This window comes from Urechidicola vernalis, assembly GCF_031846385.1.
Classification (GTDB): Bacteria; Bacteroidota; Bacteroidia; order Flavobacteriales; family Flavobacteriaceae; genus Urechidicola; species Urechidicola vernalis.
Genome location: NZ_JAVRHV010000007.1, coordinates 115,343 through 171,551 on the forward strand (window position 1 = coordinate 115,343; position 56,209 = coordinate 171,551).

The 56,209-nt window shown below is 33.4% G+C and carries 56 protein-coding genes and 1 tRNA gene (1 of these 57 only partly in view); 20 read left to right on the plus strand and 37 right to left on the minus strand.

Annotated features, from left to right (window positions below; translation table 11 throughout):
• Positions 1-893 carry the 5' portion of an L-glutamate gamma-semialdehyde dehydrogenase gene (gene pruA, locus RM519_RS12495; protein ID WP_311594155.1) on the minus strand. The gene continues 733 nt to the left of window position 1, outside the view, so only the first 893 of its 1,626 coding nucleotides appear in the window; it begins with the start codon at positions 891-893; the stop codon falls past the left edge of the window.
• A 136-nt stretch (positions 894-1,029) separates the two neighbouring features.
• Here pruA and RM519_RS12500 point away from each other — a divergent pair, with 136 nt between their 5' ends.
• Positions 1,030-1,710: an NRDE family protein gene (locus tag RM519_RS12500; protein ID WP_311594156.1), complete on the plus strand. Its 681-nt coding sequence runs from the start codon at positions 1,030-1,032 to the stop codon at positions 1,708-1,710.
• Here the strand turns inward: RM519_RS12500 and RM519_RS12505 are convergent.
• The 8 genes from RM519_RS12505 to RM519_RS12540 all read right to left on the minus strand — a co-directional run bounded on the left by RM519_RS12505 (position 1,707) and on the right by RM519_RS12540 (position 10,112).
• Entirely contained in the window at positions 1,707-2,867 is a 1,161-nt protein-coding gene (locus tag RM519_RS12505) for a DUF3667 domain-containing protein (protein ID WP_311594157.1), read from the minus strand. The genes RM519_RS12500 and RM519_RS12505 overlap by 4 nt on opposite strands.
• Positions 2,868-2,923: 56 nt before the next feature.
• The gene (gene apaG / locus RM519_RS12510; protein ID WP_311594158.1) at positions 2,924-3,310 is read right to left on the minus strand and encodes a Co2+/Mg2+ efflux protein ApaG; all 387 of its coding nucleotides are present in this window, start codon (positions 3,308-3,310) and stop codon (positions 2,924-2,926) included.
• 54 nt (positions 3,311-3,364) lie between these two features.
• On the minus strand, positions 3,365-4,615 hold the full coding sequence (locus RM519_RS12515) for a type IX secretion system plug protein (RefSeq protein WP_311594159.1): 1,251 nt from the start codon (positions 4,613-4,615) through the stop codon (positions 3,365-3,367).
• A gap of 39 nt (positions 4,616-4,654) precedes the next feature.
• Complete coding sequence (locus tag RM519_RS12520) at positions 4,655-5,077, minus strand: GNAT family N-acetyltransferase (RefSeq protein ID WP_311594160.1); 423 nt, start codon at positions 5,075-5,077, stop codon at positions 4,655-4,657.
• Positions 5,078-5,106: 29 nt separating this feature from the next.
• A complete protein-coding gene (locus RM519_RS12525) occupies positions 5,107-5,610 on the minus strand; it encodes a hypothetical protein (RefSeq protein ID WP_311594161.1) in 504 nt (167 codons plus the stop codon).
• Between the two features lie 111 nt (positions 5,611-5,721).
• Complete coding sequence (locus RM519_RS12530) at positions 5,722-8,130, minus strand: ABC transporter permease (RefSeq protein ID WP_311594162.1); 2,409 nt, start codon at positions 8,128-8,130, stop codon at positions 5,722-5,724.
• Between the two features lie 15 nt (positions 8,131-8,145).
• On the minus strand, positions 8,146-8,841 hold the full coding sequence (locus RM519_RS12535; protein ID WP_311594163.1) for an ABC transporter ATP-binding protein: 696 nt from the start codon (positions 8,839-8,841) through the stop codon (positions 8,146-8,148).
• A gap of 11 nt (positions 8,842-8,852) precedes the next feature.
• The gene (locus RM519_RS12540) at positions 8,853-10,112 is read right to left on the minus strand and encodes an efflux RND transporter periplasmic adaptor subunit (RefSeq protein WP_311594164.1); all 1,260 of its coding nucleotides are present in this window, start codon (positions 10,110-10,112) and stop codon (positions 8,853-8,855) included.
• 279 nt (positions 10,113-10,391) lie between these two features.
• On the opposite strand from RM519_RS12540, the gene RM519_RS12545 reads away from it, so the two are divergent.
• Together RM519_RS12545 and RM519_RS12550 are read left to right on the plus strand one after the other, a co-directional pair.
• On the plus strand, positions 10,392-11,780 hold the full coding sequence (locus RM519_RS12545; RefSeq protein ID WP_311594165.1) for a sigma-54-dependent transcriptional regulator: 1,389 nt from the start codon (positions 10,392-10,394) through the stop codon (positions 11,778-11,780).
• Between the two features lie 2 nt (positions 11,781-11,782).
• Positions 11,783-13,135 (plus strand): sensor histidine kinase, encoded by a 1,353-nt coding sequence (locus tag RM519_RS12550; RefSeq protein ID WP_311594166.1) that lies wholly within the window; start codon positions 11,783-11,785, stop codon positions 13,133-13,135.
• On the opposite strand, the gene RM519_RS12555 is transcribed toward RM519_RS12550, so the two are convergent.
• The 8 genes from RM519_RS12555 to RM519_RS12590 form a co-directional block, all read right to left on the minus strand.
• Positions 13,132-13,518, minus strand: a complete 387-nt coding sequence (locus tag RM519_RS12555; protein ID WP_311594167.1) for a hypothetical protein — start codon at positions 13,516-13,518, stop codon at positions 13,132-13,134. The two genes, RM519_RS12550 and RM519_RS12555, sit on opposite strands and share 4 nt — an antisense overlap.
• Before the next feature lie 83 nt (positions 13,519-13,601).
• Positions 13,602-14,348: a DUF6090 family protein gene (locus tag RM519_RS12560; protein WP_311594168.1), complete on the minus strand. Its 747-nt coding sequence runs from the start codon at positions 14,346-14,348 to the stop codon at positions 13,602-13,604.
• Between the two features lie 112 nt (positions 14,349-14,460).
• Positions 14,461-16,197 (minus strand): serine hydrolase, encoded by a 1,737-nt coding sequence (locus RM519_RS12565; protein WP_311594169.1) that lies wholly within the window; start codon positions 16,195-16,197, stop codon positions 14,461-14,463.
• 153 nt (positions 16,198-16,350) lie between these two features.
• The gene (locus RM519_RS12570; protein ID WP_311594170.1) at positions 16,351-16,770 is read right to left on the minus strand and encodes an SRPBCC family protein; all 420 of its coding nucleotides are present in this window, start codon (positions 16,768-16,770) and stop codon (positions 16,351-16,353) included.
• A gap of 314 nt (positions 16,771-17,084) precedes the next feature.
• Positions 17,085-17,660 (minus strand): TetR/AcrR family transcriptional regulator, encoded by a 576-nt coding sequence (locus RM519_RS12575; protein ID WP_311594171.1) that lies wholly within the window; start codon positions 17,658-17,660, stop codon positions 17,085-17,087.
• On the minus strand, positions 17,644-18,228 hold the full coding sequence (locus RM519_RS12580) for a TetR/AcrR family transcriptional regulator (protein WP_311594172.1): 585 nt from the start codon (positions 18,226-18,228) through the stop codon (positions 17,644-17,646). Before RM519_RS12580 ends, RM519_RS12575 begins: the two co-directional genes overlap by 17 nt.
• Positions 18,229-18,361: 133 nt before the next feature.
• Positions 18,362-18,676 carry a YbjQ family protein gene (locus tag RM519_RS12585; RefSeq protein ID WP_311594173.1) on the minus strand — a complete coding sequence of 105 codons (315 nt, stop codon included), beginning with the start codon at positions 18,674-18,676 and terminating at the stop codon, positions 18,362-18,364.
• Between the two features lie 9 nt (positions 18,677-18,685).
• Positions 18,686-19,984 carry a dipeptidase gene (locus RM519_RS12590; RefSeq protein ID WP_311594174.1) on the minus strand — a complete coding sequence of 433 codons (1,299 nt, stop codon included), beginning with the start codon at positions 19,982-19,984 and terminating at the stop codon, positions 18,686-18,688.
• A 225-nt stretch (positions 19,985-20,209) separates the two neighbouring features.
• On the opposite strand from RM519_RS12590, the gene RM519_RS12595 reads away from it, so the two are divergent.
• The 6 genes from RM519_RS12595 to nqrF are packed head-to-tail and all read left to right on the plus strand — an operon-like array spanning position 20,210 to position 26,210.
• Positions 20,210-21,562, plus strand: a complete 1,353-nt coding sequence (locus tag RM519_RS12595; RefSeq protein ID WP_311594175.1) for a Na(+)-translocating NADH-quinone reductase subunit A — start codon at positions 20,210-20,212, stop codon at positions 21,560-21,562.
• Positions 21,562-22,788 (plus strand): NADH:ubiquinone reductase (Na(+)-transporting) subunit B, encoded by a 1,227-nt coding sequence (locus RM519_RS12600; protein WP_311594176.1) that lies wholly within the window; start codon positions 21,562-21,564, stop codon positions 22,786-22,788. The genes RM519_RS12595 and RM519_RS12600 overlap by 1 nt, the downstream gene beginning before the upstream one ends.
• 2 nt (positions 22,789-22,790) lie before the next feature.
• Positions 22,791-23,540: a Na(+)-translocating NADH-quinone reductase subunit C gene (locus RM519_RS12605; protein ID WP_311594177.1), complete on the plus strand. Its 750-nt coding sequence runs from the start codon at positions 22,791-22,793 to the stop codon at positions 23,538-23,540.
• 3 nt (positions 23,541-23,543) lie between these two features.
• Positions 23,544-24,185 (plus strand): NADH:ubiquinone reductase (Na(+)-transporting) subunit D, encoded by a 642-nt coding sequence (locus RM519_RS12610; protein WP_311594178.1) that lies wholly within the window; start codon positions 23,544-23,546, stop codon positions 24,183-24,185.
• A gap of 5 nt (positions 24,186-24,190) precedes the next feature.
• Positions 24,191-24,898 carry an NADH:ubiquinone reductase (Na(+)-transporting) subunit E gene (nqrE, locus tag RM519_RS12615; RefSeq protein WP_311594179.1) on the plus strand — a complete coding sequence of 236 codons (708 nt, stop codon included), beginning with the start codon at positions 24,191-24,193 and terminating at the stop codon, positions 24,896-24,898.
• A 4-nt stretch (positions 24,899-24,902) separates the two neighbouring features.
• The gene (gene nqrF, locus RM519_RS12620; RefSeq protein WP_311594180.1) at positions 24,903-26,210 is read left to right on the plus strand and encodes an NADH:ubiquinone reductase (Na(+)-transporting) subunit F; all 1,308 of its coding nucleotides are present in this window, start codon (positions 24,903-24,905) and stop codon (positions 26,208-26,210) included.
• 120 nt (positions 26,211-26,330) lie between these two features.
• Here the strand turns inward: nqrF and RM519_RS12625 are convergent, their stop codons facing one another.
• From RM519_RS12625 to RM519_RS12670, 10 genes are all read right to left on the minus strand, one after another.
• Positions 26,331-27,011: a DUF6090 family protein gene (locus tag RM519_RS12625; protein WP_311594181.1), complete on the minus strand. Its 681-nt coding sequence runs from the start codon at positions 27,009-27,011 to the stop codon at positions 26,331-26,333.
• Between the two features lie 70 nt (positions 27,012-27,081).
• Positions 27,082-27,843: a hypothetical protein gene (locus tag RM519_RS12630; protein WP_432280188.1), complete on the minus strand. Its 762-nt coding sequence runs from the start codon at positions 27,841-27,843 to the stop codon at positions 27,082-27,084.
• 1 nt (position 27,844) lies between these two features.
• On the minus strand, positions 27,845-28,591 hold the full coding sequence (locus tag RM519_RS12635; protein WP_311594183.1) for a hypothetical protein: 747 nt from the start codon (positions 28,589-28,591) through the stop codon (positions 27,845-27,847).
• Entirely contained in the window at positions 28,584-29,345 is a 762-nt protein-coding gene (locus RM519_RS12640) for a DUF6090 family protein (protein WP_311594184.1), read from the minus strand. Before RM519_RS12640 ends, RM519_RS12635 begins: the two co-directional genes overlap by 8 nt.
• A gap of 98 nt (positions 29,346-29,443) precedes the next feature.
• Positions 29,444-30,178, minus strand: coding sequence for a hypothetical protein (locus RM519_RS12645; protein ID WP_311594185.1), 735 nt, complete (start codon positions 30,176-30,178; stop codon positions 29,444-29,446).
• Between the two features lie 44 nt (positions 30,179-30,222).
• Positions 30,223-30,741 carry a DUF6090 family protein gene (locus RM519_RS12650; RefSeq protein ID WP_311594186.1) on the minus strand — a complete coding sequence of 173 codons (519 nt, stop codon included), beginning with the start codon at positions 30,739-30,741 and terminating at the stop codon, positions 30,223-30,225.
• Positions 30,742-30,744: 3 nt separating this feature from the next.
• Complete coding sequence (locus tag RM519_RS12655; protein WP_311594187.1) at positions 30,745-31,470, minus strand: DUF6090 family protein; 726 nt, start codon at positions 31,468-31,470, stop codon at positions 30,745-30,747.
• Between the two features lie 41 nt (positions 31,471-31,511).
• A complete protein-coding gene (locus RM519_RS12660) occupies positions 31,512-32,270 on the minus strand; it encodes a DUF6090 family protein (protein ID WP_311594188.1) in 759 nt (252 codons plus the stop codon).
• 13 nt (positions 32,271-32,283) lie between these two features.
• Positions 32,284-32,835 carry a RidA family protein gene (locus RM519_RS12665; RefSeq protein WP_311594189.1) on the minus strand — a complete coding sequence of 184 codons (552 nt, stop codon included), beginning with the start codon at positions 32,833-32,835 and terminating at the stop codon, positions 32,284-32,286.
• 53 nt (positions 32,836-32,888) lie between these two features.
• Positions 32,889-34,454, minus strand: a complete 1,566-nt coding sequence (locus RM519_RS12670) for a M28 family peptidase (RefSeq protein WP_311594190.1) — start codon at positions 34,452-34,454, stop codon at positions 32,889-32,891.
• Between the two features lie 211 nt (positions 34,455-34,665).
• Here RM519_RS12670 and RM519_RS12675 point away from each other — a divergent pair, with 211 nt between their 5' ends.
• Positions 34,666-34,923 (plus strand): DUF6868 family protein, encoded by a 258-nt coding sequence (locus tag RM519_RS12675; RefSeq protein WP_311594191.1) that lies wholly within the window; start codon positions 34,666-34,668, stop codon positions 34,921-34,923.
• A gap of 5 nt (positions 34,924-34,928) precedes the next feature.
• Here the strand turns inward: RM519_RS12675 and RM519_RS12680 are convergent, their stop codons facing one another.
• Together RM519_RS12680 and RM519_RS12685 are read right to left on the minus strand one after the other, a co-directional pair.
• A complete protein-coding gene (locus tag RM519_RS12680) occupies positions 34,929-35,420 on the minus strand; it encodes a methylated-DNA--[protein]-cysteine S-methyltransferase (protein ID WP_311594192.1) in 492 nt (163 codons plus the stop codon).
• A complete protein-coding gene (locus RM519_RS12685; protein ID WP_311594193.1) occupies positions 35,410-36,177 on the minus strand; it encodes a TatD family hydrolase in 768 nt (255 codons plus the stop codon). Before RM519_RS12685 ends, RM519_RS12680 begins: the two co-directional genes overlap by 11 nt.
• Before the next feature lie 34 nt (positions 36,178-36,211).
• Here RM519_RS12685 and RM519_RS12690 point away from each other — a divergent pair, with 34 nt between their 5' ends.
• The 4 genes from RM519_RS12690 (at position 36,212) to RM519_RS12705 (ending at position 39,182) form a co-directional block, all read left to right on the plus strand.
• A complete protein-coding gene (locus RM519_RS12690; protein ID WP_311594194.1) occupies positions 36,212-36,667 on the plus strand; it encodes a retropepsin-like aspartic protease in 456 nt (151 codons plus the stop codon).
• A gap of 125 nt (positions 36,668-36,792) precedes the next feature.
• The gene (locus RM519_RS12695) at positions 36,793-37,359 is read left to right on the plus strand and encodes an RNA polymerase sigma factor (protein ID WP_311594195.1); all 567 of its coding nucleotides are present in this window, start codon (positions 36,793-36,795) and stop codon (positions 37,357-37,359) included.
• Entirely contained in the window at positions 37,340-38,098 is a 759-nt protein-coding gene (locus RM519_RS12700) for a hypothetical protein (protein ID WP_311594196.1), read from the plus strand. The genes RM519_RS12695 and RM519_RS12700 overlap by 20 nt, the downstream gene beginning before the upstream one ends.
• A gap of 19 nt (positions 38,099-38,117) precedes the next feature.
• On the plus strand, positions 38,118-39,182 hold the full coding sequence (locus RM519_RS12705; protein WP_311594197.1) for a coiled-coil domain-containing protein: 1,065 nt from the start codon (positions 38,118-38,120) through the stop codon (positions 39,180-39,182).
• A gap of 184 nt (positions 39,183-39,366) precedes the next feature.
• Here the strand turns inward: RM519_RS12705 and der are convergent, their stop codons facing one another.
• Positions 39,367-40,671, minus strand: coding sequence for a ribosome biogenesis GTPase Der (der, locus tag RM519_RS12710; RefSeq protein WP_311594198.1), 1,305 nt, complete (start codon positions 40,669-40,671; stop codon positions 39,367-39,369).
• A gap of 80 nt (positions 40,672-40,751) precedes the next feature.
• Here der and RM519_RS12715 point away from each other — a divergent pair, with 80 nt between their 5' ends.
• From RM519_RS12715 to RM519_RS12725, 3 genes are all read left to right on the plus strand, one after another.
• Complete coding sequence (locus RM519_RS12715) at positions 40,752-41,486, plus strand: SIMPL domain-containing protein (protein WP_311594199.1); 735 nt, start codon at positions 40,752-40,754, stop codon at positions 41,484-41,486.
• Complete coding sequence (locus RM519_RS12720; protein WP_311594200.1) at positions 41,487-41,990, plus strand: 6TM ABC transporter family protein; 504 nt, start codon at positions 41,487-41,489, stop codon at positions 41,988-41,990.
• 61 nt (positions 41,991-42,051) lie between these two features.
• Complete coding sequence (locus tag RM519_RS12725; protein ID WP_311594201.1) at positions 42,052-44,421, plus strand: TonB-dependent receptor domain-containing protein; 2,370 nt, start codon at positions 42,052-42,054, stop codon at positions 44,419-44,421.
• A gap of 3 nt (positions 44,422-44,424) precedes the next feature.
• Here the strand turns inward: RM519_RS12725 and era are convergent, their stop codons facing one another.
• Positions 44,425-45,309, minus strand: coding sequence for a GTPase Era (gene era, locus RM519_RS12730; RefSeq protein WP_311594202.1), 885 nt, complete (start codon positions 45,307-45,309; stop codon positions 44,425-44,427).
• Between the two features lie 85 nt (positions 45,310-45,394).
• Between era and RM519_RS12735 the strand changes: the two genes are divergently transcribed.
• The 3 genes from RM519_RS12735 to RM519_RS12745 all read left to right on the plus strand — a co-directional run bounded on the left by RM519_RS12735 (position 45,395) and on the right by RM519_RS12745 (position 47,557).
• Positions 45,395-45,467: transfer RNA gene (locus tag RM519_RS12735), tRNA-Met, on the plus strand.
• Positions 45,468-45,523: 56 nt separating this feature from the next.
• Positions 45,524-46,831, plus strand: coding sequence for a tyrosine-type recombinase/integrase (locus RM519_RS12740; protein WP_311594203.1), 1,308 nt, complete (start codon positions 45,524-45,526; stop codon positions 46,829-46,831).
• A gap of 45 nt (positions 46,832-46,876) precedes the next feature.
• Complete coding sequence (locus RM519_RS12745) at positions 46,877-47,557, plus strand: hypothetical protein (RefSeq protein ID WP_311594204.1); 681 nt, start codon at positions 46,877-46,879, stop codon at positions 47,555-47,557.
• 475 nt (positions 47,558-48,032) lie between these two features.
• Here the strand turns inward: RM519_RS12745 and RM519_RS12750 are convergent, their stop codons facing one another.
• The 6 genes from RM519_RS12750 to RM519_RS12775 form a co-directional block, all read right to left on the minus strand.
• Positions 48,033-48,788: a DUF6090 family protein gene (locus RM519_RS12750; RefSeq protein ID WP_311594205.1), complete on the minus strand. Its 756-nt coding sequence runs from the start codon at positions 48,786-48,788 to the stop codon at positions 48,033-48,035.
• 88 nt (positions 48,789-48,876) lie between these two features.
• The gene (locus RM519_RS12755; RefSeq protein WP_311594206.1) at positions 48,877-50,829 is read right to left on the minus strand and encodes an adenylate/guanylate cyclase domain-containing protein; all 1,953 of its coding nucleotides are present in this window, start codon (positions 50,827-50,829) and stop codon (positions 48,877-48,879) included.
• A gap of 204 nt (positions 50,830-51,033) precedes the next feature.
• Positions 51,034-51,891: an alpha/beta hydrolase gene (locus RM519_RS12760; protein WP_311594207.1), complete on the minus strand. Its 858-nt coding sequence runs from the start codon at positions 51,889-51,891 to the stop codon at positions 51,034-51,036.
• On the minus strand, positions 51,885-52,076 hold the full coding sequence (locus tag RM519_RS12765; RefSeq protein ID WP_311594208.1) for a hypothetical protein: 192 nt from the start codon (positions 52,074-52,076) through the stop codon (positions 51,885-51,887). The genes RM519_RS12760 and RM519_RS12765 overlap by 7 nt, the downstream gene beginning before the upstream one ends.
• Positions 52,077-52,516: 440 nt before the next feature.
• Complete coding sequence (locus RM519_RS12770) at positions 52,517-55,297, minus strand: alpha/beta hydrolase family protein (protein ID WP_311594209.1); 2,781 nt, start codon at positions 55,295-55,297, stop codon at positions 52,517-52,519.
• A gap of 157 nt (positions 55,298-55,454) precedes the next feature.
• Positions 55,455-56,168, minus strand: a complete 714-nt coding sequence (locus RM519_RS12775; RefSeq protein WP_311594210.1) for a hypothetical protein — start codon at positions 56,166-56,168, stop codon at positions 55,455-55,457.
• Positions 56,169-56,209: the final 41 nt, after the last annotated feature.

A 56,209-nucleotide genomic window follows, 5' to 3' on the forward strand; every position in this document is an offset into this window, starting at 1 on the left:
TCTTTCCCTCCAGTTTCTCCAACAATTCTTGGATATGATCTGTACATGTTAATGTTATTTCCAATTTGCGCCCATAAATGTTTAAAGATGTGCGTTGAACCTGTAAAGTGCAATCCTGCAAAATCTTTATGATTTAAAACAACATCACTAATCATTGCTGGATCTCCGTAAACAACATTTACAACACCATCAGGTAAACCTGCTTCTTTAAATAGCTCTACAATTACCTGAGCAGAATATACTTGGCTATCAGAAGGTTTCCAAACACATACATTACCTAACATTGCAGGAGCAGCAAATAAGTTTGCAGCAATTGCAGTAAAGTTAAACGGTGTAACAGCGTAGATAAATCCTTCTAGTGGGCGGTATTCCATTCTGTTCCAGATTCCCTTATCAGAAATAGGTTGATTCTGATAAATCTCTGTCATAAACTGAACATTGAATGTTAAGAAATCAATCAACTCACAAGACGCATCAATTTCTGCTTGGAATACATTTTTAGACTGCGCTAACATCGTAGCAGCATTCATTTTTGCTCTGTATGGTCCTGCTAATAATTCGGCAGCTTTTAAGAAAATAGCAGCTCTATGCTCCCAAGGCATGTTTGCCCAATCTTCTTTAGCAGCTAAGGCTTTTTCAATGGCCAATTCAACATGTTGTTTTTCGGCTTTATGATAAGTTCCTAAAATATGTTTGTGATCGTGCGGAGGTGACATTGTTGCCGTATCTCCAGTTCTGACTTCTTCAGAACCTATGTACATTGGAACATCAATTGTTTCATTGTACATCTTTTTATAAGTGTTTAATACATTCTCGCGTTCTGGTGTTCCAGGTGCGTATGATTTTACCGGTTCGTTCACTGCTTTAGGAACGTTAAAAAATGCATTTGCCATGTCTAAAAATTTAAATATTTTTGGACGACAAAATTACGAAATTCTTAATCAGTTTGATAGTAAATTAGTTAGATATATTATGAATATATTAAAGTTGGTTAATATTGTACTATCAAAATTATCAGAATCATAAAATATGTGCACAGTTACTTTTTTACCATTAAGCGATACCAATTTTATATTAACATCGAGTAGGGACGTACCCTTTGCTAGGGAAAAAGCAAGTGCACCTAAAGAATATATAGAAGATGGGGTAAAGATTACCTATCCAAAAGATGGAGATGCTGGCGGTTCTTGGATTGGGAGCAGCGAAAAGAAACGTTTGATATGTTTGCTAAATGGAGGGTATAAAGATCATGTAATTCAAGATTCTTATAGAGCAAGTAGGGGTTTGATTGTTAAGGAACTTTTAAAGGCTTCTGATACTAAAAATGCGCTATCAACTATAGATTTAACCAATATTGAACCTTTTACTTTAGTTGTTATAGATTGGAATGATGGGATTGAATTATTAGATTTTGTGTGGACTGGTGAAAAGAGACATTTGTTTAGCATTCCTAAAACGCCACATATTTGGTCATCATCTACCTTGTATGATGATGCTACAAAAAAGTTGAGAGAAGATTGGTTTGAAGATTGGCAAAACAAGCAAGCCGGATTTAAGCAGTCAGATATATTGAAGTTTCATAAAACAGCAGGCATTGGCAATCCAGAAACCGATGTATTAATGAAGCGAAAAGGTGGAGGTACAGTGAGTATTACCACTGTATCATTGGCCAATGACAAGGCAGTTTTTGACTATGAAGCCATTGATTAGTCTAGCATAAACGCTAATACAGAAATTATCATAACAGCAAATGCTGCAAGGGTAGAGTATACCCAATTAAGTAATACGAATTTTATAAATGTTTTTATAACACCTTGTTGATAGAATTTTCGTAGCGCTAAGAATAGATAAATTAAAAAAAGCAACATAAAAATCCAAAAATTCTCATAATTAGAGACCAAACCAACTAAAGTAGAAATTAGAAGTAACAAAAAGAAGACAGTCTGTGTATGGAAAACAAATACCAAATGTTCCATATAATTCATATGTTTTCTGTAGTAGAACAACTTTAATGAAAGAGCAAACAGAGGTAAGAAAATAAAGAGGCCAATCGAAAAATAAGAAATTGACTTGTTAATAAGGGGTGCAAAATTTTGATTTTCTATCAGATCTACATTCTTTTTGATTCGAGTTGCCTGTTCAAAATAAAACGAGTTCCAAAAGTTTACAGGATAACCGAGTTTTTTCAAACTGGTTTCAGTTTGATGTTTACCAGGATTGTTAACCAAAAATGAATAGAAATCTTCGATTTTGTCAGATCTGGAAATACTATCAAATTGATGATTTTTTCTGTCAATATTATAAATGGTATCGACTATCATTTTTGAAAAATTAAAACCTCCCGAGGTCTTTTTAATGATTTCATTTTTTACCGAATCTCTTATCATTTTATTTTCAACTAAAAGAGAGTCTACCAATACCTTTTCCTTTTCATCGAGGTTTGCTACTCCTTGCTGTAATAGCGAGTCAATAACTGCAACATCATTCTCATTTATATTTGGATCGAAATTTATTTCATCAAAATTAGAGGTCCATCCAAAAATCAAAAAGAACAAAATGGAAACATGTAAATACATTTGAAATGGATTTACATAGCGTTTTCGTTTTCCATCAATAAAATCTTTAGAAACTTTTCCAGGTTTAAAAATAAGAGGCACTATGGTTGTCCAAAATCGAGAATCGTAATTGAAAAATCCAGAAATTAACTGACCTAAAAAACTTGAAAAAGACAATTTCTCTACATTTTTCTGACCACAATAGGAACAGAAATTATCATCTGCAGCCAATGGTTTACCACAGTTTAAACACTCTGGTAAAACAGATTTAATGGTAGAAACCTCTTTTTTCTTTCTAAGACGCAATTTCATTTAATGGAGAATTATGCCACTAAAATAATCAATCAAAACAGAATGTGAAACAAGAATTAATTTAAGGCACCCGATGCCAATAATTGAAATGTAGGAATTTGTACTAAAAATGGTTTTGTAGTTGTGAAATTTACCATTTCATAATAGCCATTCATTGCTCCAAGTGTACTAGTTAATAAACAATGTGATCTGTAGCTGTGTGACCCTCCGGGTTTTAAAATTGGTTTCTTACCTACAACTCCTGCACCCTCTACAATTTCGATATTATTTAGGGAATCAAATATATTCCAATGACGTGCTAATAACTGAACGGAATCGTTACTTTGATTTTCTATGGTTATTTTATAATCAAAGGCGTAGTGTAAACGTTCATGATGGTAACTTGTACCAACGAAGTTAGTTTCTACAGAAATTTTAATACCATTTGTTACTTGTTGAACCATAATAACTTATTGCTAAGTTGGGTGTAAAAATAAGACTTTTTTATGAGTAGTACATCAATTTAAGATTCTGTCCGATTTTCCATATCCAATACCAACTACCTGATCATAACGAGCCCCGAATGGCCTGTAGTATACCAAAACGGTATAATCGTTCTCTGTTAAGTGAAAAGAACCGTCAATGTCATGATTACTTCTGTTACCGTCTTTATCTATAGTTATATACTGGTAATTGTAAAAACCTTGTTTCATTAAAACAATCGCTTCGTATTTTCCAGTATCGGGATTCATCTTCATTTCAAATTCTTCTCTGGCTTCCCAATTGTTATAAGCCCCATTGATATAAATTTGTTTTCCTCTTAAATCTTCTAAGGATTGTAAAGAAAAGAACACCCAGGTATAGTCAGCATCTAGATCTGGGTTCTGACCCCCATCAATTGTTCTAATTACAAAGTTTCCGTTGATGTCTGGATTTAATGAATAAGGGAGGTCTATGCGTTCTTCGTCTGTAAACAGGATCGTATGGTACAAGTTCGGACCAGAATCAACTCTAGCAATTTCAATATTAGCATCTCTAACACCTTTACTATCGAAATAACGAAATTCATTTCCAGCCCAAAAATTGGTTTCATTTACATATTTGTAAATAAGTTGCTGCCCTCTATAGTATTGAGGTTTTAAATGTGTCATTGCTGTATTCCAATCGTTATTTTGCATTAACACAACCTTTACTTCTTCAGAAGGATTGTTAATTATTACATTTGGGTATTTGATATCAAATTCAACATATTGCTTGGTGTCGTATGCACTTAAATCGCGAGAGCGTCGTATTTCAATTCCAGCGCTAACTTTCTGTTCATACAAAACAAATTTTCGTACAAAAGCTATTTGATCGAATTCATCGTATACGGTTATTTTATAATTACCGGTTAGTCTAAATTTAGTTTCGTTGTTAGGAAAAGTAACCTTGTAATGTGTGTAAAATTGAAGTGTGTTAAACGAGTTCTCATAGTTTCTTATACGATCTGTTTGATAACCAATTAAGTATTCTCTATCAGACAATCCGGAAGGATTCCAATCAAAATCATAGTGTTCAATTTTGTAGTAATACTCTTTTTGATCCGCTTCCAAATCATCAAATGACAGTTCAAATTTTTCGCCCATGCGCATTATAGGAACATATCTGTTCGGAGCCAAGGGCCTTAAAACAACGCTTTTTACATGATTTGCCTGTGGCGGATAGGCTAATTGAGCAGATGAAAAGGTAGATAAGAACAGGGCAAAAAGGAATACAATCTTTTTAATCATAACAAGTTTTGGACAAGAGTTATGCCAAAGATAATTGATTTATTTTTTAACCAATCGTAAAACCTCCTCACCACTTTCTTCGTGATAATATTGTTTTAAGAATTCGAATCCATATTTGTCATAAAATGCTCTACCGATACTGTTTTTTTCAAAAACTTCAACCTCTAATGTTTCATGTTCTGAACTAATATATTTGACCAATTGTGTTCCAATTCCTTTTGAATGGCTAGAAGGCGTTACAAATAAGCCACCTATTTCATTGCCAATCATACTAATAAAACCTAGTATTTCTCCTTCAATTTCGTACACCCAAGTATCAGAATTTGGCATGTATAAATTGCGCATGTCATTTTTAACCTTATCCACAAAAACGGCGTCTAAAAACGGATGTGCCATGCTAGATGCTTCAATCCATATTAACATTAAGGCATCTAAATCTTCTGGTGTATGCTTTCTAATCATTGGTTTTGGTTTTGTTAGATATAACTAAGTTAATCAATTTTTAATAAATGTTTTGGTATTGGAAACTTAGCAGATTCCATTTGGCATGTCCAACTTGCAATCCACCATCTATTTTCTGAATAAATAAGTTGTATACTATTCACTCCTTTGAAATCTGAAGGTGTATCCTTTTCTGTTCTAATTTCAAATGCGCTCCAAACCTGAGCCATGTTTCCGTAAGTTTCTACTGTTCTACCCAATTCATTTTCGTACATATCTACCTTACCAGTTAAAGCAAACGGAATATATTCCGCTTCTAACGGGTGTTTGTCTACATTACCATCCTCATTAATTCGTGTAATTTGCACATCAGGCACATGTAAAAATTCATCTCTTTCAAATTGATATGAATCTTCTTTTGCTCCAGAGATGACGTCATAATATGCAGTAATTATTGCATCTATGGATTCAACATCTTTTTGATAAGGACTTTCTGTGTTTTGAGCAAAAGTAGTTATAGATAAAAAACAGAATAACAATAGGAAATTTTTCATAGAAATTGATTTGAAATTTAGTTGGTTCCATACAAATATACTTTTATTACCAATAAAAAAGCCCCCAATTTCTTGAGGGCTTTTAACTAATCAACATCTGGGTATACTAGGTTACTCATATTTTAATGCATTTACTGGATCTGAATTTGCTGCAATGTAGGCTTGTGAACTTACTGTTATTAAAGCAATAATCATACTTAATAATGTAGCAAATACATATGGTAAAATTGGCATCTCTATTTGATAAGAGAAATTATTTAGCCAATTTTTTGCTAGTAAATAAATAATGGGCCAAGACAAAACATTGGCAATTAAAACCAGTTTTAAAAAGTCTTTGGTTAGCATATTCATGATTCCGCCAACTGAAGAGCCTAGCACCTTTCTAATACCTATTTCTTTTGTACGTTGTTCTGCGGTAAAAGAAGATAGTCCATAAAGTCCCATAGAGGAAATAATAATGGCCAAGATGGTTAAGAATAAAAACATGGTACCAAAATTTTCTTGTTGTTTTAAAAGAGCCCCAAATTTTTCATCTAAAAATTGGTATGTAAAAGGATGCGATGGCTCTAGTTTATTCCACTCTTTTTCTAAATAACTTATGGTAGACTGCATTTCGGAACTAGAAATTTTAAAGGCCGCATGCCAAACATTGTTCTCTACCCTCATTAGCATTGGTTTAATTGGCTGGTTGAATCCTTGTAAATGAAAGTCCTTAACAACACCAATTACATTTCCATATTTAAGATCACCTTGTGAATTTATAAATTCACCAATTCTTTTATTGAGGGGGTCTTCTATGTTATACGTTTTAACTGCCGTTTCATTTAGAATAAAATAAGAGATAGAATCTGATTCTTTTTCCCGGTCAAACAAACGACCTTGAATTAACTCGATATCCAACGTTTTAAAAAAGTCATAATCTACTTGTGTAAATAAGAATGAAAATTGCTCTTGCGAGCCTTCCATTAAAAAGACACTATTATTAACACCGTCACTAGGAAAACCAGACGCTCTAGTAACAGATAACACGTTGCTGTTTTTTAAGAAAATACTTTTATGATTTCTAAAATCGGCTGTCATTTTATCCGTTTGTAACGGAACTACAATTACTTGCTCACCAGTAAATCCAATATCCTTGTTTTGCAGAAATGAGATTTGATTGAAGATAATGATCATTCCAACAATTAAAATAGCCGAAGCTGTAAATTGAAATATAACCAATCCTTTACGCAATAAAGCTCCACCTTTGGTTTTAGTAAAATCTCCTTTTAGAACCGACACGGGTTGAAAAGAGGATAGGAAAAAGGCAGGGTAACTACCTGCGAACAATCCATATATTAGCGTGATAACTAAAGAGAAAATTAGGGTTTGGTCTAAATGTTCGTTGAACAAATTAATCTCTGTTTCCATTGTGTTATTAAAACCAGGGATAAACAACTCTACCAATATCAAGGCTATAAACAACGCTAATAAACTCTGGATTATAGACTCTGTTAAAAATTGACCAATTAACATTTTTCTTGAGGCACCAGAAACTTTTCTTACTCCTACTTCTTTGGCTCTTTTTCCAGATCGGGCAGTCGATAAATTCATAAAATTAATACCAGCGATTAAAATCACTAGCAATGCAATACCTATGAATACATAAATGTACATGATGTTTCCATTTTGGCTGATTTCATGTCCTTTGTGAGAATAAAGGTGAATGTCTTTTACTGGCTGAATTCTATACTCATATGAATTATCTTGAGCAATAAATTCATCGATTGTAATTTTCAGGAAATGCTCAATTTCAGGTTTAATTTTACCCATGAATTTTTCATTCATTACGGCTTCAAATTCTTGTGGATTAACCCCAGTTCGCAATTTAAAGTATGTGTGATAACTGTTGTTAGATACCCATGAATTTTGAACATTGTTACTTGCAATAAACATGTTAAAATCAAGGTGAGTATGGCCAATGGGTGCTTTAACAATACCTTTCACAATTAAATCTCGTCTGTCATCATATCTAATGATTTTGTCCATGGCATTGGTATCTCCAAACAGTTTCAAGGCGGTTTCCTCGTTTAGTACAATTGCATTAGGTTCGTTTAGAGCATCTTTGGGATTTCCATGTAAAAATGAATAGTTGAAAACAGTAAAAAACAAACTGTCTGCAAGAACTTCATCTTTAATATAAATTTTTGTTTCATTATGACTCACCATAATTTCCTGAGACCTAGATCGTATTCTTGTAGCTGTTTCTACTTCGGTAAATTCATTTCGTAATGTTTGGGCCATTGGACTTGGCGATGTAGCTTCGTCCATATGTTGCCCCATTACATTTGCAAGAATATTTGTTCTATAAAGACGATCGTGCCCATCCCAGTGCTTATCGTAACTAGTCTCATCTTTTATAAATAAAAAAACGAGAATTGTTATGGTTAGACCCAGTGCTAGACCAAGAATGTTTATAAAGGCATAAACCCTATTTTTGTTAAGCGTTCTGAACGCAACTTTTATATAGTTTCTTAACATGATTTTAGTTTTGGGTTACACGGCTTTTTGATTCAATGAGGTTTTCTTTTCAGAAATTACTTGGCCATCTAACAAGTTGATAATTCTTCCTGAATAACTAGCATCATGAGAAGAATGTGTTACCATTACAATGGTTGTCCCTTCCTCATGCAATTCGCACAACAGTTCCATTACTTCGTTACCGTGTGAACTATCTAAGTTCCCGGTTGGCTCATCGGCAAGTACTAATGGAGGTCTAGTAATTAAGGCTCTAGCTACAGCAACTCGTTGTTGTTGCCCACCGGATAATTGTTGTGGAAAATGTGAACTTCTGTGTGAAATTCCCATTTTTTCGATGATTTCATTTACACGTTTTTTCCGTTCAGATTTTGAAACCTTATTATAAATTAATGGGAGTTCTATGTTTTCAAAAACGGTTAATTCATCAATTAAATTAAAGTTTTGAAATACAAATCCAATATTAGCTTTGCGCACATTAGAGCGCTGTTTCTCATTAAAATGCCCAACTTCTTTACCTAAAAATTGATATGAGCCACTTTCTGGTTTGTCTAGCAGGCCTAAGACATTTAAAAGAGTTGATTTTCCACAACCTGAAGGCCCCATAATAGATACGAATTCTCCTTTGTCAATTTCGAACGAAACCTGATTTAAAGCGGTTGATTCGATTTCGTCTGTTCTGTAAACTTTCGTTAATTTGTTTAATGTAATCATGTTTTTATTGTTTAGTTAATCCTAATTGTTTCGTAATTTTTAAATGCATCGTACGACGAGGTTACTATTTCTTCCCCAGGGTTTAAGCCCTCTAAAACCTGGTAGTAACTCGGGTTTTGACTACCCAATTTTATAATTCTTTTATGCGCTCGTCCTTCTCCGTCTAGAACATATACAAATTGCCCGCCAGAAGATTGAAAGAAGTTTCCTCTCGGAATTAAAACAGATTTCTGCGCTTTGGAGAGTTCAAGTCTAACCTGAATGTTTTGCCCAATAGTAATGGCCTTTGGAACCTCATTCACAAAGACCAATTCTATCTCAAAGTTTCGGTTAATAACCTCTGGTAATACTTTCTTAACTTTTAATTCTAGCGTTTCCCCGTTAAAACTGAATCGTGCTAATTGACCCGGTTTAACAGAACTTAAATAATATTCGTTAACCTGACCCTTTATTTTAAATCCGCTTTGAACATCAATTTTCGCTACTGTTTGGTTGCGGTCATAACTTTCGCCAATAACAGGGTCAAAAGAAGATAGCATACCATCTACAGGTGCTTTTACCAACATTTTTTCAATGTTTTGATGAATCATATTCAAGTTGCGCTGCATCATGTTTATTGATTTGTTGATCTGTTCAATTTGAATTTTGTTGTCTGCAGAACTCTTTTTTACGTTTCTATCCATAAAATCGCGTTTGTTCTCTAAATATTTATAAGATTCTTGGCGATCTATAAAATCATTTTTGGCAATGATATCTTTAGCATATAATACGGAGTCTACTTTGTAATCACGTTCTACTTCAGCCAAACTATTTTCACTGTCAATAAGCGATTCGGCTAAATTTCGCTGGTCCTTTTCTAACGTGAGTTTTAAATTTCTAAGGTTGTTGATTTGTTCGACTATGGCAGTTTCTTGATTCATATAATTCAAGGTTACTGCAGGGTTTGAAAGCCGTACTAAAGGAGTCCCTTTCTTTACATAGATGCCGTCTTCGATAAATATTTCTTCAACAGATCCACCTTCTAATGTGTTTACGAGTACCAAATTAACAGATTCAATGTCCCCATTAATTAGGATTACATCCTGAAAGTCATCTTCAATTACTTTCTTAATTTGAATTTTAGAGGCATCTAAATTGTATTCTTTTTTATTGAATGATTTAAACCCAAAAAAGGCAATCACAACAAAAACAACGACTCCAATAATGCTATACACTTTTTTAGGTGTCCATTGTTTTTTTTCAATTTTTCGATCCATTCCCATTTGTTTCATGTGCTATTTTGTTGGTTGATTTTACTAGTTTTTATAAAATGATGAGTTGTAACAATGTGCTAATGGTCTTAATTAATACGAGTGTAAGTGATATCATAATTTTGTTTTCTTAGTTGCCAATCATTATTCAAGTGGTGTGCCATAAAAAGTAAAACACATAAATCACTGATAATCAAGAGATAAAATTTTGACACAAAAATTAGAACTGTTCATTTTCGAACAGTTTGTTGTCCGTTTTCGAACAATTTGTATTTTCGTGTTTCATTTTAAGAAGTATCAATGGCCAAAATAAATGCTACAATTCTCATTATTGATGATGATGAAGATGTATTGCTATCAGCAAAACTGCTGTTGAAAAAGCAATATTCAAAAGTGATAACGAGAAGCGACCCAAAAGAAATTAATCAATTGATTAGTTCTGAGCAATTGGATGTAATTGTTTTGGATATGAATTATCGCATTGGATTTAATGATGGTAAGGAAGGGATGTATTGGTTAAAGCATATTAGAAGTATCAATTCTAATATAGTTGTTATTTTAATGACAGCATATGGAGAAGTGGAATTGGCAGTGAATAGTATTAAGGAGGGTGCTTTTGATTTTATTCTAAAACCTTGGACCAACGAAAAGTTTTTGGCGACTATTAATGCTGGGTTAGAATTGAGTCGTAAAAATCAAAAAATTGATTTATTAAAATCTACCAACGAAGTTTTAAGCGATAACATAGCACGAAAATTTGGACCAATGATTGGAAAGTCAAGTGCTATGCAAAACGTATTAAATACAATTGGTAAAGTAGCACCGACGGATGCAAGTATTCTTGTATTAGGAGAGAATGGAACTGGGAAGCAGCATTTAGCAAGAGAAATTCATCGACTTTCTAATTTTAATAAAGGGCCTTTTATACATGTAGATATGGGTGCTTTGTCGGAGAATTTGTTTGAAAGCGAATTGTTTGGTCATAAAAAAGGAGCGTTTACAGATGCACATGAAGACAAACCAGGACGCTTTGAAATGGCTGAAGGAGGGACCTTATTTTTAGATGAGATAGGAAACCTTCCGCTGAATTTACAATCGAAATTGTTAACGGTAATTCAAGATAGGAAAGTATCACGATTAGGAGAAGGAACGGAAAGAAATTTTAACGCTCGGTTGCTTTTTGCTACTAATGCACCGCTAAACGAGTGGGTTGCAGAGGGTAAATTTAGGCAAGATTTATTGTTTAGAATTAATACTGTAGAGATTGAAATTCCGCCTTTACGAGATAGAGTAGAAGATGTGGAGGATTTTGTGTTGCACTATTTTAATGAATTCAAAAATAAATACAACAAGAAAGAATTGATTATTTCAAGCGAGATTGTGGATATGCTTAAAGAACATCATTGGCCAGGTAATGTTCGTGAAGTTCAACATACCATAGAGAGAGGAGTGATTTTAAGTGATGGGAAAGAATTGAAGCGTGAAAATTTTAATTTAACGACTGTTAAAGTGGGTGCAACAAATTCGTCGTCGGTCGCAGAATTTGATAATTTAAATCTGAATGAAATTGAGAAGTTATTGGTGCAAAAAGCCATGGACAAACATCAAGGAAATATTTCGAAGGCAGCGAAAGAATTAGGTTTAACACGTGCTGCGTTATACAGACGTTTAGAAAAATACAATTTGTAATTATGATTAAAAGATTTACCATTCAAATTGCAATTCGGATTCTGTTTATTTTAATGTTTTGTTTCGCTTTTGTTGTTTTAATTCAACAGAATTTAATTTTTGCTACCATTGGTGTGGGCATTGTAATTTTGGTGCAAGTATTTTTAATGATTCGGTATGTAGATAACACCAATTATTCCTTATCAAAATTTTTAGATGCTTTAAAAACAGAGGACTATTCCGTTTATTTTTCTCCTTCTAAAAAGGGTGATTCTTTTCAAAAAGTATTTGACGATTTTAACTTGATCATCAAAATATTTAAACGCAATAAAATTGAAAAGGAAGCACAATATAATTACTTCAAATACATATTAGAACATGTTAATCTAGGTATCATTTCCATTAAAAAAGATGATTTGTTTGAAGCGCATTCTGAAACTGAGATATTGTTTTTAAATAAAGCGGCTTGTGATATATTACATCAGCCCAAACATAAATATTGGCATAGGTTTGCCAGTCATGTGCCTTGGTTGGTAAAAGAGATAAAACAAATGGCAAATGGCGGTAAGGTCCTTGTAGATTTTGGTGACGAAACCGAACGTAAACAGTTATCGCTAGAAGTAATCGAATTTCAGTTATTAAACACACCTTATTTAATTATTACGTTTCAAGATATTCGGTCGGAAATTGAACAAAAGGAAATCGAGGCATGGCATAATGTAATTAGAGTATTGGCACATGAGATGTTAAATTCGTTTACACCCGTAAGTTCATTGGCTTCTACTATTAAAGATATGACTGATGAAAAAAATTTAGATACAGAAGATATTCAGGATATACATTTAGCAGCGAAAACCATTAAAAAGCGATCAGATGGCTTACTGGATTTTGTTAAGGACTATAGAACAATTTCTAATGTGCCAGTACCCGTTCTTAACAAATTGAAAATAAAACCTTTTTTGCAAGAGATTCAACTATTGATGCAGACGAATGCTGACGAAGCTAATGTAAAATTGGAAATGTTGCCAGTTCCTGGAAACGCAACCGTTCAAGCAGATAGAAAATTGATAGAACAAGTGTTAATCAATTTGATAAATAACAGTATTCATGCATTAGAAGGAGTTGATAATGCTACCATAAAATTGAGTTGTAGTGTTGAGGTAGATAAAACTGTCATTATGGTTTGGGACAATGGTAAAGGTATTGATGACGAGATATTGAGTCAAATCTTTATTCCGTTTTACACCACTAAAAAGAATGGATCAGGTATTGGATTGAGTTTGTCAAAAAACATTCTTAAAAAACACGGAGGCAACCTGTTGGTTACCTCCGAGAATAATAAATTTACTAATTTTAGTTTGGTATTTAGGAGTTAAAAGCAATCCTTTGCAGGGTAAGTTTCTCTTGGTTTATCTCTTCTAAAGAATTGAACTCTCATGATGTTAATTTCACCTCTTTTTTTGTAACTACTCGCAATATGGATAACATTTTCACCTTCTTTAACAAAGTCATTGGTGCAGTCCGTGTATTTTTGATACTCTTTTCCTTTAACGGTATAGCACAATAATACAGCATAAACTCCGTCTAATTTTGTCGTTTCAGTTGCGTAGCCGTCGAATTGGTTCGGTGTAATGGTTAAAACCCAGTTGTCATATTCATTTTGATGTAATTCGCTTTTTACACCTATAATGTTTTGGGAATTTGCTTGAAAGGCAAAAAATAAAATAGTTAGGAACGAGAATAGTTTGATAAGTTTCATAAAGTTTGTTGGTTAATTGTGAGGTCGAAAAGTAGGTCAAAAAATATAGTTGTGAAATACTCAATTTGAGTATTTTAAAAGCATTACGTTTTAATATATTCCAAATCCAATAGTTCTATTAAATGACTTATTCGTGCGTCTAATTCTTGATATAAACCATTGGTAGATTTTCTGTCGCCTTGTAGTAATCCAATCCTATTTTTAAACTCCGTAATGGATTTAGGCTCGATAGCATATGGTATTAGGTAGTAGTAATCATCACCAAACTGTAAGTTGTCTTTTTTTAATTCAAAATGAGTGGCCATCATATTGTTGATTTCATTATTTCTTGCTGTTACTTCGTTTTCCCAAAAAGTAATTCTAGGGAGCCTTCTGTCATAAATATCTAAAATTAAGTTTCGGATTGAATCATTTTTAACTATTTCAATTCCCAACGATTTAAGGTTTTCAAAGGCAATGGTTCTAGGGTACAATTTTACATTTCCCATTGCAATCATAAATTTAGAACTATAAAAGGCCTTATTGTAGTTGCTTTGGGTAATGGTGTCTAAATAGGTCAGTAAGTTTTCTGTTAAATTGTAAACAGAATCCCCATAAAAAAGATCAAGACCTAATTCTTCTTGAGTGATTGCTAGGTCGGTTTTTAATTTTAAAAGCAATTTATGTTCTTGATTTTTTAAAAGCCTATTTTGATTCCAATTGTTTATTTGGAGTGCAATTAAAATTCCTACAACAACCAAAAAGATTTCTCCAACGGCATATTTTAAATATTGGTTGGTCTTGTTTTCTGAAAGTAATTTTTTTCGAATACTTCTAAACAGTTTTAACATGGAAAAGAATAAGTGGTTAGAACCCTAAAAATATCTATAATATGTTAAAAATCAAAAAACAGGGGTTTATCAAATTTGACAAACCCCTATTTTTAATAATCTAATTAAATATTTATTCAATTTTCTTGGCCAAATGATCTCCACCTTGGTGCAGTGTTAAACTAACTACCGCTCCAGTTTCATCTTTGTTAAAAGTAAGTTGTGCGTTTACAATTTTACTATAAAACTTCACTTCTGTAGAAGGGTATATGTCACTAACGCCTTGCCCAGTTGCTTGAATGTGTAATTGGTGTTTAGTTCTAGAAATAGTCATAAAAAAGTTCGGCATTAATTCGTATTTACCTGTATACGATTCAAGGATGTCTTCTGAAACGATTATTTCTTTCTCAAATTTTGAAACATCGGCACCTAATTTTTTTAGCGCTTCAATACCTCCTCTGTTGTCTGAATTTAATTCTAAAGACTTCGTGTAATTGGCAATAGATTCTTCCTTTTTATTTGCATTTAAATACGCTTCTCCAAGACTGTCATATGTATTAGAAGATTCAGGAAATAAACTAACGTTTAATTTGAATACTGCGATAGCCGCATCAATTTCTTTAGCGGTTAAAAGTTCGTACCCAAAACGATTAATGTCACCTTCATCAATTCTTACATGATCTGATTTTGTGAAGTTGCTTAATTCAGCAATGGTTTTTTCTATTCCGTTCTTCTCAAATTGTTCTTTTATTTCAGAAACCAACGATTTTTTAGGCATATCATATGACTTACCATAAAGTATAGCCATAATATTGGTGCTCATTTCGTTTAAGTTTGTGCCTCCGGTATTGTTTAAAAGCACCACAAGATTATGTTGGTCTTCGTCGCGCATTATAATGGTGTTGAACCCATGGATTCCACCTCCATGACCAGATGCTGTAAATCTATCTTCCGTATTTCCAATAGGTGATTTCCCAACCATAAAACCATAAGCATACGAATTATTTGTTCCTAATTCAATGGCTGGTTTGAATAGCAATTTGGTGTTTTCTTCTGATAAAATAGTATGGTTGTACAAGGCTTGATCCCATTTATACAAGTCTTCAACAGTAGCGTACATAGAACCTGCTGCATATGGTAAACTCATATCTAAATAAGGCGCATTTACGAATCCGTTATGATTTTGACCATATCCTGATGCTCTGTTTTTAAGTACCGTCGAACTTAAGTCATATCCAGATTCATTCATGTCTAACGGCGTTAAAATTCTTTTTTGAAGGTTTTCTGCATAAGATTCTCTAGTAATTTCTTCAATTAAAACACCTAGTAAAAAATAGGCAGAGTTGCTATAATTGTACTTAGATCCTGGTTCAAAATCTAGTGGTTTGTCTTGAAATATTTTAATAAACTCTTTCGGTGTCTTTGGGTCGCGACCTTGTTCTTCGAAATAATTTGGGAAAGCAGTATAATTCGGAATTCCGGATGTATGCGATAATAAATGATGTGTGGTAATAATATCACCAGTTTTTGCTGGATAGTAAGGTAAATACGTGGTAATCGGCTTTTGTAAGTCTAATTTACCTTCTTGTTTCAATTGCAAAATTAACATTGCAGTAAATTGTTTGGTGATAGATCCTAAACGATGTTTTGTATTGGCTTTATTAGGGATATCCCATTCCTTGTTTGCTTCTCCAAAGCCACCTTTGAATAATACTTGGTCTTTTTCAGCAACTAGTATAGAACCGTTAAATTGGCCGTAATCATAGTAGGTTTGCATCAATTTTTCAATTTTGTCAACTTTAGATTGACCAATGACTGCTATAGAGACAAAAAGAAAAGTAAGTAATAGTGGAAGTGTTCGTTTTTTCATGTTTATAAATTTGTGTTAAAGCAATATGACGATAAAGTAGATTAAAGGTTACAGTTATAAAATTATAAAAAAAGGCCACTCATTTTTGAGCGACCTTTTCATGTTTGGTTAATTGATTGTTTAAGGTTAACCTGTGGAGATTTTTAATTTGGTTTAAGCTGGAACTAATTCTTCTAAACCTTGCATAATGGCATTGTAAAAACCTTCTAATAATTCTACCATAGCGGCCTCAGGAACACCTTCGTTTACGATGAATTGAGAACTCCATGATACTTCACAAGTTGTTTCACTAACTTCTTTTACTAAAACATCGCTAACATAATCTGTAAAGGGGAATGGTCCAGAAGTAATAATGTATTGTAAGTGCATTTTCTCGTTGTTTAAACCTGTTAATTCTTCTTTGATTTCTGCATCATCTGGCATGAAACAACTTCTTAGGGCGCCAACACCTTCGCCGGTTTTTACAGACCTTGCTACAGGTGAAAATTTTTCAATTCCTTCGAAACTAGAAATAGTTTCCCATGCATCCTTTGCTGTTACTTTGATTGTCTTTGTTACGTTTACTGCTGTCATATCTTTTGATTTAAATTGTTATAAATGTGTCATTTCGAGTGATTTTTCTTTGCATAGCAGGAAAAATTGTATCGAGAATTCGTAAAACCTTGTTCTCGATACTTTTTATACTAAAAAACTCGAACTGACGGTTTGTTTAATTATTGATACAACAAAGATATTTGAGGAGTTGAGTTTATAAAAAAATAGCGTTCAGAAATGGAGAATTGGTTTCTTCGAAAATTCGAAGAATATAGTTGACATACTTTTTGTAACTTTTTATTAAGAAAAAGTTGATTCTAAAAGATCTCAATCAAAGTGTTAAAGTGAGAGGTTTAAACAAGTAACGCAATTTGCTCATCTACATAGGTGCGGAGTTCCTCTCTACTTTTTACTTTGTAGAGAATACTTAGGCTAAATAATACACCAACCATACATTCGGTATATTCATCAATTCGTTCTGGATATTTGATCTCTCCTTTTTTTATGGCTGTTTCTAAAACTGTACGATGCGTTTTACGCATATTTCCAAAATAGCGTTCGTACAATTCCGTAATCTGCTCTTTTTCATTTCGTAACTCTACAACGGTATTTACCATAAAACAACTCTTCGGAAATGATTTTTCTAGCAATCCGTCTACAATCATATAGAAGAAATCTCTAAAGGCTTCAATTCCTTTATCAGAGTTTCTTACTTGTTCTAAGATAGGGTCAGATAGATCAACTACATAACCTTTTAAAGAGTCCATAAACAACATGTCTCTTGTGTACTTATTGTAAATAGTACTTTTACTTACTTCCAAATGTTCTGCTAATTCTTCTGGTGAAACGGATTTATAGCCTTTAACCCAAAATAGTTTTTGAGCTTTTTCTACTAATTCTGGATATGAGTGATTAAGCGTGCGTGGCATGGTGCGTAGAATTTTTTAGCAACATAGATATGCCGCTGTTAACTAAAGATTTTCTTTCTTCAAAAGAATGGATAACACAAAATGTGGTTAAAGAACAAAACAATCCTGTCAGATGTTTTGCTAAATATTCAATGTTCTTATTATACTCTGAGTAGTTGCTGATAAAAGTTTTAAATTGATGTTCAAGTTCGTTTAAGTAACGGTCCAATTTATTTTTAACATCAATATTATTGTCTGCTAACTCTGTTGCAATTCTTATAATGTAACAACCTGATGGATGGGTTTTTTCATCGATCATAAAACTCATATAGAACTTCGTAAGTACCTCCCTAAGGTCTCCTTTTGATTTTAAAATTTTAAACTTTTCTTGACTATAGCGTTGTTGATATAAATCAATAGATGCTAATAGTACTCCTTCTTTATTGTCCCATTCTTCGTATAAAGAAAAACGGTTTACGCCAGTTTCTCTTACGATATCCTTAACCGAGCAGCCTCCAAAACTTGTGTTCCAAAACAAATTGATGCAGGTCTCTAAAACTTTGTTAGAATTGAATTCTTTGTAGCGCATTAGTTGTTTCTTTTTTCGAAATCTTCTTTGTCTTTTTTATCAATTCTTCGAATAATCAAATAGAGTAGTGCTAGTCCACATCCAATAAAAAAGAGAATGTACAATAACACTACTATATTCGATATAAAATCCATTACTTCAATTTAACGGCGGTTCCATACGCTAAAATTTCTGAGCATCCTTGCATAACCATAGAAGTGGTTAGTCTAACATTAACAATAGCGTCAGCACCTAAGCGCTGTGCATCCATCATCATACGTTGCATGGCCTGCTCTCTACTTTCAGCTTGTAATTTTGTGTACTCTTCAATTTCGCCTCCAACAATGTTTTTAAGGCCAGCGAAAATATCTCTACCAATATTTCGTGCTCTTACAGTGCTGCCTCGAGCAATACCTAAAATTTCAGTTATTTCTTTATTTGGAACCGTTTCTGTATTCGATACAATCATTATGTTATTTTAAATTTCTCCTGCTTGAATTTTTTCTGCAACCGCTTGCACATCGTCTAAAACTCTAAGTAAGTTACCACTCCATAATTGTGCAATTTGTTCTTCAGTATAGCCTCTTTTTACCAACTCAATAGTTACATTTAAAGTTTCAGAAGCATCATTCCAGCCATCTACACCGCCACCACCGTCAAAATCAGAACTGATTCCAACATGGTCTAAACCAATTTTTCCAACTAAATAATCAATATGATCCACAAAATCTGCTACGTTTACATTTCCAGGAATGTTAGGCATTGATTCCGCTTTCTTGTCAGCAATAGTATTCACAGTTTTACGGTTCGCTCTAAAGTCTGCTTTTTCTTCATCTGTTAGTTTTGCATAATCATCCCAAGATGTAATCCATGTTACGCCTAATGAATCTGCTACTTTTGTTTGAACACCTTTCAATGCTTCGTTTCTAGCATTTTGTTTTTCTTGGTTTACATAGGTTTTAAAAGCAACTGTTTGTATTACGCCTCCGTTTTCTTTCATCCAGCCTAATTGCTCGTCATCTAAATTTCTACTGTGATCACAAAGTGCTCTTGCAGATGAGTGTGATGCAATAATAGGCGCTTTAGAATATTTAATCATATCTCTAATTGCTTCTTTGGATGGATGAGAAACGTCAATCATCATTCCGTATTTATTCATTTCAGCAATGACTTGTTTTCCAAGATCACTAACACCATTATGAAGCCATACATCGTCTTTCTCACCTGTGTTCGAATCGCATAATTGACTGTGTCCATTATGAGATAAGGACATATATCTTGCTCCTAAATCATAAAATTGCTTCACTCTTGAAATATCCGTTCCAATTGGATATCCATTTTCAATTCCGATCATGGCAATTTTTTTACCACTTTCGTTAATTCTTCTAACATCATCAGATGTTGTTGCTAATTCAATTTGGTCCGGAGCAATTTCTTTTACCAGTCTATGAATCGCATTGAATTTTGCCATGGCATTGTCATATGCTTTTGCATACCCGGCATCGGTTAAAGAATCTTGGCCAGTGTAAACAATAAACCAAGCCACATCTAAACCACCTTTCTGCATTTTAGGAATGTTTACTTGGTTGTCTAATTCTTGTGTGTAATTTACTTCTGTGGTAAAGTTGTTTACGTTGATGTCGCAATGGGTATCTAGGGTAATTACACGTTCATGAATTCCCTTTGCTTTGGATAGTAGGTCGTCCTTTTTTGGTGCTGTTTTAGTACAAGAAACGGTTAGCGCAATAATTGCTGCTGATAATAGTGCTTTTTTCATTGGTTGTTGTTATTTGAATTGAAATTTGGTTCGTAAATATAGGATTAATTTTAAATGCTTTAGGGTTTATTTCATGGTTTTATATGGTGTGCTTACATCTTTATTTAGAATAAATATAAATAAGATGATTTAAGAGTGATATGTTTGAATATATTATCTCTAAATATGGAAATTGGTTAAATTTGCAACGCTTTTTTAAAGTAATAATAAATTCAAATTTAGAATATGTCAACAGACATCCGAATCAAGAAAGGGTTAGACATTAAATTGAAAGGCGAAGCGGAGCAGACTACAACCAATGCCGTTGCCAGTAATGTGTATACATTACTACCCGTAGATTTTCACGGAATCACACCTAAACTTGTTGCCAAAGTTGGAACCAAAGTAAAAGCAGGAGAAACTGTATTTTACAATAAAGAAAACGAAACTATGAAGTTCGTTTCTCCAGTTAGCGGTGAAGTTAAAGAGATTGTACGTGGAGAGAAGAGAAAAATTATGGCGATTAAAATTACCGCCGATAAAGAACAAACTTATTTAGAAAATCCAACAGTTGCTGTTGATTCTGCAGATGCAGATTCAATTAAAGCTGCCTTGTTGTCTTCTGGTTGTTGGCCGTTTGTAAGACAACGTCCGTATGATGTAATTGCAAATCCAGATGTGGCGCCTAAAGCCATTTTTGTTTCGGCATACGCATCCGCACCATTAGCAGCGAATTACGATTACGTATTGGCTGGTAAGGAGGCAGAATTGCAAGCAGCAGTTACAGCATTAGGAAAGTTAACTGAAGGAGCAGTACATGTTTCTGTAGGGAAATCTTCCAATTCTCCACTAGCAGGATTGAATGGAATTTCTTTGCACAAGGTTTCTGGACCACACCCATCGGGAAATGTAGGTACACAAATTGCACATATAGATCCTGTCAATAAAGGAGAAGTTGTTTGGACAGTTACGCCGCAAGATTTAGTAATTATTGGAGAATTGTTATTGACTGGTAAATTCAATGCAGAACGCGTTGTTGCTGTTGTTGGTTCAGTAGTAAAAACCCCAAAGTATTATAAAACAAAGATTGGTGCAGAGGTTTCAACTTTTGTGTATGATGCTGGAGTTGATAGCGGTAATTTCAGAATTATTTCTGGTAATGTACTAACAGGGCGTAAGGTAAATCCTGATGGATTCTTAGGTTACTACAACAATACAGTTTCATTGCTTCCTGAAGGAGATGATTACGATCTTTTCGGATGGACAAAGCCTGTATTTAATAAAGTATCGATCACACGTGCGTTGACTTTTTCTTGGTTAAATAAGAATAAAGTATACGATTTAGATACCAATACAAACGGTGAGCATAGAGCATTTGTATTAACAGGTAAATACGAAGAGGTTTTTCCTTTAGATATTTTCCCAATGCAAATTTTAAAGGCTTGTATGTATAACGATTTAGACGAAATGGAAGCCTTAGGAATGTACGAAGTTGCGCCTGAAGATTTCGCTTTGACTGAGTTTGTTTGTGTGTCTAAACAACCACATCAAGAAATTATTAGAAAAGGATTGGATTTAATGCTTAAAGAAATAGGATAATGGCTTTAAAACAAAATTTACACAATCTTAAAGAAAAATATAAAGGGACAAAAATGGCTCCGTTGTTTAACGGATTCCATACCTTTTTATATGCGCCAAACGAAACTGCCCATAGCGGTGGTCATATTCGTGGGGCAGATGATTTAAAAAGAACAATGAACACGGTTATTATGGCCTTGGTTCCTTGTTTACTTTTTGGAATGTTTAACGCAGGATACCAGCATCACCTACAAACTGGTGAGGTGTCTCAAGCAGTTGGAGGCTTTTTTAGCGGAGAATTCTGGAACATGTCAAACTTTTGGGTAGGATTTTTAAAGATCATTCCATTAGTATTGGTTTCTTATGTAATCGGTTTAGGTATCGAATTTATTTTTGCTATTAAAAACGGGCATGAAATCGAAGAAGGATACTTGGTGACTGGTATGTTAGTACCATTAATTGTTCCTGTAGATATTCCTTTATGGATGTTGGCAGTAGCAGTTATTTTTGGTGTAGTAATCGGAAAAGAAGTATTTGGTGGAACAGGAATGAATATTCTAAATCCAGCCTTATTAATTAGAGCCTTTTTATTCTTTGCATATCCAACTTGGATGAGTGGAGATAAAGTTTGGGTTACAGGTGCCGTTGAAAGAACAAATGAAATTGCTGCAGGTTCGTCTGCAGATGCTATTTCTGGTGAAACGGTATTAGGAAGTTTAGCCCAAGGTCAAGAAGTTGCATTTAGTGTTGCTGATATGTTCTACGGATTTATTCCTGGTTCGGTTGGTGAAACATCTACCTTATTAATTTTAGCAGGAGCCTTATTCTTAATCTTCTCTAAAATTGGTTCATGGAGAATCATGTTATCCGCTACTTTAGGTGCGTTGGTAATGGGCTTCATGTTTAACAAGGTAGTAGACTTTGGATGGATTACTGAATCGAGCAAGTTTTATGCATTAATGGATACTACGTTTTGGCATCACTTATTATTAGGTGGATTTGCTTTTGGTGCAGTTTACATGGCTACAGATCCTGTAACGGCTTCACAAACAACGAAAGGAAAATGGATCTATGGTTTCTTAATCGGATTTATTTCGGTTTTAATCCGTGTATTCAACCCGGCATATCCAGAAGGTGTAATGTTAGCCATCTTATTGATGAACGTATTTGCACCGACTATTGACCATTATGTGGTTCAAGGAAATGTAAAACGAAGAATGAAACGTTTAAAAGCTAAAACTGCCTAACGATGGAAAAAAGAACAGACAAGAATTCGTATACGATTGTTTTCGCCATTATAATGGTAATTGTTGTAGGAGCGATATTGGCATTTTTAGCATCGTCTTTAAAGCCAAATATTGATGAGAACAAACGTCTAGAAAAGCAGCAAAACATTTTGTATGCAATGGGCGTAAATGATAATGACGAGAAAAGTGTTGCAATGGTTTCTACAGATAGAGTTGCGGCAGAATTTGAAAAATATATTACTAAGCAAATCGTAATTGAAGGGGAAAATATTACCGAAGACGAAGCGGCTTATATGATAGACCTTAAAAAGGAAACAGCCAAAGCAAAGGACGCATCTTATACAAGAAAATTGCCATTGTTTATTGGTGAGAAAGACGGTAAAACCTACTATATCATTCCAATGAGAGGAAAAGGATTATGGGATGCCGTTTGGGGGTATATTGCTTTAGACGAGAATTTGGTTTCGCAAGGTGTATTCTTTGATCATAAAGGAGAAACACCAGGTTTAGGAGCAAATATTAACCAACGTTTCTTTATGGATGATTTTACAGGTGAGCATATTTTAGATGAAAGTGGAAACTTTGCAGGTATTGCAATTTCTAAATCGAATGCAGATCCTAAGAATGAGCGTAAAACTGATAATACGGTAGATGCTATTGCAGGTGCAACTATTACAGGTGACGGACTTGCAGCGATGATCAGAAAAGATTTGAGAATGTATATGCCATATTTACAAACAATAAAAAAATAGTATATGGGACTTTTTAAAGATAGTAAATTAATAACCGACCCATTAGCAGATAACAACCCAATTACCATTCAGGTATTAGGTATTTGTTCTGCCTTGGCCATTACTGCCGAATTAGAAGCATCTATTGTGATGTCTATTGCAGTGTTGTTTGTATTAGGAGTAGGGAATGTAGTTGTTTCATTAATGAGAAACATCATTCCTTCAAAAATTAGAATTATTGTACAGTTAATTGTAGTTGCAACTTTAGTAATTATTGTTGACTTGGTTTTGAAAGCATTTGCTTACGAGTTGAGTAAAACACTTTCTGTATTTGTTGGATTGATTATTACCAACTGTATTATTATGGGACGTTTTGAGGCTTTTGCATTGGCAAACGGACCTTGGAAATCGTTCTTAGACGGAATTGGTAACTCATTAGGATATGCAGTGATTTTGATCATTGTAGGGTTCTTTAGAGAATTATTAGGATCTGGTACTTTATTAGGAATTCCTGTATTAGGAGATCCAATTGAGAAAACCGGAGTATATGCATACGGATATGAAAATAACGGTTTCATGTTATTAGCACCTATGGCTTTGATTACAGTAGGAATCATTATCTGGGTACAACGTAATAGAAACACAGCATTAATTGAAGATCATTAGAAGATATGGAACATTTAGAATTATTTTTCAAATCGATATTTATAGATAATATGGTATTTGCCACGTTCCTTGGAATGTGTTCGTACTTAGCAGTATCTAAAAAAGTATCTACAGCAGTTGGTTTAGGTGCAGCCGTAATCTTTGTAATGGCAATTACAGTTCCTTTAAACTGGTTGTTAGATCAATATTTATTAAGAGACGGAGCTTTAGTTTGGTTAGGACCAGAATATGCTTCTTATGACTTAAGTTTCTTATCATTTATCATGTTTATTGCAACCATTGCAACCATGGTACAATTGGTAGAAATAGTAGTTGAGAAGTTCTCTCCATCACTATACAATTCATTGGGTATTTTCTTACCGTTAATTGCTGTAAACTGTGCCATTTTAGGTGGATCGTTATTTATGCAGTCTAGAGAAATTGAATCTTTAGGATTGGCATTTAACTACGGAGTTTCATCAGGAATTGGTTGGTTCTTGGCAATTTTAGCGATTGCAGCCATCCGTGAGAAGATCAGATATTCTAACGTACCGCCAGCCTTAAGAGGTTTAGGAATTACATTTATCATTACTGGTTTAATGGCCATTGGATTTATGAGTTTTGGTGGAATGTTAACTGGAGGTGACGAAGAGGAGCCAGCGAAAGTTGAAACTGCTGAGGTTTTAACAGAAAGCGAAAGTGATATTGCACAGAATACTAAAGTAATAGAATAACGAGATGATATTAGCAGCAAGCACAACAGGAACAATAGCGGTAACGGTAGTTGCATTTCTATTGATTACATTGGCATTAGTGGGGCTTTTACTATTTGTAAAACAAAAACTATCGCCATCAGGTCCAGTTAAGATTTTAATTAACGGAGAGCGCGAAGTTGAAGTAGGGTCTGGAGATTCATTATTGACAACTTTAGGAAATCAAAAAATATTTTTACCATCTGCATGTGGTGGTGGTGGAACATGTATTCAATGTGAATGTCATGTTATTAAAGGTGGAGGAGAAGCCTTACCTACAGAAACACCGCACTTTTCAAGAAAAGAGTTGCAGCATGGTGTGCGTTTAGCATGTCAGGTAAAAGTAAAACAAGACATGGAAATTTCTATTCCAGAAGAAATCTTCGGAATTAAGAAATGGGAAGCAACCGTTGTAAGGAACTATAACGTTGCATCTTTTATTAAGGAATTTGTTGTAGAGATTCCAGAAGACATGGGTTACAAAGCAGGAGGGTATATTCAAATTGAAATTCCTAACTGTGAGGTTAAGTTTGCTGATATGGATATTACAGCACATCCAGAAGAGCACGAAACACCAGATAAATTTAAAGCAGAATGGGATAAGTTTAACTTATGGCCATTGGTTATGAAAAATTCTGAAACAGTGGAAAGAGCCTATTCTATGGCTTCTTACCCTGCAGAAGGAAGAGAGATTATGTTGAATGTACGTATTGCTACTCCGCCATGGGATAGAGCTAAAAATGGTTGGATGGATGTAAATCCGGGTGTAGCATCATCTTATATCTTTAATTTAAAGAAAGGTGATAAGTGTACAATTTCTGGACCTTACGGTGAATTCTTTATCAACGAGTCAGAAGCAGAGATGTTATATGTTGGTGGTGGAGCAGGTATGGCGCCAATGCGTTCGCACTTATACCACTTATTCAGAACCTTAAAAACAGGTAGAAAAGTATCTTATTGGTATGGAGGACGTTCTAAACGTGAGTTGTTCTATTTGGAACATTTTGAAGCCTTAGAAAAGGATTTTCCGAACTTTAAATTTCACTTGGCTTTATCTGAACCAATGGAAGAAGATAACTGGAAAGTAAAAGAAAATATAGATGCGGAAGGTGATGGTTTCGTTGGTTTCATTCACAATTGTGTGATAGAAAACTATTTGAATCACCATGATTCGCCAGAAGATATCGAATTGTATTTCTGTGGACCTCCATTAATGAACAAAGCAGTGCAAAAAATGGGTGAAGATTTTGGTATTCCAGATGAGCACATCCGATTTGATGATTTTGGAGGGTAACCGTTAATCTCCATTAATTTAAATGTCACACTGAGCTTGTCGAAGTGTCTTTTATAAATCCAAAAACCCAACATTTAGTGTTGGGTTTTTTTATTGTAGTGAGTGTACTTGTTTCAAAAATTAATTCTCATTGAGTACGGTATTTATAAATTGAATTAAATCATTATTGATGTTTAATAATAATTGAGTTCTTAATAAACTATTTTCTACTGTCCCGTTTAAGTAATTTATTGTTTTATGGTGTTTTTTAAATTCTATAGCATTGTAAAATTCTTCTATGGTACTATTCTCATTAAGTGCAATCATTTTATCACTATAGAATAGATGTGATTCACCTGCATATTTTTCGAAGAACCTATCTTTTTGTTCATAGGCTAACTCAATATAATGATGCTGAAGAATATAATCTCTTATTAATTGCTGAATAGAGTCATTTGAAAATTCGTCAATTTTATTTTTAAAATTTATGACTACTGAAGCTTGATAGGCCATTGAAATGTCAAATATTGGATAATCACCATATAAAATGCTCTTAATACTATCATTTGCAGACTCGTCATATATAAGATTTAAATTTTGTGACAATTCCATGTGATTATACATATGATCCATTCTTGATTTGAAAAATATAGAATCGGATTTGGTGTCTTGCAGTAGCTCCTTTAATAATTTAGTTTCAGCTGCATTGCTCTTTTTATTATTGTTCCAATTGTTAATCTGGAGCGCAATTAATATCCCTATTACTACCAATACTATTTCTCCAACAGCATATTTAAGGTATTTACCTGTGTTGTTTTCCATAAGTAGGTTTTGCCTAATTTTTCTAAAAAATTTAATCATGTGTTTCTAATATCGATATTTTATTTTTTCATTATAAAACGTTTAATTCTGAAGATATTAGCTTCTTTAATTCTTCAGATTCCTGAATAATTCCTTTTAACTTGTTTGATATCAATTCGGAATGCCATCTTACAGCTTCAATAAATTGCCGAAATTCTATATATTCATTTGATGTTGGATTATTTATCCAAGGGTGCCGTTTAAAGGCTTCTTCAGGATTTTTTTTGTGCCAGTAAACAAAATCATACCATCCGTCAAAACATTTATCTCGTAAGGTAATTACATCTTTACTGTATTCTAAATTATAGAATGACTCTCTTTCACAGAGTTGATAGTATCTCTGAATTTCGGTGACTAGGTTATCCGAAGCGAGAGAATACAAACTACCAGTATTCTTTAATTCTTCATAAACGGCGGTGTTTATATTAAAATGAATCACAAAAAATATATATTCTCTTATTACATAGTCTAAATTATTTGAGACTTTATTTTTATCTAATAATTTAGATACGCTGTCTGCGTAAATATATCTTTCCTCCAAACCAACATATTTACCACCAATATCTAATATAGACGATCGATCGATGTTTAAATCTAATTCTTTAGAAAGTTTTTTTAATAATACGTGGTTTCTATTGGTGTTTATTCTATGAGAGTTCCAGTTATTAATTTGCAAGGCAATCAATATCCCAATCACGACTAACACAATTTCACCTATAGCATATTTAAAGTATTTGCCTGTTTTATTTTGCATAAGTAGGTTTTGCCGTATTTTTCTAAAGAATTTAATCATATTATTCTGTTGAAGTTAATTCAATAATTTCATCGATAAGGTTTAGGGCTTCATTTTGTCTTCGTAAACTTTGGTTGACAAAATAAATGTGATTTTCTAAAATATTTTCGAATTCAAGATCAGTAAAGAGATTTTTGTAATCGGTGGGTAAAGTGCCTTGTGTAGACCAGTTGTAATTGTTTTGTACACCAACATCTCTCCAAGAAATATATTTGTTTAAATACGGTATTAACTGATTAAAAACCCAGACTTCCATTTTATCATCTCTAGAACTTAATATGGACATTAAAGATTTCCAGTCGGACAATTTTGAAGAAAGTTCTGAATTCTTAAGAGTACTTAATTTTCCTGATTGAATAATGTCATCTATTGCATTATTAGAGGGTACATAATCACTCATAGGGAAAATTCTATGGATAAGAATATCTATTTCATTTTGTGTAAAGTTTTGATGGTTTTGTTCACCAATATATTCCATAAACTGCATAGCGGCCCTTTTAGAATTATCATGATCCTCTTTAACTGAAATAAATTGTGTTTTGTTTTTTAAGAATTCAGAATTAAGACTGGCAATAATATTTTGACGTTCAATATTATTTAGTCGTTCTTGATTCCAAGTATTAATTTGCAAAGCAATCAATATTCCAATAACCACAAGAACAATTTCGCCGATAGCATATTTAAAGTACTTGCTAGTTTTACCTTCGTTAAGTAATTGCTGCCGTATTTTTCGAAAGAATTTAATCATCAGAATACTCGATTAGTTGTGAATTAATTAAGTTTAATATGGATTCTTGAGCAGCGTAAAGCCAATTGGCCTGCTCAATTGCTACCGCGGTATTAAGTCTTTTTAAATATAAAAGACTTTCCATTTCTTGATTTTGTAAAATTGCTTTCTGGTCTGTTTTAAAATTACTTCTTGTTTTTGAGGAGAGTTTTCCTGTTTGCATATTCATATAAGAGTAATTTTTTAGCAGTAGAGGTATAATACTTTCTTCAGTCAATTTATTAATAAGCCCCACGGTTTCATAATATCCTTTTTCTGGGCGCGATAATGATGAAAGGGAAAACACTAACGAGTCATTCTTAATAAGGCTAATTTTTCCAGAATTAAGGGTAGAATTTAAAACTCCTTTTTGAGGGCTGTAACTAGGAGTCCATCCCGATTGCCCAACAAGTATATCAAATTCTAATTCATCAATGGGTTTGTTTTCTGGACCAACTATTTTTAAAAAATCATCGCATCCCGTTTTAATTGCTTCATGGTTTTGAATCATGTTCTTTAAAATAGATTGATTGGTGATGAATTCATTTTTTAAATTGATCAGAAGTTCTTTCTCCAAATTTGAGTTAATTCTGGCCTGATTCCAAGTATTTATCTGTAACGCTATTAATATTCCAATAACCACAAGAATTATTTCACCAAAGGCATAGGCTAGGTATTTGGTAAATTTATTTTCACTAATTAACCGTTTTCGAATATGTCGAAAGAATTTAATCATAACTTTAATTTTTTGTCATTTCGAATGAAGTGAGAAATCTCATGATGAGATTCCTCGTCGTTTCGCTCTGTCGGAATGACATTGTTGCTCTAAAGAATTTATTCGTTTGCTGGTTCATCTAAGTTGGACTGTATAAATTCTAACATTGAAGTAGCATTTTGTTTGTAAGATTTTACATAAAGTAAATGGTTACCTCCGGCCAATAAATTGTGAGATGCTACTTGTTTTCTATAGGTTTCACTTTCGGTAAAAAAAGCAATCATATCTTTATTGTAGGTCCCTTGAGTCCAATCTACAAACCAATTGTATGCTTTATATGATTCTACGTTTTTAAGCACTTCTTCTTTAACAAATTTATTACTGTCTTCAATTATTTTTAAATATGAATTGTAAAAATGTGTAATCGGAACTAATAAGGAATCATTTTGTTTAGAATTTTGGCTCGCAAAATCCTTTAGCATTTCATATCCTTTAGTTTGGATAATAAGTGGTTTGTATATACTGGTTAAGCCTAAACACTCGGGGCAGTCTTTAAAGTTTTCTTTAGTAATCTCTTTATTGATGATTTTAAGACTGTTTTTACCATTTGCTTCATAAAACGTTACAATAATTCCTGCTGTAAGTGTATCAAGTTCTAGATCTTGAGAAATGGTATTGAGAATTCCATTTAAATGACGCTCTTTTTTCAAAGATTCGTTATGAATATTAATTTGAAGTGCAATCAAAATACCAATCACAACAAGTATAATTTCACCAATAGCGTATTTAAAGTACTTACTAGTTTTACCTTCGTTAAGTAATTGTTGCCTTATTTTTCTAAAGAATTTATTCATACTTATGTGAGTTGAGTTCTTTATCAATTAGTGCTAAAATCAATTTATTTTGCTTTTTTTACTGCTTCTACTGTTCGCGCCTCTCCCTCTTTGAAATCTGAAATAAAGTCAGACCATCCAAATAGTAAATTGGAAAGGGAATCATTATTTATTAAATGAATTTCGCCTGAAGAAATGCCAGATCGCAAAGCACCGTTAAGAGGGTCGAATGTCCATCTAGTGTCAGAATTTTGTATCCAAATAGGTAGTGAATCCGTTAATGTAATAATTGATTTCTTAGAATCTAATTGCAGTAATTTTTGGGTGTATTTTATTACATTTTGATCATAGTAAAGAACCGTATCTATCTGTTTCAAATTAGATGTAAACTCAATTTTTAACGCTTTAAGAAGAACTGCTTTTTTTGCTATGTTCTTTTGATTTTGATTCCAATTATTAATACTTAATGCAATCAAAATTCCAATTACAACTAATACAATCTCGCCAATAGCGTATTTAAAATATTTCCCTGTTTTGTTTTCTAAAAGCAGCGATTTTCGAATTTGTCTAAAGAATTTAATCATAAGTTATTCTTTAATTTCTTTTTCCAACAAGCTTAGAATTTCGGTGATTAATTGTAAGCCTTTTTCATGACTTTGAACTAGTTTATCATTTTGATAAATAGTATTCTCTGTATTATTTTCGAACTCAAGGTCATTTAATAAATTTCTATTATCAATGTCGAAACCAGATTTAGGGAAGGTGTTGTTTTTAACAGCTTGGTCAGTAGAAACTGCATCAGCATTTAACCAACTACCTTTTTTAATAATCATATTGCTAACTCTATCTCTTCCTTTTTCTAATTCTATTTCGCGTGATCTGATGTATTCGAATACAGAGCTCCAAGAAGAGAGTTTATTTCGTAACATTTGATTTTTAATAATTCCTAAATTTCCTGAATTCATTAGATCATCTAAAAATCCGTTTCTAGGGTAAAACTCATTGATATCGGCTAACCTGTTCAATGAAATATTGAATTGGGCCCTAGTGATATCTTTTGATTTATTACCTGTATGATTTAGAAGAATAAATTGAGATGCAATATTATTTTTGGTTTCATTTAAGACGCTATCTAAAGCCTTGTAATTGTATTCAAAATCTTGTTTTAGGTTTTTTAAAGCGAGTTGTTCATCTTTATTTTGTATGCGTTGTTGATTCCATGTGTTTATTTGAAGTGCTATTAAAATACCAATAACTACCAGGACAATCTCACCAATGGCGTATTTAATATATTTTCCTGTTTTGTTTTCCATAAGCAGGTTTTGACGGATTTTTCTAAAAAATTTAATCACGGTTAATTATTACCTATTTCATTAGCAATCAATTCTAGTAATTTCCTTGCGACGGCTTTGGTAGTAGAAACTCTAGCAATACCATATTCATCTCTTACAATCGCATTTCTAAGGTGATTTCTACCTTGGGTAGATTCAATGAGTTTAATTAAATCTTCTTTGCGTTTTGCGGAGCTAGCCTTAAAAGGTAGTTTTTTCATCATAAAATCTCTTTTTGGAATACTAGTTTCATAGTCGGAATTATAAAACCAGAAATCTGCATCTCTATTAGAATATTCCATGTCCCATTCAAGAAAGTAACTATAATAAGCGTTGTCCAAATTATAATAGTCATTTACAGCCTTATCAATTTCAGGACTTAATAATTCAATGATTCCAGCATTTTTAATTTTAACAAATGTTTGATCTGCCGTTCTATTTAGCATCCAATAACCATTAACAAGAATAATAATAGAATCTACTTCCAATAATTTATAATCGTCGTTTTCAAGGACTACGCTATTGTTGGCAAAGTCTGTTTTGTAATTTTTTAAATTTATATTATATTGAATAGTGTCAGATTTTAAATCTTCTGCTAAACTTTTTAAATAGCCTACAGCTTTTTGTCTATCGAGTCTATGTTGATTCCAATTATTTATTCCTAACGCTATTAAAATTCCAATAACAACAAGTGCTATTTCACCAATAGCATATTTAAAGTACTTACTAGTTTTACCTTCGTTTAGTAATTGGTGTCTTATTTTCCGAAAGAATTTAATCATTGTTGCTTCTAATCTATTTTTGAATTTCCACAATCATTTCTATTTCGCAAGCAATATTTCTTGGAAGAGAGCCCATGCCTACAGCGGCCCTAGCATGCTTACCGCGTTCTCCAAAAACAGCGACCATTAAATCGGAATAGCCATTAATCACTTCTGGATGGTTGGTAAAGTCACCTTCGGCATTAACCATACCTAATACCTTCACAATTCGGACTACTTTGTTTAAATCTCCTATTTCTTGTTTTAAGGCAGCCAATTGAAGTATGCCAACCATCTTTGCCGCTTCATATCCTTCTTCTACAGTTAAGTCCGTTCCAATTTTTCCTTTAATGTATTCGCCATCTATGTTTTTTGGGCCTTTACCTGCTAAGAAAACGAGATTGTCTGTTGTAACCGCATGCACGTAATTTGCCACGGGTTGCCCTAATTTTGGAAGCGTAATACCTAACTCTATAATTCGCTGTTCTATATCATAATTATATAATGGTGTTTCAGATGTTTGGACTGAAGTTTCAGATTTGCATGCAAACAGCAGTATCAATCCTACTAGCAATAAATGTTTCATAGTCAAATTTTAAAAAAAAAGCCTTCTTTATACTAAAAAGAAGGCTTTCATAATTATTCATATTTTAAATCTGTTGCTTTTCTTGGCAGTTGCTCGTCGCGTTGAGATGTTTGCCAAATAAAGTAGGCGATGATCGTTGCTGCCTGTTTTAGATCGTCTCCAACTAAATGATCGAAATTATCCATGTTAGAATGGTGTGTTTTAGTAGAGTATGAAATTGGTTCTTGTATAAATTGGAACCCTGGAATTCCTGCCATATCAAATGCTAAATGATCCGTTCCGCCAGTATTACTTAAACTAATCGTTGAAGCATCCATTTCATGAAAAGGTTTTAACCATTCTCTAAAAATCGGAGAAACTGCTTGGTTACCCTGTAAATAAACCCCTCTAATTTTCCCTGTACCATTATCCATATTAAAATACCCTGAAACTTTTTTCTGATCTTCCTTTAAGGAGGCTACTGCGAACCCACTTTCTGCAGCAGTTGCAAAATGTTTACCAACATATTTTCTCGAACCAAAAAGCCCTTGTTCTTCACCAGTCCAAAGCGCAATTCTTAAGGTTCTTCTTGGTTGTATTCCTGTTTCTTTTATAGTTTCTATGAGTATTCTAGCGGCTTCCATCATAACTGCAGATCCAGAGCCATTATCCGTAGCACCAGTTCCGGCATGCCATGAGTCATAATGTGCTCCGAACATCACAACTTCGTCTTTTAAATCTGTTCCGGGAATTTCCGCAATTACGTTGTTTTCATTTCCTTCAGGATTTGTGTAATTAGATTGTGAATCAATTGTCAATGTTACTGGAATATCTTGTTCCAACATTCTAAATATTCTATTGTAATGCTCTATGGCTAAAGTCATTTGAGGTACTACATATTTATCGTTTTCACGGGCATTTCCTTCAGCCGTTCTTGCTCCGGATACGAACACCGTTCCTAAATCTCCTTTTCTACTTCTATCTAAAGTTGCTAAAGGTTTTTCGGTTTCAAGTAGTTCCCAAGTTGCTGCTCTTAGAGCAGCTGCATCTGCGTTTCCTCCTCGTCTTCGTCTTTGACTTGGTATTGGTTGTGTAGCGTTTGCCAATTTAACTAAACTTTCAGAATCATGTCGTTTTGCCGTCGGCTCAAAAGCTTCTTCGACTTCTCTTATATCTTCTAGCAATACGAATTTACCAGAAAGTTTTCCTTTGTACTTATCAAGTTCATCAATTGTTGTAGCATTCAAATAAACAACATCTCCAGTTCCTTTAGTAGATGAAGACCAGGCTTTTGGATAGGCAATTATGGGCCAGTACGTAGGTGCTTTAGCATGCATTTCAAAATGTGTCATATCCCAACCACGTCCAAAGCCTTCCCATGCCTCTAAATGAGAATTTTCCATTCCAATTTCAGTTAATTTACTCTCAGCCCAATTATTCGCATTCTTAAGCCCTGTGGAGCCCGTAAGTCGTTGACCAAGCACATCGGTCATATAACTTGCAATTTCCATAACTTGACTGTTGTCAATACCATGTTTTTTAATAATCGTTGCGATGTCTTTTTCATCAGGAGTTTTGTTTTGTGCAGAAATTGAAATAGTCAAAAGCGCACCAACAAGAAGTGGTAAAATTTGTTTCATTTTAAGTTTGGTTTTAATGGAATACTAAAATAATAGAAAAATAGCTAAAAGTCAACGTTTTATAAAGATATTACTATTACAACCTCTGAGACAAAAGTGGTATGTTCGCTAAGAAAGTATAATTGATTTGTAAGCGTGTATTTTTCAATTATTTTGAAAATGATTTTAATAGAGAATTTCGTATCTTTATATGAATTCAAATACTAGATATATGACAATAGCAAAATTTAGAAGTATTTTAGGTTGGTCGGCAGTTTATAATATGGCCTTATTATTGTTTTTTGCCCTTTTCTTTTTAATAGCAAAAGAGTGGATTTTTGATGTATGGGGTTATTTTTTTAATGTTTCTTATGAGCAATACGAAGTGTTTATGCTTTATAGTATGGCGTTTTGGAAGGTTTTGATTTTTGTATTTTTTATCATTCCTTATTTAGCCATAGGTAAAGTTCAAAAAGGAATTAAGGAATAAATTAATTAAAATAAGGATTGTTGTTTTACTCCACTTTCGTGCTCTAACAACCATCTTTTTCTCCAAATACCACCGGCATAACCGGTTAATGAACCGTCACTGCCTATAACTCTATGACAAGGAATAACAATCGCTAATGGATTTTTACCATTGGCGCTAGCAACGGCTCTTATCGCCTTTACATCGCCAAGTTTTTTTGTTTGTTCTAAATAGGTTCTAGACTTTCCGTAGGGGATATTCAAAAGTTCGTTCCATACGCCTTTCTGAAAATCTGTTCCTTGTGGATTTAATTTTAAAGAGAACTCTTTTAACGTTCCATTAAAATATTGTTGCAGTTGATTGGCAGCATTTAAAAGACAATCTGGCACTGATTGACCAAGCAATTTTATTGTTTCGCTGGTTTCATCTAAAACAGTTATTTCAGCAATACCATCTTCATCGCCCAAAATTTTTGCAATGCCTAATGGTGTTTTGATATGTGCAACACTATATTCCAAATATGTTTTTTGAATTGGCTGTTGTTATATCAGCAATTTCCTGATAAGGCTTATTGTAAATATCCACTAATTTATCCAACACGTTGGTAATATAACTGCTTTCGTTTCTTTTACCTCTAAACGGTGCAGGAGCCAAATAAGGTGCATCCGTTTCTAATACGATATGTTCTAATGGAATTTCATTTAAAAACTTGTCAATTTTTCCATTTTTAAAGGTAGCCACACCACCAATTCCTAATTTCATATTAAATGAAATAGCACGTACTGCTTGTTCTTTGTTTCCTGTAAAACAATGAAATATTCCGAAAAGTTTGTCGTCTTTTTCAGTTTCTAAAACTTCAAATATTTCATCAAATGCATCTCTGCAATGAATTACAATTGGCCAACCTTTTTCTTTAGCCCATTGTATCTGTGATTTAAAAACTTCTTGCTGTTGTTTTAAAAAAGTTTTATCCCAATATAAATCAATGCCAATTTCTCCTATGGCATAAAAAGCGCGTTTATCAATATTCTCCTTTACATGAGCCAACTCTTCTCTATAGTTTTCGCCGACCGAAGTAGGGTGTAAACCCATCATTAAAAACACGTTTTTTGGATATTCTTTTTCCAAGGTTAACATGCTATTTGTATAAGAAGAATCAATGGCTGGAATGAAGAATCTAGAAATTCCGGCATCAAAGGCACGTTGCATCATTTCAGCTCTATCTTCATCAAACTGTGAACTGTATAAATGCGTGTGCGTATCGGTAATATTCATGGAGTTTATTTACTTTTGGTAAAAATACTACTAAATGACAAGCCTAAAAAGCATCTTAAAGAAAAAGGGATATGTTAGAATTCCACTGAAAACTACGAAAACGAATCACCTTGAGTTAAAAGCAAAGATTAATGGTGTTAAAGGACGTTTTATTCTGGATACTGGGGCGTCCAATTCATGTGTAGGAACCGACATGACAGAAAAGTTTCAGTTAGAAACTCAGGAATCTAAAATAAAAGCCGCTGGCGCTGGTGCGTCGGAGATGGAAACTTCGGAATCTAAGCACAATTCGCTAAAGATTGGGAAATGGAAATTTAAGAAACAGCATATTGTAGTTTTTGATCTTACACATGTAAATACTGCCTTGGAAAATCATGGTGCTAAAACAGTGCAGGGCATTCTTGGAGCGGATGTGCTAAATAAAGGAAAAGCCGTTATCGATTATAAAAATAAATGTCTTTACTTAAAGAAGTTAGTGTATAAGTATTAAATACACTTACTTTTAAGTATTTGATAATTAACGGAATGTAAATTTTTTTCAAAAAAATAAAACATTCAGGCAACCATTTTTAATTGATTGGCGTCTTTATAAATGAAGACTAAACAAATTGACTTTTGAAAATCATTCAATTGTATAAAAACGAGACCTCTCTTATTAAGGGAGCATTGAAGAACAATCGTGATGCGCAACACACATTGTTCGAATTGCATTCGCCTAAAATGTTGAGCGTTTGTCGTTACTATATAAAAGATTTACAACATGCCGAAGAGGCAATGTTAAACGGTTTTTATAAAGTTTTTACGAAATTGAAAAGTTTCAATCAAGAAGGGAGCTTTGAAGGGTGGATTCGAAAAATTATGGTTAGAGAATCTATTTCAATGCTCCGTAAACTGAAAAAAGTAGAGTTTCCTCAAGAGGAAATTATAGTTAATGAAACTTATAATAATATCAATATTGCCATTGATGTTGCCCAGATTCAACAATTGATAGATGGGTTGCCAGAAGGATACAGAATTGTATTTGTTATGTACGCTATTGAAGGGTATAAACATGCCGAAATAGCAAAAGAATTACAAATATCTGAAGGGACATCTAAATCGCAATTGTTTAAGGCACGTAAGTTATTACAGCAGCAAATGAATCAATTAAATAGAGAAAGTCATGTCGCCAATAAAATTTGAAGAAAATATTAAAACGGAGTTGGAGAAAAGAACCATTCCGGTTACTGAAGGCGCTTGGGAAAAATTACAAGAGCTTTTAGGCCCAGAACCAAAAAGAAAACCGAAAAAATATATTTGGGTTTTAGGGGTGGCGGCAAGTTTAGCAGTTGTGTTTTGGTTGTCTAAAGAGGTATTTATACAATCTGAAGTATCACCAACAATAGTGGAACAGCCAAAAGAAGAGATTGTTCCAGTTCAAAAAGAAGACAAACAATTAGTGCCGGAAAAATCAGAAGTATTGGTGGCAAAAGGGATAGAGCAACCAAAAACTAAACCGGAGAATAAACAGGTAGAAAAGAATACCGAAGAGTCGGTAGTAAAACAACCATCGTTAAATTCTAATGAGGTGCTTGTGGCTTCTTCAGAGCAAGAAGTAACGCCAACTGAAAGTGAGAAAATGACTTTTGAAGATCAAAAAGTACAAGAAGTAGTGGCGCAAGTTGTGGAATTAAAAGAAAAAAACAATTCGGTTTCAGACGATGAAATAGAAGCATTATTACATAATGCACAAAAAGAAATTGAAGTTAGAAAATTATTGCTTGAAAATAATACTACTAGAACAGCAGGAACCGTGAACCCAGACATACTGTTGTATGAAGTAGAAATGGAATTAGATAAATCATTTAGAACAAAAGTCTTCGAAGAATTAAAAATACAATTCAATTCTGTTAAACATGCTGTTGCGCAGCGGAATAACTAACACTTAAAATTACTTAAAAATGAAAAGAATGAACCAATGTTTAACTGTGTTGGCAGTGGTAATTATTACCCTAACTGCACAATCACAAAACAGCGATACAGACCAGAAAATTGATAGTTTGCATGTTCAAAAAGAGCAAATAATAAAGGAGGAGAAAGCCGCTTTAAAAGAAGAAGTTATGGCTATTAATGAAAGATTAGATGCTAAAGAAATTACTCAGGAAGAAGCAGATGAGTTAAAACAGGAAGCGGCAACAAGAAGAGCATTGAATATTGAAAATAGAACCGCAATTATTGACAATAAAATTGCACTATTACAACGAAATGAAAACACCTATTTTGATGAGTATAAAATCTTTGGAGTTACCATAAAAACGGAAGATGATGAATTTGTAGGAATTCGTTTTGGAGATAGTTATAACAATGAGCCTATCAGATACGATAAGAGAACCACAAGTGATTTGGTACTATCTTTTGGATGGAACAATGTTGCTGTTGATGGAGGTGGTTTAAACGCATCACCTTATAAGTTTTGGGGCTCTAGATATTTTGAATTGGGCTGGGCTTGGAAAACACGTTTGCTAAACAACTCTAATGCACTACGCTTAAAATATGGGTTCTCTTTTCAATGGAATGGTTATAAGTTAACCGATAATAGATATTTTGTTCAAAATGGGGATGAAACTACGTTTGAAGTACATCCGTATGATTTGAAGAAGGCAAAATTGAACGTGACGAATTTCATTTTACCAGTGCATATAGAGTTTGGACCATCTAGAAAAACAGAAACGGATAGTTATGTGCGTTACAGTTCTAGAAATCAATTTAAAATGGGGTTAGGAGGTTATATTGGATTTAATGTAGGAACGTATCAAAAATTAAAATATACCGATGATACAGGAGATAAAGGAAAAGATAAAATCAAAAAAGATTACAACGTAACTGACTTTGTATATGGGTTAAGTGGTTACATGGCCTTTAGCAATTGTGGAGTATATGTTCGCTATGAATTAAGTCCTTTATTTGAAGACCAAGCCGTAGACCAACATAATGTTTCGTTAGGATTCCGTTTTGATATGAATTAAGGAAAACTGAAGTTTAAAAAAAAGAAGACATGAATTATAATTTTTTGATAATGCGGCGTTATTATAATTGATTGTTAAGAATAATAAATTGTTGTTGTTTTATTTAGAAATTACATGATTCTCTAAATAAATGAAAATCCCGAACCATTGGTTCGGGATTTTTTAATTTGAAACTATTTCAAAATTACTTCTGTCTGAAATGAATAATTACGGGAACTCCTTTAAAATCATAGATTTCACGTAGTTTATTTTCAATAAATCGTTTGTATGGATCGCGAACATATTGCGGTAAATTACAGAAAAACACAAATTGTGGAGTAATTGTAGGTAATTGCATACAATACTTAATTTTTACATATTTACCTTTCCATGCAGGTGGTGGATTTTGCTTCACAACCTCTAGCATTGTTTCGTTTAACTTACTCGTTGCAATACGCTTTTTACGGTTTTCAAATACAGTAACTGCTGTTTCGATAGCTTTAAAAATACGCTGTTTTGTTAATACCGAAGTAAATATAATGGGTACGTCTGAGAATGGTGCAATTTCTTTGCGAACCATAGCTTCATAAGCCTTCATGGTATTGGTTTCTTTTTCAACCAAATCCCATTTATTAATTAAAATGACAACACCTTTTTTATTCTTTTCTGCTAGCCAGAAAATACTTTGATCTTGACCTTCGAATCCTCTTGTGGCATCAATCATTACAATGGCAACATCACAATGTTCAATGGTTCTAACTGCTCGCATTACAGAATAAAACTCCAAGTCTTCTTTTACTTTTGCCTTTCTTCTAATTCCGGCAGTATCTACCAAATTAAAATCAAATCCAAATCGGTTGTATTTAGTATCGATACTATCTCTTGTTGTACCAGCAATATTGGTTACAATATTTCTTTCTACACCAATAAGTGCATTGATAAACGAAGATTTACCTGCGTTTGGTCTTCCTACTACTGCAAATCTTGGTAATTCATCTTTTTCATCTTCTTGATCCTCTGGAATTATTTTTGCAATAGCGTCCAATAAATCTCCGGTACCACTTCCGTTTATCGATGAAATCGTATGATATTCACCCAATCCAAGATTGTAAAATTCAAAAGCATCATCCTCACGCATCGCATTGTCAACTTTGTTAACAGCCATAAATACAGGCTTTTTTACTTTACGCAATAAATTCGCTACTTCCGTATCCATAGGCGTAATTCCCTCAGTAACGTCCACGACAAATACAATAATATCTGACTCTTCAATTGCTAAATCTACCTGCTTACGAATTTCTTCTTCAAAAATATCATCAGATCCAACAGCATATCCACCGGTATCAATTACGGAAAAATTCTTTCCATTCCAGTCAGATTTTCCATAATGTCTATCTCGAGTAACACCACTTACCGAATCAACAATCGCATCTCTGCGTTGAATTAACCGGTTAAATAATGTCGATTTCCCTACATTTGGTCTCCCAACAATTGCAACAATAGTATTCATTTCTGATAAATTTTTTGCAAAGATACTATATCCCCTGATATTATCGTTGTAAATTTAAATCTTCTAAAAATCAATAGGATATGAATAATAATATAAAAGTTGCAATTGTTTTTGCAATTGCTATTTTGGGAGCATCAATTGTTCTTGGAAATGCCTTCGTAAATAGAAATAATTTTGAAAGTAATATAGGTGTGACAGGTCTAGGAGTTGCTAATTTCACTTCAGATTTAATAGTTTGGGAAGGATCTTTTACAAGTGAAAGTTTAAATTTGAAACAAGCTTACAATGATCTTGAAAACGAGAAAGAAATCATAACTGAGTATTTAATTTCTAAAGGAATAAAAGAAAATGAATTAGTTTTTAATGCTGTTAGAAGTAGGAATAATACAAGGGCAAAATACTCTAGTGACGGAAGTTTTATCGGTGATGAATTTTTAGGGTATGTCTTAACGCAATCCTTGCAAATAGAATCTAATGATGTTGAAAAAGTTGAAAGAATATCTAGAGAAATAACTGAACTTTTAAACAAAGGAATTCGATTTTATTCAGATGCACCAAGGTATTATTATACAAAGTTGTCTGATTTAAAAATTGAAATGATTTCAAAGGCAACGGCTGATGCCAAATCTAGAGCAGAGAAAATCGCAGATAATTCTGGAGGTGAATTGGGAGAATTAATTTCTGCAAGAATGGGGATATTCCAAATTACTGGTCAAAATTCTAAGGAAGATTATTCATGGGGTGGAACTTTTAATACATCCTCTAAAAAGAAAACCGCCACAATTACTATGAAGTTAAGTTATAAGGTAGATTAAATGAGTAGTGAACATCATAGCGATATTTTTCTAAGGCCTCGTTTTAGTATTGATGTAAAAATGAGTCAGGATGCATTGATTAATTTATTAAACGAGAAACTGAATTCGGATGTTGAGAATTACAAATTAAAGAAAATAGATCATCATTTTTTTGTTGATATATCTCAGAAAAAACGACATTATTGGTCACCTCAATTGCATATAGAAGCTTTAAATGATTTTAAAGGAGGAAGTATAGTAAAAGGACTTTTTACTCCCAGACCGCATGTTTGGACACTCTTTATATTTATGCATTTAATTGCAGGGACAGTATTTTTAATTTTCTCCATTATGCTTTATGTGCGATGGACTTTAGAAGGTAATTTGCTTTTTCCAGCGATAATGACAATATTAACTCCTATTCTTTGGCTTGGTTTTTACATTTTTGGTCGTTGGGGTAGAAGGCAAGGAAAAGATCAGATGGAAGAATTGTACAAATTTTTACGTAGTTCCATTAATAATTAAACCTTTTTGATTAAAAATTGTCCTATAGTAATTCCATTATATAAATGAAGAATTACTGAAGATGAAAATTTATATTACGCTTTTAACTTTTTTGACTGTTTTTTCTAGTTCGGTCTTAGCTCAAAACTCTGATTACTTTTTAAAAGGAACCATTGTAGAAGAGGCAAACGGAAATCCTGTTGCTTTCGCTACTGTATTGGCTATTGATAAAACATCAAATGAGAATTTAGGAGGAATTACAACAGATATGGATGGGAAGTTCGAATTAAAAATAAATTCGGGTAATGTTATTGTAGAAATCAGTTTTATTGGTTTTGAAACCAAGCGGATTTCAACAATTACATTCGTCAATGGAACGGCAGATTTAGGTACTATAAAAATTACCGAAGGAGAAGTTTTAGATGAGGTTAACATTAGGGCTGAAAAATCATCAACTGAATTTAAATTGGATAAACGTGTATTTAATGTTGGAAAGGATTTAAGTTCTACTGGAATGGGTGCATTGGAATTGTTAAATAACGTACCTTCTGTAAACGTAAGCATTGAAGGACAAGTTAGTTTAAGAGGGAGTTCTGGAGTTCAAATTTTAATTGATGGGAAGCCTTCAATTTTGGCCGATGATCCAAGTAATTCGTTAGGTTCAATTACTGCAGAAATGTTAGAAAGAATTGAGGTAATTACCAATCCGTCTGCTAAATATGATGCAGAAGGGACTTCAGGAATTATCAATATTGTTCTAAAAAAGGATGAAAAAGAAGGGTTAAATGGGTCGATAACATTAAATACTGGTGCGCCACATAATCATAGTGTTGGTTTGAGTGTAAACAGAAGGTCGGAGAAATTTAATCTTTTTGCTCAACTTGGTGTTGGATACAGAGAACAACCAAATGATTCTGAAAATAGCAACCAGGATTTAGTTAATGGAACAACAGTAAATAGTATTGGTACTGAATATAGAAACGAGAATTATTACAATATTATTTTAGGAACAGATTATCATATAGATGATAATAATGTGATTACCCTTTCTGGGAATTATGCTTACGAAATAGAAGATCAACCATCTAATACCGATTTTAGTTATTACGATAGTTCTAATACGTTAATTTCTGCTTGGAACAGAAGCGAAACAACAAAGGCAACAAACCCAAAATGGCAATATGAATTGCAATATAAAAAGGACTTTAAAGATCATAAAGACCATGATTTATTATTCAGTGCCTTAGGACGTTTTTTTGGAAAAGATCAGGAATCAGAATTTGAAGTGACTCCAACTTTTGGGGATAGAGAATTTGACAATCAACAAACAGAAACAGATTTTCAGCAATCAGATTTTACCTTAAAATTAGATTATACCAAACCATTCTCCGATAAGGTTACCATGGAAACTGGGGCTCAATATGTAATTAATGATGTTGGAAACGATTTTACTGTCCGAAATTTTATTGATGATGAATGGGTAACGGATCCTAACTTAACGAATAATTTTGAGTACGATCAAAAAGTATTAGGTGTCTACGGAACAGGATCTTACCAAGGAGAAGCATGGGGAGTAAAAGTAGGATTGCGAATGGAAGACACCAATTTAAACACGCTATTAACGAACACTGGAGAAGCAAATGAACAGAATTATACTGACTTCTTTCCAAGTGGACATGTATCATATAAGTTTAATGATGAAATCTCTTTACAAGGGGGGTATTCAACTCGAATCTTTAGACCACGTTTGTGGGATTTGAACCCGTTTTTTAATATCAGAAATGATTATAATATAAGAGTTGGAAACCCAAATTTAAGACCAGAATATACCGATTCTTTTGAAGTGACCAGTATATTCATAATTCCAAAAGCATCTTTTAATGCTGGAGTTTATTATAGATATACCACTGATGTTGTAGAGCGTGTCACCTATTTCGAAGATAATGTAAGTGTAACAAGGCCTGAAAATATTGGAACTAATGGAACTACAGGAGTTGAGGTTAATTTTAAATACAGCGCATTAGAATGGTTCTCTCTAATGGGTGATTTTAACTTCAGTTATTTTGATAGAGAAGGAGAGTTTGAAAATCAAAACTTCGATTTTACAGGAGAGCGTTTTACATCGCGTATGACGGGTAAATTTAAATTACCTGCAGATTTTGAGTTTGAAATGACGGGAAATTTTCAATCGTCTTATAAAACAGTGCAAGGCGAAGTATCGCAAAATGCATTTGCAGATTTAGGGATTCGTAAAAAAGTAGCCAAAGGAAAATTGGTTATCAATGCCAGCGTGCGAGATGTATTTAATTCTAGAGTTAGAGAAAGTGTTGTAAGTCAGCCTGAATACTATATTTATACTAAAGGGCAGAGAGGTACATTTGTGTCACTGGGCTTAAGCTACGGATTTGGGAAAGGAGAAGCGATGACGTATTCGAGTGGACGAAGACGTTAATCTCTATTCTTTATAACCGAATCTTCGTAATTGGTTTTTGTTAGATCGCCAATCCTTATTAACCTTCACATACAATTCTAAGTGAATTTTCTTTTGGAAGAATTTTTGCAAATCTTTTCGAGCCTCAGACCCTACGCGCTTTAGTGCAGCACCTTTGTGCCCAATAATAATTCCTTTTTGAGTCTGACGTTCTACCATTATAATTGAACGGATTTTAATGATTTTTTCATCTTCAATAAATTCTTCCGTTTCAATTTCTACCGCATAAGGAATTTCTTTTTTGTAATGCATTAAGATTTTCTCTCGGATAGCTTCATTTACAAAAAAGCGTTCTGGCTTATCAGTTAATTGATCTTTTGGGTAAAATGCTGGAGAAGGAGGTAATTTGTCAAGGATTGCATTAAATACACCTTCTACATTGAATTTTTCGAGGGCAGAAATTAAAAACACCTCCGCGTTTGGAACTTTCTCTTGCCAATAGGCTAATTTTTCTTCAACCACAGTTTGATCCTTTGCAGTATCAATTTTATTAATTAGCAGTAAAACAGGAATTTTTGAATTCTTTATTTTATTAAAAAACTGCTCATCTTTTAATTCCTTTTCTCCTAGCTCCACCATGTAAATTAACACATCTGCATCTTCAAAAGCCGATTTTACAAAATCCATCATCGAGGCTTGCAGTTCATAGGCCGGCTTTATAATTCCTGGTGTATCCGAGAATAATATTTGAAAATCGTCACCATTTACGATTCCTAAAATACGATGACGTGTTGTCTGTGCTTTAGAAGTGATTATAGACAATCGCTCCCCAACTAAAGCGTTCATCAAGGTCGATTTTCCAACGTTTGGATTTCCAATAATATTTACAAAGCCTGCTTTATGTGTCATTTACAATGATTTGAGTACAAAGGTACATTTTAATGCTAAAAAGTCTTTCACAATTAATAAATAGTTGTATCTTTGCAGTCCAAATCGCGGGATAGAGCAGTAGGTAGCTCGTCGGGCTCATAACCCGAAGGTCACTGGTTCGAGTCCAGTTCCCGCTACAAATGCTCAAAAGCAAGTAACTAAACGGTTTAGATTGATCTAAACCGTTTTTTTTATGCCTACATTATCCGAATTACTTATCTTTGATTTTCAAAATGAACACGTTTTAGAACACGATTTGCTAGAAAAGAAAAATTATTCCCCGCCAAAAATCTATAATGCCAACGGTGATCTTTCAAAACGATGGTATGTTTATTTTTCTTATCGAAATCCAACTACTGGAAAACTCCAAAGGGTGAAAAACATCTATGGAAAAGCAAATAAATTTAAAACCAAAGAAGAACGTTTAACTGTTTTAACAGTCTATCGTAAAAAGTTGTTGCAATTGCTCAAAAAAGGATACAATCCTTATGCGGATAATTCCTCTTTATACAATCAGTCAAACCAAACACCTCAAGTTCCTAAAAAAGTAGAGATACAACCGAAAAAAGAAGTTGCAATTGTAATTGAGCAAGAGCCTATAATGGCAATTAAGGAAGCATTGGAGTTTGGGTTGCAATTAAAAGAAAAGTTAGTGAACCCAACTACAAAACGTAGTTACGAGAATAAAGCAAAACTATTCTTGAAATGGTTGAATGAAAATCATCCAACGCTTGTAACTGTAGATGCATTGGATAAGAAGTTAATGACAAATTTCTTAAATAGTGTTTTGATAAAATCCAGTCCAAGGAACAGAAATAATTTTAGGACAGAATTGGGAAGTGTGTTGCAAGTGTTAGAGGACAATGAAATAATAACTGAAAATGTCTTTAAAAAGATTCCAGTATTAAAAACCAAACCAAAACGTCATAAACCCTATACTGAAAAGAAGAAAAACGAAATATTTTCAAACTTAGAAAAGGAAGATCCGATTCTACTATTTTTTATAAAATTTGTAGCATATGGATTTATGCGTCCAGTTGAAGTTTGTAGAGTAAGAGTTGGTGATATTGATGTTGTAAATAGGACAGTAAAGTTTAAGGCTAAGAACAGCGATTATAAAACAAAATTAATTCCTCAATTATTGTGGGATGAGTTACCAGATTTATCAAAATTAGATAAGGATGCATTGCTATTTACACCTAATACAATCGGAGGAGATTGGGATGCAGAGGTAGAAAGTAGAAGAGAGCATTTTACCAATCGTTTTAGAGCAATTGTAAAGATTCCGTTTAAGTTAGGAGCAGATTATACAATGTATAGTTTTAGACATACCTATACGGTGAAGGTGTATAGAGAATTTAGAAAAAAATACGCTCCGTTTGAGGCAAAGTCTAGGTTGATGCTAATAACAGGTCATACTTCTATGTCGGCTTTAGAGAAATATTTAAGAGATATAGATGCAGAATTACCAAAGGATTATTCTGAAATGTTGGAGTCATAATTTATGGGAAAGCAATCGCTAGAAAATTTTTGTAAAAAACTATTTGTGAATCTCACAGATAACTTCTTGTTTTATATTCCAGATAATGAAATAATAGGGAATGCAATTGAGGAGTCAAATGCTGATGTGTTTCAAAACTACTTGGATCAAGTAATACTAATGGATTGGAAAAAAGGTCCATTAATGTTTGCTAAGAATGAATTGCAATTCAATGAATATGTAAAAATTTCATTACTAGAAAAAAATGTGTTGAAGTTAATTGAGAGGAAAGAGAAATTAACTTCAACAAGTTTTGATTTCATTTTCGAGAAGTATTACAATCAAGTTAGAGCCATAACTTTTATATGTGTTTGGTTAAATGACGAATCAAGACTAAATCAATTAGATGATAATAGCATTGCAATGATGAAGTCATTTGAGTTGCAATACAAATTGTATGAACAGCATTTGTTGAGTTTAGAGGGTGCATTTAGAAAAAAAGGAGTTGCAATGCAATTGCAACCAACTTCAAATATAGAATTGCAATTGCCAATTTTGTTGGATCAATTAAAAACAATTGAAACCAATCAAATAGCAAACAATAAGATTGTAGAATATCTAGTTGCAACTACAAAAAAATCAGAAATTAAGAACAAAGGAAATTCTAAAAAGCCGAAAAGTATTTTGATTACCGAAAGTGAGGCAGAAGAGTTTTTACTTGCAACAGTCTTCGGAATAGCGTTATAACAATAGGTTTTAGGCTAATTAATTATGCGAAAAGCATGTTGTAAGCACATTTTTTTATATTTCAATACCACAATTTTAGCACTCATTTTTTTTAGATAAAACACTTTTCGGTCACTTTAAGGAGTTGCAAAACACTACCATATTGTGTGTTTTTTATGTTTGGGTGCTAAGGGTGGCACTGTATTGTTTTCGGTGTTAAAATGTAGTTTATATGTATTACTATTTTATGACTGGCCAGTGATGTTTTTCAAATTGGGGGGTGGTCAGGGGTGGTTAAGGGTGGCACTGCATTGTTTTCGGTGTTAAAATGTAGTTTAAATGTGTTATTATTTTATGACTGGCCAGTGACGTTTTTCAAATTGGGGTGGGAGTGCAAAGCACGTAGCAACAAAAGTTCAACGCTAGTTGAATGTGTCACAACGGGTTTGTATAAAATTAGTCCTTTGCATTTATTTTATACTTTGTTGTGCTTTCGTTATTTCTTCTTATTAATTTCATTGGTAATTATATTAATCAAATTATTTGTGCTATCACTCCATAATTTTGTAACCCTTAAACCAACTTCCATCCATTGCTTTCTATAAATAAGGCCACTAATTAGTTTCTCATTTTTTGATAAATCATCTTCTGAAATTGATGTTGTTTGAAAGTCATAACCTAAATCAGCCAAAAACTCCTTTTTTCCCATTAAATCCTTAATAGGAGGATGAATATCCCATTGGCTAGATTCATAAATTGTTTGTCTCACTAGCTCATTATAGTGTTCAACATTACTGTAATGGGTAGATATTTCCCTTAACAACTTTTGATTTTTTATTTGATTTATATTACCAGCTGAAATTAAGTTATTATATCCATTTTTCTGTGATTGAAATGAAGGCACGTAGGTAAATTCTATAATATTTTCCCAAAGTTTATTATAGTTGGTTGTTTTAGGTTTTGCATCTTTTATAAAAACAAGAATTGAGTCACCTTTTGTTGAAATATATTGATACGTATTTCGGATATTCTCTATTTGTAAAAGGTCGCTTTCTAAATTTTCTTTTATTTCGTTTAAATATTTTTGTTCTTGAACTCGTTCTTTTTTTTCTTCGTTCCAAGTATTGATTTGGAGCGCAATCAATATTCCAACGACAACAAGTATAATTTCTCCAATTGCATATTTCAGATATTTTCCAGTTTTACCTTCTGAAAGTAATTTTTGTCTAATTTTTCTAAAGAATTTTATCATTGGTTAATGGTTATTATAATGAAGCACGGTATTTGATAAAATGTGTTTCAATGCAATTTATCTTTTGTTCTATACCGTCCCAATATTGTCATTCCTTTTTCATGTCAGGCGGTAAAATTCCTATGCGTTTCACCAAGTCTTCAAACCTAGGGTCCGATCGCAATGGATCGCAATTGGGATGCATATGAATAAGGGCTGACCAAGGTTCCCTAGATTGATAAGCACTTTCTAAAAACTCAAAAGCCAGATCAATTTTATTCATTGTAGCACTCAAAAATGCCAGATGAACCGAACAGGGGACTTTGTTTGATAATTCTACTAACTGATTGAAACATATTTGAGCTTTTTGGTCTTGTTCCAACAATGCAAAACACATCCCCAGCTCAGCCAAAGACCATGGATGCAGCTCCGAAATGTCCAATGCATTTCTGTGTTCTTTCAGAGCATCTTCATAACGATTGCTTAGTTTAAGTGCCATGCCCAGATGATAGTGATTATGAAAAGAATTTGGATCAAGGGTAACTGAATGACGAAGTTGCTCGATGGATTCTTTATATCTTCTTGCTACCCAGAATGCAACCCCCAGGAAGTTATGATTGAAGTTTTCATTTGGATTGAGTTCAATTGCTCGTCGTGCTTCATTAATTGCATTATCATGATCATAAATCATCCAAGAGAGGAAAGCAGAATACCTGATATGGGCAAGGTCAGAGTTAGAATCCAATTTCAAGGCCTGTAAGAAATGCTTTTGTGCTTTTTCAATATCCCAATCATAAAACATACTAATCCATCCCTTTGTAACATGTGCATCAGCCAGATTTGGATTGAGGCTAAGCGCTTCATCTAATGCAGCGTTACCCTCGTGTGATACTTTAATTGGGTCGACAAATCCCAGATCACCAAGTGTCTGATATGTTGTTCCAATTCCTGCATGTGCATATGCAAACTTGGGGTCGAGTTTAATGGCAGTTTGAAAATGTGTTAGCGCCTCTTTTACAGAAGCATCCAAACGATGAATTAAGAAACGACCTCGTAGATAAGCATCATATGCCTGTATGTTTTGTGTAGAAGGTAATTTTTTGTCCTTACCACTAATGTTAAGAGTCAGGTTTAATCGTTCGGCAATAGCATGAGCAATCTCATCCTGTATGGTAAAGATATCATCTATTCGCCTGTCGAATTTCTCCGACCATAAATGATAACCATTTGCTGCATCGATCAACTGTGATGTAACACGAATTTTAGAACCCGCCTTTCGAATACTACCTTCAAGAATATGACCTACTCTCAGCTTTTGTGCGATATCTGAGATATCCAAATCCTTCTCTTTTAAGGCGAAAGTCGAAGTTCTCGAAACCACATTTAAATCTTCCGCTTGAGCTAATATGTTGAGTAATTCCTCAGTTAAACCATCGCAAAAATATTCCTGCTCTGGATCCGAACTTATGTTTACAAACGGGAGAACGGCAATAGATCTATCTTGAGTATTTTGACCAGTTTTCTGTCCCTTTTTCGCCTCCCTTTTTTGATCAATGATTACCTCATAAATCCGAACAGGATATTCTATGTTTTTTAATATCTGCTCCTTGATATACCGGGTTTCAATACCTTTATTATGGATGTTTCTTGAGATAGATTCCGAAACATAAATTCCACCCGATGGTGCCAGCGCCTCGATCCTTGAAGCAATATTTACGCCATCACCTAAAACATCGTTATTTTCAAATACAACCTCTCCTTGATGAATTCCAATCCTCAAAGAAATGTTTTCCAACATATCGCAAGATTTCTGAATATTGATGGCACAATTGACTGCATCTGAAACAGTATCAAAGCTCAATAAAACACCATCCCCCATTTCTTTCAACCACCTTCCATTGTACTCCTTTATTGAAGATTTATGTAACAACTTATTCTGTTGAAGAAGCTTAAAAGCAGCGTTCTCGTCTTTATTCATCAAAGCCGTATAACCAACAATATCGGTAAACATGATGGCCGCAAGCTTGCGTTCCGATGAGGAATACTGGCGATTTTTAGACATATGAGATTTTTAAGCTATACACGAAGATAGAAAAAAATTGGAAAAGAATTAGAGAGCATGGAATGGTATAGAACGGTTTGTGTATGAGTTGTTGCGAGGGTTAGCACTTAATTTTGCAAGTACACACCAAACTGAAAATCCGCGCGGATTTTCCGAAGTAGGTGAGAACAAGCAATTACTTATAGCCATTGTTAGGCACAGTTTTTAATCTATTTTAAATCCTTCTTTTATAAAGTCGATAGCTTTCAAGTGTGCTTCTGTTTCTAATTTTACGGACCCCCAGTTTATTACGTCATGTCCTGTGTCCTGACACATATAACTTTTTACCTCAACTTTATGTTCTTTTAATTTTCTAATATATAATTCTTCTTCTGCTCTTGATATTTCATTTTCTCCATAAATATTATAAGTCAGCGGTAACCCTTTTAGATTATCCGACCAGAGAGGTGAACCATATCTACTTCTAACTTCGTCTTGGCTTGTGAAGTATAAATCCTTGCATTCAGTCCATGATGAACCACCACCATCAAGAGCAGCATAAACAAGAAGTTGGAACTGAAAGTCAGGACTATTTCCTGTATCGATTGCTCTTAAAGCAGTTGATGCTGCAAAATAGGCACCAGCACTTTCACCCGATATTGCAAAATTATTCTTATTAATACCGAGTTCTTCGGCATGTTTGAATATCCAGTCCGATGCTTCATAGACATCGTTATGAGATGATGGATATTTATTTTCAGGTGCTAATCTGTAATCAATTGCTATTACAACTACATCTGCTTTTTTGCTTAGGTATCTACAAATTTCATCATGACTATTAAGGCTTCCTGCAACCCAGCAAGCTCCATGAACATAAATTAATCCAGGTTTTAGGGTATTTACATCTGAATTATATATTCGAATATCTACTGGCCTGTCTTTTAATTGGATGGTTTTATCAAAAGTTTTAACTTCATAATTTGATGAGTCTGGTTTTATTTGCTCTACTTGTTTACGAAATTGGTTAATACTTTCCGTAGTAGATAACCATGCATCCTGAGCTGCTTTTTTTGTTTCTACCACCTGCTAAATATTTCAATTTCAGTTTTTGGATTCTTATCATCATTTGGGTCAATTGCAATATTTTCATTCACTTCCAAACGAATTGGAATTCCATCTTCTTTTAAGACATTATGAAACCTAAAAGTCCAAACATATACAACAGATATTGCAACAATAATTTGTGATAAATTTATTAAATTTTCCATTTTATTTTATTTAGTTTTTCCTACTCATATGGCTTTTCGGAATTCGCCCCGTTTTTTAATAAGCTTCTGGTCTCACTTTTTAGTTACGTTGTATAATTACAGCTAACAGACCTGCTAAACGGAGTTCTGTGTTTTAAGAGTAAATATAAAGAATTTGAACAACTATTATTGAAGTATTGGACTTCCTAATAAAGTTCGATAATAGTTCATCAAATAAATAATGTAATTATCGTTATTTGTCAAATTCTGATTATTGGGAGCGCAAAGCACGTAGCAACAAAAGTTCAACGCTAGTTGAATGTGTCACAACGTTTACGTATAAGAATAGTAGCGGGTTTTTATACACTAATTTTTCAGTTAAGAACAGACCTTTTTTATATTTACTTACTTTCGTTTTAGCGATTAGATTGCTATTAATTTTATACATTGTTAGCCTTTCGTTATTTCTCTTTTAATCTACGTTTTTGTTCGCTATAGGGAATTCCATTCAGTATCCAATCTTGGGCTTCTTCACCTTTTAAGTAATGTCCGAACCACTTTAGAATTTTCTGTTGATAATCAGATGCATTCTTGTCCTCTCTCACACCATGTCCTTCTTTTGCATAAACAAGCATTACAAATTGTTTTCCCGCTCTTCGGGCTGCATTGTAATACTCGATTCCTTGTCTCCAATTTACATTCATGTCATTGTCACCAACTTCAAAAAGAATTGGTGTGTTCAAAGTTTCAACATTCATTACAGATGAATTTCGAATGTAATTATCTGGTGATTTCCAGGGTGGGCTTATCATACGTTCTTGAGAGATTTCAAAATGATTATTTTCAGGGGATCCTCCAAATGCCGGTGTGATTGCCAAGTACATAGAAATAAAATCCGTTAAGCCAGCACCAGCTACACTTGCTGCAAAAATGTCTGTTTGAGTAGGAACAAAACCTGCTTGATAACCGCCCCATGAATGCCCTATTAGACCAACCCTTGAAGGATCAACATCACCTTTTGCTATTACCGCCGCAACTGCGTTCTCTAATGTTTTTGTAGATGAAATCCCTGGGTCTCCAGGTATGAATTCTATATCTGGCTTCAATACAAAATACCCCTCTTGTTGCCAGACAGTAGTATTATAGTAGTTAGTCTTAGAAGGTATAGTGTATCTATGATACCTATCTGAAAGCTTTTCATAAACGTAAGTGATCATAGGATATTTCTTACCCTTTTGATAATTTGCTGGATAGTAGAGAATTCCTTGAGCGTTCTTATTTTTAGCATTATTAAATGTTACTAATTCAGCTTCACCCCAAGCATATTCATCCTGAAAAGAATTCGTATTTGAAACTGCCATCGAATTTGAAAAATTCGAATTGGTAATATTTAGATTTGGAGATTGGTCATAAGACTGTGATTTATAGGTTAATAAATTTAGTTCTTGATAAGGTTGATCTAATTGATAAATACTGACATCATCATAGATAAGTGTTTTTAGTTTTTTTCCAATAATGCCTTTAGCGAATCCAGATTTTTTAGATTTTTTTCCTCTCAGTGAAAAGAACTGTTCTTTCTCCAGATCAAAAAATTCATCTTCATCATAGACAAACCGATGTCTACAAATAATTTCATCTTCTTTTCCTGAAGTAATACGTTTTGAAGGATCGCCATTAACAAATCCTTGCCAAACATCAAATTCAGAATTGATCAGAAATGAGCTACCATCTTCACTCCATGCGGACAATCCACCTTCGTAGGGAGGTTTTTGATCTACTGGATAATCGTAGGAATCACCTTGAATAAACGTGCCCTCTAAATTAGATGTAATATTAGCGGATGATCGTTTTTCAATATCATAAAGATGTAAATTGTTATCTTTTATAAAAATGAAATATTTGCCATCGGGACTTATTCGTGAAGTTCTATTAATGTTAGTTAAAACCTTTTTCTTTTCACCATTTTCAATATTGACAATATAAATGTTGTAGCTAGGCCTGCCAAACATAGCATCGAATGAATAAGGAGACTGATCAAAACCGATCATCATTTTATTATTAACCTGCAAACGAATACTTTCAACTAGTTCATTGCTAAGAGCCAGACTGTTGTTTTTATCAACATGCCATACATATTGGATTGGTTCCTCCGAGTCTTTATTTGCACTTTTCTTTTGCTGAGTAATCATCAATTCATCCTTGCTATGCCAAATCTCTACATCAGGAGCTTCATATTCATCAACGTCTTTTTTACTTTTTTTATCTTTCTCTTTCTTTTTTGTTTCCTCCTTTTTTTCGGTCTGTATCCAGGAATATGTTTTAAAGAATACGCTATTTCCGTCCTCTGAAACCCTAATATTATTGGATAAGATTCTTGTGGCCTCAGGAAATGATTCTGTTTCATTGGGATTAAAGCTTGAGAATTTAGGACTCAATGTTGAAAAGTCTTTCCAATGAAGTAATTGGTAGGAAACCTCTTCCGATCGCTCTTGTTTTATCGATTTTATGGCAAATAAATAATCTGATTTTTTACCCCATTGTAGTTTAGAGTAGATCTGTGCTGACTGATCCAATACTTTTAAGATTCCTTGATTCGGATCATATAATTGAATGCCGTTCGCTGTTGAATCTTTGGTTTGCATAATCATCGCTAATAGCTCTCCTTTCTGTTGCCATTCAAAGGATTTTATATTTCCAAAACTCATTTGAGATTGAGTTTTAAGGTCTCGTATTAAAAGTGTTTTGGCCCCCTCATTTTCCCTAAGCATTGCGAGATAAGAATCTTTCTCACTGAAGCTGTAGTTTAGAACACCCGACAGAAGCAAGGTGTCAGCGTTCGTCAAATTGATCAAAACTTTGTCGTTGACCTTAGTCTTTTGCTTCTTATCTTTTTTATCCTCTTTATCTTTAGCCTTTTGTTCTCTACCACTCAGAACTTTTTCGTAGACGAACCACTTACCAGTTTTAGAAAACTTTGCTTTTGCCGAGTTGGGGTAGGAATTTGTAGTCTGCTTTTTAATATTATAGAGAAAAGTCATTTTGTCTTTATTTATCTGGTCTACTTGATAGCTTGACCAATTGCCATCCTTCGAGATCGAAGTGTTTCTCAATATTTCCCATTTCCCATATTCTTCTGGTGTGATTTTTTTCTTCTGCTGTGCTTCTAAACAGTTTACAGATAGCATCGTGGTTAAAATTACCAATAGCGCAAGAAGTGGTTTTTTGATTTTATTTTGATTCATATTTTTTTCTTTCTAATGAAGGCTAACGGTTAGGCTATGATTTGGTTGTGGAAAATGTCGGAGACTTTTCCGCTGTAGAAATCAGCCGATTGGTTCGTTAAATTTATTAATTTTTGTTTAAATGTAACAATGAATTATAGCCATTGTTGTAAACAGGTTATTTTTCTAAAATGTTATTTATTATATTCCCTTTTTCATCCAATACTTCAATTTTTGGAGAATCATTAGAATCTATATAAAGACGCAGTCGGTCAATTCCAGATTTATCTTGAATGAATAATCCTGTTTCTCTATTATATTTTTTTCCGATAAACAATCTGGGCTCATTTATTGGATTTCCATCATTCATTTCTCTCAAATAATCCATTTTCTGTTGATAGCGATACCCAACCTTGTCCAGAGAATCCAAAGTTTTTTGCAATACATCTGGCGTTAACTTTTTATCCCTTTCCCATAGTTGTAAGCCATATTGATTATCTCCATTATTATTTGAAGATTGCTTCAATTGCATTACCTGATCATTTTTGTATTGATCGACAGATAAGAAAAGATTGTTTCCTCCACTTTCTTTATTTCCATAAAAAGCTAACCCTCCAATTTCATCTTGCTCCTCATTAAAAAAAATAATTCCCGGTGGTCTTTCTCTCGGGTCTAGAGTTTCGCCATTATGCATTCCAGGATGTTGACGGACCTGATTACTTATTACCATCTTTAGTTTACCGTCGGGTTCAATTATATTAATGCGTTCAACGGTAATTTCGTCAAATTTTTGGTTTGAATTGATAGATTTGAAACTAGTCAAAAAAATAAATCCTAAAATCAAGGTCAATGTTATTGAGTAAATTTTTAAAATGAAATTTTCTTTTTTCATCGATAGTCTTTTTAATTGTTTACAACAGACCTGCTAAACGA

Coding starts and splice junctions, on each gene's coding strand:
- RM519_RS12775 (WP_311594210.1), bottom strand. CDS start 56,168: ATGAAAAAAGAAAATTTCATTTTAAAAATTTACTCAATAACATTGACC.
- RM519_RS12540 (WP_311594164.1), bottom strand. CDS start 10,112: ATGAAACAAATGGGAATGGATCGAAAAATTGAAAAAAAACAATGGACA.
- apaG (WP_311594158.1), bottom strand. CDS start 3,310: ATGGTTCAACAAGTAACAAATGGTATTAAAATTTCTGTAGAAACTAAC.
- era (WP_311594202.1), bottom strand. CDS start 45,309: ATGACACATAAAGCAGGCTTTGTAAATATTATTGGAAATCCAAACGTT.
- RM519_RS12770 (WP_311594209.1), bottom strand. CDS start 55,297: ATGAATCAAAATAAAATCAAAAAACCACTTCTTGCGCTATTGGTAATT.
- RM519_RS12515 (WP_311594159.1), bottom strand. CDS start 4,615: ATGATTAAAAAGATTGTATTCCTTTTTGCCCTGTTCTTATCTACCTTT.
- RM519_RS12690 (WP_311594194.1), top strand. CDS start 36,212: ATGACAAGCCTAAAAAGCATCTTAAAGAAAAAGGGATATGTTAGAATT.
- RM519_RS12500 (WP_311594156.1), top strand. CDS start 1,030: ATGTGCACAGTTACTTTTTTACCATTAAGCGATACCAATTTTATATTA.
- RM519_RS12560 (WP_311594168.1), bottom strand. CDS start 14,348: ATGTTAAAACTGTTTAGAAGTATTCGAAAAAAATTACTTTCAGAAAAC.
- RM519_RS12575 (WP_311594171.1), bottom strand. CDS start 17,660: ATGCCACGCACGCTTAATCACTCATATCCAGAATTAGTAGAAAAAGCT.
- RM519_RS12570 (WP_311594170.1), bottom strand. CDS start 16,770: ATGACAGCAGTAAACGTAACAAAGACAATCAAAGTAACAGCAAAGGAT.
- RM519_RS12530 (WP_311594162.1), bottom strand. CDS start 8,130: ATGTTAAGAAACTATATAAAAGTTGCGTTCAGAACGCTTAACAAAAAT.
- RM519_RS12630 (WP_432280188.1), bottom strand. CDS start 27,843: ATGATTAAATTCTTTAGAAAAATACGGCAAAACCTACTTATGCAAAAT.
- RM519_RS12545 (WP_311594165.1), top strand. CDS start 10,392: ATGGCCAAAATAAATGCTACAATTCTCATTATTGATGATGATGAAGAT.
- RM519_RS12765 (WP_311594208.1), bottom strand. CDS start 52,076: ATGGAAAATTTAATAAATTTATCACAAATTATTGTTGCAATATCTGTT.
- RM519_RS12580 (WP_311594172.1), bottom strand. CDS start 18,228: ATGCGCTACAAAGAATTCAATTCTAACAAAGTTTTAGAGACCTGCATC.
- RM519_RS12655 (WP_311594187.1), bottom strand. CDS start 31,470: ATGGAAAACAAAACAGGAAAATATATTAAATACGCCATTGGTGAGATT.
- nqrF (WP_311594180.1), top strand. CDS start 24,903: ATGATATTAGCAGCAAGCACAACAGGAACAATAGCGGTAACGGTAGTT.
- RM519_RS12740 (WP_311594203.1), top strand. CDS start 45,524: ATGCCTACATTATCCGAATTACTTATCTTTGATTTTCAAAATGAACAC.
- RM519_RS12550 (WP_311594166.1), top strand. CDS start 11,783: ATGATTAAAAGATTTACCATTCAAATTGCAATTCGGATTCTGTTTATT.
- nqrE (WP_311594179.1), top strand. CDS start 24,191: ATGGAACATTTAGAATTATTTTTCAAATCGATATTTATAGATAATATG.
- RM519_RS12520 (WP_311594160.1), bottom strand. CDS start 5,077: ATGATTAGAAAGCATACACCAGAAGATTTAGATGCCTTAATGTTAATA.
- RM519_RS12600 (WP_311594176.1), top strand. CDS start 21,562: ATGGCTTTAAAACAAAATTTACACAATCTTAAAGAAAAATATAAAGGG.
- RM519_RS12565 (WP_311594169.1), bottom strand. CDS start 16,197: ATGAAAAAACGAACACTTCCACTATTACTTACTTTTCTTTTTGTCTCT.
- RM519_RS12645 (WP_311594185.1), bottom strand. CDS start 30,178: ATGAATAAATTCTTTAGAAAAATAAGGCAACAATTACTTAACGAAGGT.
- RM519_RS12755 (WP_311594206.1), bottom strand. CDS start 50,829: ATGTCTAAAAATCGCCAGTATTCCTCATCGGAACGCAAGCTTGCGGCC.
- RM519_RS12610 (WP_311594178.1), top strand. CDS start 23,544: ATGGGACTTTTTAAAGATAGTAAATTAATAACCGACCCATTAGCAGAT.
- RM519_RS12640 (WP_311594184.1), bottom strand. CDS start 29,345: ATGATTAAATTCTTTCGACATATTCGAAAACGGTTAATTAGTGAAAAT.
- RM519_RS12585 (WP_311594173.1), bottom strand. CDS start 18,676: ATGATTGTATCGAATACAGAAACGGTTCCAAATAAAGAAATAACTGAA.
- RM519_RS12535 (WP_311594163.1), bottom strand. CDS start 8,841: ATGATTACATTAAACAAATTAACGAAAGTTTACAGAACAGACGAAATC.
- RM519_RS12715 (WP_311594199.1), top strand. CDS start 40,752: ATGAATAATAATATAAAAGTTGCAATTGTTTTTGCAATTGCTATTTTG.
- RM519_RS12525 (WP_311594161.1), bottom strand. CDS start 5,610: ATGAAAAATTTCCTATTGTTATTCTGTTTTTTATCTATAACTACTTTT.
- RM519_RS12505 (WP_311594157.1), bottom strand. CDS start 2,867: ATGAAATTGCGTCTTAGAAAGAAAAAAGAGGTTTCTACCATTAAATCT.
- RM519_RS12675 (WP_311594191.1), top strand. CDS start 34,666: ATGACAATAGCAAAATTTAGAAGTATTTTAGGTTGGTCGGCAGTTTAT.
- RM519_RS12625 (WP_311594181.1), bottom strand. CDS start 27,011: ATGGAAAACAACACAGGTAAATACCTTAAATATGCTGTTGGAGAAATA.
- RM519_RS12750 (WP_311594205.1), bottom strand. CDS start 48,788: ATGATAAAATTCTTTAGAAAAATTAGACAAAAATTACTTTCAGAAGGT.
- RM519_RS12665 (WP_311594189.1), bottom strand. CDS start 32,835: ATGAAACATTTATTGCTAGTAGGATTGATACTGCTGTTTGCATGCAAA.
- RM519_RS12725 (WP_311594201.1), top strand. CDS start 42,052: ATGAAAATTTATATTACGCTTTTAACTTTTTTGACTGTTTTTTCTAGT.
- RM519_RS12635 (WP_311594183.1), bottom strand. CDS start 28,591: ATGATTAAATTCTTTCGAAAAATACGGCAGCAATTACTTAACGAAGGT.
- RM519_RS12700 (WP_311594196.1), top strand. CDS start 37,340: ATGTCGCCAATAAAATTTGAAGAAAATATTAAAACGGAGTTGGAGAAA.
- RM519_RS12650 (WP_311594186.1), bottom strand. CDS start 30,741: ATGATTAAATTCTTTAGACAAATTCGAAAATCGCTGCTTTTAGAAAAC.
- RM519_RS12595 (WP_311594175.1), top strand. CDS start 20,210: ATGTCAACAGACATCCGAATCAAGAAAGGGTTAGACATTAAATTGAAA.
- RM519_RS12555 (WP_311594167.1), bottom strand. CDS start 13,518: ATGAAACTTATCAAACTATTCTCGTTCCTAACTATTTTATTTTTTGCC.
- RM519_RS12670 (WP_311594190.1), bottom strand. CDS start 34,454: ATGAAACAAATTTTACCACTTCTTGTTGGTGCGCTTTTGACTATTTCA.
- RM519_RS12720 (WP_311594200.1), top strand. CDS start 41,487: ATGAGTAGTGAACATCATAGCGATATTTTTCTAAGGCCTCGTTTTAGT.
- RM519_RS12685 (WP_311594193.1), bottom strand. CDS start 36,177: ATGAATATTACCGATACGCACACGCATTTATACAGTTCACAGTTTGAT.
- RM519_RS12605 (WP_311594177.1), top strand. CDS start 22,791: ATGGAAAAAAGAACAGACAAGAATTCGTATACGATTGTTTTCGCCATT.
- RM519_RS12590 (WP_311594174.1), bottom strand. CDS start 19,984: ATGAAAAAAGCACTATTATCAGCAGCAATTATTGCGCTAACCGTTTCT.
- RM519_RS12705 (WP_311594197.1), top strand. CDS start 38,118: ATGAAAAGAATGAACCAATGTTTAACTGTGTTGGCAGTGGTAATTATT.
- der (WP_311594198.1), bottom strand. CDS start 40,671: ATGAATACTATTGTTGCAATTGTTGGGAGACCAAATGTAGGGAAATCG.
- RM519_RS12660 (WP_311594188.1), bottom strand. CDS start 32,270: ATGATTAAATTCTTTCGGAAAATAAGACACCAATTACTAAACGAAGGT.